Consider the following 54,829-nt stretch of genomic DNA (forward strand, 5'->3'; position numbering starts at 1 on the left):
CGGTTCCGGCAGGTCGACCAGCCGCATCGTCTCCGGCTCGGTCAGCACAACCGCCCTCATCAGACCACCTCCACTCGCATCGTAAGGCTAATTAACCAAAAGGTCCATTAGCGGGTGCTGAGACAATCACCGGCATGGACTTCGTCTACGCCATCCCGATGCGCAACCGGTTCCGAGGCATCACCCTCCGCGAGGGGGTCCTGCTCCGCGGCGCGGCCGGCTGGGGCGAGTTCTGCCCGTTCGCCGACTACTCCGACGCCGAGAGCGCTCCGTGGCTCGCCGCCGCCGTCGAGGCGAGCGAGGTGGGCTGGCCCGCCCCGGTCCGCGACCGCGTGGAGGTGAACACCACGGTGCCGGTGGTCGCGCCGGAGCGGGCACGCGAACTCGTCGCGGCGTCCGGCTGCCGGACGGCGAAGGTGAAGGTCGCCGACCCCCGTTCGTCCATTGTGGACGACTGTGACCGGGTCGCGGCGGTGCGCGACGCGCTCGGCCCGGCGGGCGCGATCCGGGTGGACGCGAACACGGCGTGGGACGTCGACACGGCGGTCAAGGCGATCCGTGAGCTGGAGCGCGCCGCGGGCGGACTGGAGTACGTCGAGCAGCCGTGCCCATCGGTCGAGGAGCTGGCAGCCGTGCGGCGTCAGGTGGATGTGCGCATCGCGGCCGACGAATCGATCCGGCGGGCGGAGGACCCGTTGAAGGTGGCCGTCGCCGGTGCCGCGGACGTCGCGGTGATCAAGGTTTCCCCGCTCGGCGGCGTCCGGCGCGCGCTCGAGGTGGCCGAGGCGTGCGGGCTGCCGTGCGTGGTTTCCTCCGCGGTGGAGACCAGCGTCGGCTTGGCGGCGGGGCTGGCGCTGGCGGGCGCGCTGCCGACGCTCGACTTCGCCTGCGGGCTCGGCACCCGCTCCCTGCTGACCGGCGACGTCACGAGCGCCTCACTGTCCCCTGTGGACGGTTACCTGCCAGTCCTCCGCACGGCACCGGAACCCGATGTGGCACAAGGCTTCGCCGCCGACGACGCCACCCACGCGGCCTGGCTCGACAGGCTGGCGCGGGTGCGCGCGCTTTAGGCAACGGCCTCGTCGGCATCCGCCGAGGCGGATTCCGAACGGACCGGCAGGGTGTCGAAGGCGGCGGGCGGTTCGCGCCACGGTGAGATCGGCGAGCCGCCGCGCGCGGCCTGGATCGCCTTCCACACCCGCTGCGGCGTGGCCGGGATGTCGATGTGCCGCACGCCGAGGTGCCGCAGCGCGTCCACCACGGCGTTCTGCACCGCCGGGGTGGACCCGACCGTCGCGGACTCACCGATTCCCTTGGCGCCCAACGGATTCCGCGGCGACGGCGTCTCCGTGTTGGACGCTTCGAGGTTCGGCACGTCCGCTGCTGACGGCACGTGGTAGTCGGCGAACGTCGCGGTGATCGGGTTTCCGTCCTCGTCGTAGGAGACCTGCTCCCACAACGCCTGCGAAATCCCTTGCACCGCACCGCCGTGCTGCTGTCCGCGCACGATCAACGGGTTCAGCACGCGACCGCAGTCGTCCACCGCGATGTGCCGCAGCGGCCGCACGTAGCCGGTCTCGGTGTCCACCTCGACCACGGAAACGTGCGCCCCGAACGGGAAAGTCGCCCCGCCCGGCTTGAAGTCCGTCTCCACGGCGAGGGGTTCGCCGTCGTCCTCGGCGGCCTTCGCCAGCTCGGCCCAGCTCATCGTCGCCGTCGGCACGCCCGCGACGCCGATGCGGCCGTCCTCGGTCAGCTCGATGTCCTCGACCGAAGCCTCCAACCGCGACGCCGCCAGCTCCTTTGCCCGCTGCAGCACCAGATCCGCGGCCTGCCGGATGGCGCTGCCGCCGACCTGCAGCGAGCGCGAACCACCCGTCCCGCCACCGCGCGGCACGGCGGCGGTGTCCGACTGCAGGAACGTCACCGACTCCATCGGGATGCCCAGCAGGTCCGACACGATCATCGAGAACGACGTCGGATGCCCCTGCCCGTGCCCGGAGGTGCCGACCTTGATCGACGCGCCACCGTCCCGCCGCACCTCGACGGACGCCCATTCGCCCGCGCCGCCGCCGGTGATCTCGACGTACGCGCTCATCCCGATGCCCAGCAACACCGGCTCGCCGGCTTCGATTCGCCGCGCCTGTTCCTCGCGCAGGTCCTCGTACCCGGCCAGCCGCAACGCTTCGCGCAACGGCAGGTCGTAGTCGCCGGTGTCGTAGCCCGCGCCGGTCACCGTCGTGTAGGGGAATTCCTCCGGCCGCAGGAAGTTACGGCGGCGGATCTCGGCCGGATCCAGGTCCAGCTCGGCCGCGGCCAGGTCCATCAACCGCTCCAGCATCGCGGCCGCTTCGGGACGCCCGGCGCCACGGAAAGCACCGACCGGCGCGGTGTTCGTCAACGCCGCTATCCCGGCGTAGGCGATCTTCGGGATCCGGTACACACCCTGCGACATCGTCCTCGTCGGGCCCAGCGCCAGCGCGCCACCGAAGCCCGCGTACGCGCCCGCGTCGCCGATCACCCGGCACCGCAGGCCGACGATCGTGCCGTCCGAACGCAACCCCAGCTCGCCGAACTGCACCTGGGCCCGCCCCTGCGGCATGGCTTGCAGGTTCTCCGACCGTGTTTCGGTCCACCGCACCGGTTTGCCGAGGCGGCGCGCGGCCTCGATCACGACCGCGTGCTCGGGGACCACGCCGACCTTGCCACCGAAACCGCCGCCGACGTGCGGGGTCACCACGCGGATCCGGTCGGCGTCCCAGCCGAACACCTTCTGCACCGCGGATTTGAACCCGTGCGGCATCTGGGTGGAGACGTGCACGGTCGCGTCGAACTCGTCGTCGGCTGGCACGACCGCGACGATCGCGTTGCCCTCCATCGGGGCGACCGCGAGCCGCTGGTTCTCCATCCTGGCCCGCACGACGACGTCGGCGCCGTCGAGCACGGCGGCCTCGTCCTCGTCGCGCTCACCGGCGGCGATGTTCGAGCCGAGCTCGGGAAACTGTTGTGGCGCATCGGGTTCCAGCGCGCTCTCGGGGTCGACCGCGACGGGCAGCGGCTCGTAGTCGACGTCCACGAGCTCCAGCGCGTCGGCCGCGGCCACCGGCGTCTCGGCGACGACGGCCGCCACCGGCTCGCCGACGAAACGCACCCGCTCCGTGGCCAGCGGGCGGCGCGCGCACTGCGCGTTGACCTCGATGAACACCGGCAACTCCGGCATCCCGAGGTCTTCGGCCGTGTAGACGGCGACCACCCCGGGCGCCTTCGCCGCTTCGGTCACGTCGATCGAGTTGATCAGCGCGTGCGCGAACGGCGAACGCACGAACGCCACGTGCAACGCGCCCTCGATCTGCAGATTGCCGACGTAGGTGCCGTGGCCGCGCAGCAGCTCCGGATCCTCGACCCTGCGTACCTCGGTGCCCAGCAAAGATCCCGCCATGATCCCGACTCTAACGCCGGGACGAGCTCATGAACATGTGGAGCAGCTCCAGCTCAGGGTCGCGGATCCGGGTCCGCTCAGGGCCGATCCCCGATGTGCCAAGGGGTTTCGCGGCCGAACATGGAGTCATGACAAACACCGCGAACACCGTCAAGAAGCTCCACCGCAGCACGAGCGACCGGATGGTCGCCGGGGTGTGCGGTGGCTGGGCCGACTACCTCGGCGTCGACCCGTCCCTGCTGCGGATCGGCCTGGTCGCCGCCACCGTGCTCGGCGCGGGCGCCCCGATCCTGATCTATGCCGCCGCCTGGGTGCTGACCCCGGAGGCCGGCGGCGACGATTGACCCGTGGACAGCGAAAGGCCCGGGCGGGAAACCCCGCCCGGGCCTTCGTGCTCAGTCGGCTAGGACTTAGAAGTCCATGCCGCCCATGCCACCGGTCGGGTCACCGGCCGGAGCGGCGGCAGCCTTCTCCGGCTTGTCGGCGACGACGGCCTCGGTGGTCAGGAAGAGCGCCGCGATGGAGGCGGCGTTCTGCAGCGCGGACCGGGTGACCTTCGTCGGGTCCGGCACGCCGGCGGCGAGCAGGTCCTCGTAGGCACCGGTGGCGGCGTTCAGGCCGTGGCCCTGGGGCAGGCCCTTGACCTTCTCCACCACGACGCCGCCTTCGAGGCCGGCGTTCACCGCGATCTGCTTCAGCGGAGCCTCGACCGCCACCTTGACGATGTTGGCACCGGTCGCCTCGTCACCCGAGAGCTTCAGGCCCGCGAACGCGATCTCGGCAGCCTGCAGCAGAGCCACGCCACCACCGGCGACGATGCCCTCCTCGACGGCGGCCTTGGCGTTGCGCACCGCGTCCTCGATGCGGTGCTTGCGCTCCTTCAGCTCGACCTCGGTGGCCGCGCCGGCCTTGATGACGGCAACGCCGCCGGCCAGCTTGGCGAGCCGCTCCTGCAGCTTCTCGCGGTCGTAGTCGGAGTCCGAGTTCTCGATCTCCGCACGGATCTGGTTGACCCGGCCCTGGATCTGGTCCGCGTCGCCGGCACCTTCGACGATGGTCGTCTCGTCCTTGGTGATGACGGCCTTGCGGGCGCGGCCCAGCAGGGTGATGTCGGCGTTCTCCAGCTTGAGGCCCACGTCCTCGCTGATCACCTGGCCACCGGTCAGGATCGCGATGTCCTGCAGGATGGCCTTGCGGCGGTCACCGAAGCCGGGCGCCTTGACGGCGACGGACTTGAAGGTGCCGCGGATCTTGTTGACGACCAGCGTGGCGAGCGCCTCGCCCTCGACGTCCTCGGCGATGATCAGCAGCGGCTTGCCCGACTGCATGACCTTCTCCAGGACGGGGAGCATGTCCTTGACGTTCGAGATCTTCGAGCCGAACAGGAGGACGTACGGGTCCTCCAGGACGGCTTCCTGACGCTCGGCGTCGGTGACGAAGTAGCCCGAGATGTAGCCCTTGTCGAAGCGCATACCCTCGGTGAGCTCGAGCTCGAGGCCGAAGGTGTTCGACTCCTCGACGGTGACGACGCCTTCCTTGCCGACCTTGTCGAGCGCCTCGGCGATCAGCTCGCCGATGGTGCGGTCAGCGGCCGAGATCGAGGCCGTGGCAGCGATCTGCTCCTTGGTCTCGACCTCCTTGGCGGCCTTGTGCAGCTGCTCGACGACGGCTTCGACAGCCGTCTCGATGCCGCGCTTGAGGCTGATGGGGTCGGCGCCGGCGGCGACGTTGCGGAGACCCTCGCGCACGAGCGCCTGGGCCAGCACGGTGGCGGTGGTGGTGCCGTCACCCGCGACGTCGTCGGTCTTCTTGGCGACCTCCTTGACGAGCTCCGCCCCGATCTTCTCCCACGGGTCCTCGAGCTCGATCTCCTTGGCGATCGAGACACCATCGTTGGTGATGGTCGGCGCGCCCCACTTCTTTTCGAGCACGACGTTGCGGCCACGAGGGCCAAGCGTCACCTTGACGGCTTCGGCGAGGGTGTTGAGGCCACGCTCGAGACCGCGGCGGGCGTCCTCGTCGAACGCGATCAGTTTGGCCATTGCGGTGTTGTCCTCCGGTATTGGGCGCTGCGTAGCCATTACTTGCCTGCAGCAGGACACGTCCTCGGCCAGGCTCGGTGCCCGCGACGGACGACCTCGCTCGGTATCCCGAGTCCGGCCTCACCGTCCCGACCTTCAGGCAGACGATCGGCGACCGCCTGCCTGGCACTCGACGGTGCCGAGTGCCAATCCCGTGTTTAGCACTCTCCGGGGGAGAGTGCAAGAACCACAGGTCAGGAGGAGGGCTTGATCGAGATGGTGGGCGGCGGCGGGTTGTTCGAAGACGGGCCGGCGGTCTGGCTGCCGGAAGGGCCGACCGGGATCACGGGCGCGGTGGTGGTGGGTTCGGTGCCGCCGCCCTTGCCGATCAGGAAGATGGCCGCGACGATCCCGCCCGCCACGACGATGGCCGCGACGACGATCCACAGCCAGAGGAGGCTGCTCTTCTTTTGCGGCTGCTGCTGTTGATGTTGCTGATGCGGCGGATACCCCGGCGGCCCGTACCCGGGCGCCCCGTAACCAGGGGCGCCGTACTGCTGCGGCGCGCCGTAACCCTGCGGCGGCCCGTACGGCTGGGCCTGCTGGTACGGCTGGCCGTAAGGCTGCTGCGGCTGGCCGTACTGGGGCGGCTGCTGTCCCCAGCCTTGCGGTTGCTGCTGCGGCGGCGCCTGCTGATGGGGCTGCCCCTGTAGCGGCTGACCAGGTTGGCCGGGTTGGCCTTGCTGCGGCGGCTGACCAGGCTGGCCACCCGGCTGCTGTCCGAACGGCTGCATCTGGGCTGCCTCCCGTGTTCCGGCCTGCGGTGTTCCCTGCGGCGTGTCGGGCGTCGCCGTCTGGCCCAGCGCCTTGCGCGCGGCGGAGATCAGCTCCACACAGTTGTCGTAGCGGTCGGCCGGGTTCTTGGCCATCCCCTTGCGGATCACTTCGTCGATCGACGGCGGCAGCCCACCCTGCCGCGAGACCGGCGCCGGTTCGCCCGCGAGGTGTCCTTTGATCACCGTCGGCACGTCGCCCTGGTACGGCGGCCCGCCGGTGAGGCAGGCATAGAGGACGCAAGCCAGCGCGTACTGGTCCGTGCGGCCGTCGAGCGGTTCGCCGCGCAGATGCTCCGGCGCGGCGTACGTCGGCGAGCCGAGGAAGTCCCCGCCCCTGGTGCGGTGCCCGGTGGCGCCACGGCGGGTCAGCCCGAAGTCGGCGACGTAGACGTGCTCGCGCGCCGACTCCCGGCTGGTGACCAGCACGTTGGCCGGTTTGACGTCCAGGTGCACCAGGCCGCGGTTGTGCAGGCTGTCCAGCGCGTCCGCGACCTGGTCGAGCAGGCGGAGTGTGCGGTCCGGGGAAATCGGACCGGCGGAGATCAGGCTGGCCAGGTCCGCGCCGTCGACCAAGCGCATGGCGATGTAGTGCATGCCGTCGATCTCGCCGAAGTCGTACAGGGGCACGACATTGGCGTGGTCGATGGCCGAGGTGTTGCGTGCCTCGTCGACGAAGCGTTCGCGGAACTCGGCATCGGCACCGAGGTGCTCACCGATGACCTTCAAGGCCACCTTGCGCCCGAGCCGGACGTCGGTGGCCTTGTACATGACACTCATGCCGCCTTTGCCGAGCACCCCGTCGATGCGGTAGTTGCCCAGCCGGCGACCGGTGAGGTCCCCCGACACATCGCCTGTCACACAGCGCAGCCTAGCCGCAGCTCTCAGGCGAGCTTTCGGACGTCCGCCGCCTGGCTTCGCCCGTCGCGGCCGGCCTGTATCTCGAACTCCACCTTGTCACCTTCGTCCAAGGTGCGGAATCCATCAGACTGAATGGCCGAATAATGCACGAATACATCCGGGCCGTCGGGTGACGCGATGAACCCATAGCCCTTTTCGGAATTGAACCACTTGACCGTGCCGACTGCCACGGCGTCCTCCTTGCGGCGAAAGAACACTGGGAGACCGGGGGAACCGGGATCCCGAGATGCGATCACGCTACCGGAATAACAGCCCTGGGCAATGGTCAATCAGCGAGATTTACGCGCTTGCACCAAAACGGTCCCCGGGCCGGCGAAGTCGAGCGCCAGTCCCTCGCCCGTCCGGATCGATTGCGGGCCCGAGGGATCGACCGCGCGGAGCCGGGTCTGCACGGTGTCCGGGTACGCCAGCAGGAAGCCGGGCCGGATCGTGATGAGCTCCCCCGATTCGATCTTGAACGCGTCCACCGGGCCGGCGCAGGCGAGCACGAGCGGGCCGGTTCCGCTGTAGTGCTCGAGGAAACCGTTGTCCCCGCCGAACAACGCCTGCAGCGGCTGCCACGCGTGGTCGACGCGGACCGTGGACGGCCGGGCGAGGAAGGCCTGTTTCGCCACGTTCCAACCGGTACGGCCGTCGAGTTCGAGCGGGTACACGTCGCCCGCCCCCTCCGGCGCCAGGTCCACCCAGCCGCCCTCGGCGGGCGCGGTGAACACCGAGGGCGCGCCCTTGCCGTGCCCGCGCATCCCGCCCTTGGACTGCGTCACCTCGGTGACGCCGAAGCTGCTGGCGATCATCGTGTCGCCCACGGCCTGAACCGCCTCGCCTGCCGCGAGACTGACCCGCGCGACGCCGAACGCGGGCGTGTGCCGCGTGTGGACCTGCACTCCGCCTCCCCCTGAACCGATCAAACGGGGAGAGTGTTGCACGAGCATCCGGGCGGGGGAGGATGGTGCACGTGATTTCCGTCGACGACTACCGCGCCACCGTGATCGAGCTGCTCGGCAGGCGGGACCCGGTGCGCAGGCCGCTGAGCGCGTGTGCGGGCCTGGTGCTGGCCGAGGACGTACTGGCCGGTGTCGCACTGCCGCCCTTCGACAACTCCGCGATGGACGGCTACGCCGTGCGCGCGGCCGATGTCGCGGGCGCGAGCGCGGACGCTCCGGTCGAACTCCCCGTCACCGCGGACATTCCGGCAGGCCGCACCGAAGTGCCCGAGCTGACGCCGGGCACCGCGCACCGGATCATGACCGGCGCCCCGATGCCGCCCGGCGCCGACGCCATCGTGATGGTCGAGCACACCGACGGCGGCACGGAAAAGGTGCGGATCAGCCAGGAGTCCGCGGCGGGCACGCATGTCCGGCACGCCGGCGAAGACGTCGGCAAGGGCACTGTCGCGTTGAAGGCGGGCACGGTGCTCGGCCCGGCGCAGCTCGGGCTCGCGTCGGCTGTCGGGCTGGCCGAGCTGACGGTGTGGGCGCCGTTGCGGGTGCTGGTCGTGTCGACCGGTTCGGAACTCGTGGTGCCGCCCGAGGAACTGCGGTTCGGGCAGATCTACGAGTCGAACAGCATCATGCTCGAAGCCGGGATCACGGCGCTGGGCTGCGAGGTCGAGATCGTGCGCAGCGTGGTCGACGACGTCGACGAGTTCCGCCTTGCCATTGAGCCGAAACTAGCCGCGGCCGACCTCGTGGTCACCTCCGGCGGAGTCAGTGCCGGCGCGTACGAAGTGGTCAAGGACGCGCTCACCGGCGCTGGCGTCACGTTCACGAAGGTCGCGATGCAGCCGGGCGGCCCGCAGGGCAACGGCCGCTGGCACGACGTGCCGGTGGTGACGCTGCCGGGCAACCCGGTGAGCGTGCTCGTCTCGTTCGAGGTGTTCTTGCGCCCGGCGATCCTGTCCGCGCTCGGGCACACGGCGGTGGACAGGCACCGCGTGCGGGCCCGGCTGACCGAGAGCCTGAAGTCGCCCTCCGGGCGGCGCCAGTTCCGGCGCGGGTACTACTGGCACAAGGAAGGCGAGGTGACCGGCATGGTCGGCCCGCGCGGCGGCCCCGGCTCGCACCTGCTCGCGGCCTTCACGCAGGCGAACTGCCTGATCGTGTTGCCGGAAGACGTGGCGGAGGCGCCCGAAGGCAGCGAGGTCGACGTACTCCTCTTCTGATTCTTCGCGCGCCATTAGGCTGTGCCGATGGGTTTCTTCTCGTGGATCGTCTTCGGCGCGCTGGCGGGCTGGGCGGCGAACCTGGTCATCGGGGGCCGCGACCGGCGTCGCCAGGGCTGCCTGGTCAGCGTGCTCGTCGGGGTGGTCGGCGCCGCGCTCGGCGGGCTGATCTACCGGCTGGCCACCGGCCACGAGAAGGACTTCGGCTTCGACTTCCCGAGCTTCGGCGTCGCCGTGCTGGGCGCGGTGGTGCTGCTCGGCATTCTCCGGCTCGCGCTGGGGCTCGTCCGGCGCGAGTGACGGTTTGTAACAACTTGCGTACGAGAGGTCACAGGAAGCTGCACCTTGGTTAAACTCTCCCGACCGGGTGCTCAGTCACCCAGCCGGATCGGCGCCTCGTCGGGGGAGGCGTTGCTCCGGTACTGTCCGGCGCGGACGATCGCGACCGCGGTGGCGAGATCCACCACTTCGGGGAACGGCACGCTGCCGATGTCCCTCCGCCAGGCTTCGAGCATCCGGCCAAGACGCTCGTCGAGCGCGAAGTCCGGGGTGGCCATGACGGTTCCTCTCTGCTGTTACTACTTTCTGCATCGCCGTCGGCAACCGTGCGTTAGCACTACCTCCCCACCCGGGTTCACCCGAACGGGGGTATCTCTGCCGGTCGAACGCGAGGTGGGAAAGCCGCCTGCGGGGACGCAGCACCGGGCCGCTGGAGACCTGGCGGTAGCGTGGATACCCGGATCGGTGGAATGCCAAGCTCGTCCCCGCTTGGTCGATACCAACCGGTTACCTTTGAGCCAACCCATGGGAAGCAGATGAGCCCCAACCTGCCCGAGCAGGCGAGCAATCCGGTTGCCCACGCCTTGCAGCTGGCCCGCGAAACACTCCCCCCGATGCACCCGGCCGGCAGGCCGTTCGTGGTCGGCGGCCTGGCGGCGACGCTGCTGCTGAGGCGGCTGTCCAAGCCGCTGGGCACGGCCGCCGGACTGGCGACGCTGGCCACCGCTGCCTTCTTCCGCGAGCCGAAGCGCGTGCCGCCGGAGCGCTCCGGTCTCGCGCTCGCGGCCGCCGACGGGCTCGTCTCGCTGATCGAGGAGGCCACCCCGCCGCCGGAGCTGGGCCTGCCCGACGAGCCGCGGCTGCGGGTCAGCATCTTCCTGTCGATCTTCGACGTGCACGTCCAGCGCGCGCCGGCGAGCGGGCTGGTCGAGCGGATCGCCTACCGGCCAGGCAAGTTCCTGTCCGCGGACCTGGACAAGGCCAGCGCCGACAACGAGCGCAACTCGATGCTGCTGCGCACGGTCGAGGGCCACGAGCTGGTGGTGGTCCAGATCGCGGGACTCGTGGCGCGGCGCATCTTGTGCCAGGCGGCCGAGGGCGACAAGATCGCGGCCGGTCAGACCTACGGCCTGATCCGCTTCGGCTCCCGCGTGGACCTGTATCTCCCTCCGGGCAGCCGGGTACTGGTCAGCAAGGGCCAGCGCACGATCGGCGGCGAAACCCCGCTCGCCGAGCTCCCCCAGGGGAAGGTCTAGTCATGGTCCGCGTGGTGACCCCGGGCGTCCGGCTGCTGCCGAACGCGATCACGGTGCTGGCGCTGTGCGCCGGCCTCTCGTCGGTCCAGTTCACCTTGAGCCACAACTACGTGCTCGCCATCGGGGCGATCGGCGTGGCCGCCGTGCTGGACAGCCTGGATGGCCGGATCGCGCGGCTGCTCGATGCCACCTCGAAGATGGGCGCGGAACTGGACTCGCTGTCCGACGCGATCTCCTTCGGCGTCGCGCCCGCGCTGGTGCTCTACATCTGGCACACGGACACCCAGGGCATCGGCTGGATCTGCACGCTGGTGTTCGCGGTGTGCATGGTGCTGCGGCTGGCCCGGTTCAACACCCTCCTCGAGGTCGACAAACCGCCGTACGCCAACGAATTCTTCGTCGGCGTGCCCGCGCCCGCCGGCGGGCTGCTGGCGCTGCTGCCGCTGATCCTGACCCTCGAATGGGGCGATGGCTGGTGGTCGGCGAAACCGGTGGTGTGGGTGTGGACGATCGGCATCTCGATGCTGCTGATCAGCCGGATCCCGACGCTTTCGCTGAAGACGGTCAGGGCACCGGCGAAGGCGATCGCCCCGCTGCTGGTGGGCGTCGGCCTGCTCGCGGCGGCGATCATCCAGTACCCGCTGGTCGCGCTGGCCGCGGCGCTGCTGATCTACCTCGTGCACATCCCGTACGCCGTGCGCCGGTACCACTGGCTGGCCAACCACCCGGAGGCGTGGAACGTGCCGCTGCGGGAGCGCCGCGCCATCCGCCGTTCGCGGAGCACGCGCAGGCTGCGGCTGCGCCGCCCGAAGCTGCCGAAGGTCGCGGGCGCGAGCGGGCTCAACATGCGCCTGCCGCGTCCCGGCACGAACAGCCACGTGGTCCGCGGCGTGCGTACTTTCCCGCCGGACAGCCAGGATCGCAACCGCCGCCGGAGCTGGCGGCGGATCGGCCTTCGCCAGCGGGGCGACCGCTAGGAAGTGTTTTAGAAGCGGCGGAGCCGCTTGCCGTGGGCCGTCAGCTCGCACCCCTCAGGTTCCCCTACCTGCACCGCCACGCAAACCACTCGAAAACAGTCTCTAGGAGCAGCGTCCGCTGTTGGCGAGGCCGTTCAAGAACAGTTCCAGCTGGAACTCGAAATCCTGCACGCAGTCCACCTCGACGAGCGCGGGCAGCACTCGGTGCAGGTGCGGTACTTCCCGCTCGCTTGCGTTGCGGCGGAACCATTCCACGGGCGGCGCCGCGGTTTCGCCCGCCGACGCCGACGTGCCCACCAGCACCGCGCCGAACACCATGCCCAGCAGCGACCGGTAGCCGCGGGCGGCGTGCTGCTCGCTGAGCCCGGCGTCGAGCAACGCGCCCAGCATCGCGTCGATCAGCCGCAAACCGCCGCGTGACAACGGTTTCACCTCGTCCGCGGCGAGCGCCTGCGCCACCACGGGATGGGCGTTGAACGCATCGAACGTGGCGTGCGCCAGCTCCCGCAGACGCTCCTGCCACGGCCGCGCCTCGTCGGGCAGCTGGATGCTCTCGAACACCCGCGCCGCGACGCCGTCGAGCAGATCGCGCTTGTTCTTCACGTGGTTGTAGAGCGACATCGCCTCCACCCCGAGCTCGGTGGCGAGCTTGCGCATGGACAGCCCGGCCAGTCCGTTCCGGTCGGCGAGGCGCAGCGCGGCGTCGAGCACCTTTTCCCGGGATAGCGTTTCTCGAGGCATCGACTTACAGTGTAAGTACTTACAGCGTAAGCATGCGAGAGGAAGTCGCTCATGGACGTCGAAACCGCCCTCACGACCACGCGTTCCGTGCGCCGGAAACTGGACCTCGACCGCCCGGTGGAACGGGAGGTGATCCTCGACTGCCTGCGCGTCGCCATGCAGGCCCCCATGGCCGGCAGTCAGCTCGGCACCCTGCGCTGGGTGGTCGTCACCGATCCCGCGCTCAAGGCGAAGATCGCCGAGCCCACCCGGGAGGTCGGCCACGCCATGCACGCCAGGTACGGGCACCGGGCCGAGCCGCGAGCACTGGCGTCGTCCACCCACCTGCTGGACGTTTTCGACCGCGTGCCCGCCCTGGTTTTCCCCTGCCTGCAAGGGAAACCGGAGGGCAAGCACGTGATGCTGACCAGTTTCTACGGTTCGGCGTACCCCGCGATCTGGAGTTTCCAGCTGGCGCTGCGCAGCCGCGGCCTCGGCAGCACGATCTGCGGCTACCACCTCTACGGCCACGAGCGAGAGGTCGCCGGCCTGCTCGGGATCCCGGAGGACTACACGCAGATCGCCGTGCTGCCGGTGGCCTACACGACGCAGCGGGACTTCCGCCCCGCCGCGCGGCAACCGGTCGAGGAGGCGACCTACTTCGAGCGATGGGGGAAGGTCAGCTGACCTCCAGCACCGCCTTGCCGTGCAGTCGCCGGCCGAGCAGCGCCGAAGTCGCCTCCTCGTGCTTCGACCAGTCGCCCCGCCAGCTGATCTGCGGGTCGACCCTGCCCGCGGCAACCTCGCCCGCGAGCCACGACAGCTCGGCCGAGATGTCCTGAGCCGGATCCGCGAGCAGGTAGAAGGTCTCGATCGAACGCTGGTGACGGCCCGCGTCCGCACGGAAGGCACCGAGCTCGAACACCGCCTCCGAATGCGCGGCGTGCCCGATGCTGACGAGCTTGCCGCCCGGTGCCAGCGCGCGGAAACCGTCGACGAGCTGGGTGCCGCCGACGTTGTCCAAGATGCCGAACACGGGCTTCTCGAGTTCGGCCGGACTGCCGACGACCTCGTCGGCGCCCAGCTCACGCAGGCCCTCCTGCTGCCCGCTCGACGCCACCACCTCGGCACCGGCACGGGCGGCGAGCTGCACCGCGAACCGGCCGACCCCACCGGAGGCGCCGGTGATCAGCACCCGCCTGCCGAGCAGCAAACCCAAGCGGCGCAAGGCGAACAGCGCTGTCAGACCCGCGACCGGGATCGCGCTGATCGCACCGGCGTCCGCGTCCTCGGGCACCTCGCCGAGCAGATGCGTCGGCACCGCCCGGAGTTGCGCCCAGGCTCCGGCGCCGTTGAGCGTGACCACCGGCGTTCCGGCGGCGGGCCCGGAACCGTCCGCCGCCGCGCGTTCCACGACTCCGGCCGCGTCCCAGCCCAGCAGCGTCCCGTCGGGCACGGCCGGATCGGTGCTCGCGCGGGTTTCGCCCGCGTTGAGCGAAATCGCCCGCACCCGGACCAGTGCCTCGTTCGGCGCGGGCTCCGGTTCGGGCACCTCGGCGAAGGCCAGGTGCGATTCGGTGGTGTGGTCCACGACCAGCGCGCGCATGCTCTCCTCCATCAAATGCCGTCGATGACCGGTCGACCATGTGCCACTCAGTGGCGTTTGCCATCCTGACGCACAAGCTACACTCATCCGGATGACCGTGGCCGATCCACTTCCCCTGCGCGAGCGCAAGAAGCTGCGCACGCGCCAGGCGCTCGCGGAGACGGCCGTGGCGATGTTCACCGGGCGCGGCTTCGACGCGACCACGCTCGACGCGCTGGTCGAGGCCGTGGAGGTCTCCAAGCGCACGTTCTTCCGCAACTTCCGGTCCAAAGAGGACGTAGCGCTGACCGCGATCAAGCAGTTCTGGGGCACGGTCCTGGAAGTCCTCGAGGAACGGCAGGCCACCGGGCCGCTGCTGGAGTCGCTGCGGGACGTGCTCCTGGAAGCGCTGGGCCGGATGGACGACTACTGGTTCCGCCAATTCCGGCCGACGCTCTCGCTCGTCGAGTCCTCCCCGGCGCTGCAGGGCCACACGTTGCGCTACTGCTCGGAAATCCAGCGTGACGTGGTGCGCCGGCTCGGCCGCGGGGAAACGCTGGAGCTGCGGCTCCTCGTCGAACTGGTCGTCGCCGTCTGGCGGGCCGCGGTGGCCGAATGGCCGCCGACCGGAAGCCGTGCCGAGTTGGCCGAGCACATCGAGAGCGCGTTCGCCGCCATTCCGCGGAGTCTGTCTCTAAGGTGACAGGGTGAGCTCACCCCAGATCGCCCTCACCCTCCGGCACACCCCGTCGGCGTTGGACAGCAGGCGCGGAATCGTGCGGCTGCACCCCGAAGTGCTCGACGCGCTGGGCCTGCGCGCCTGGGACGCGGTGCACCTCACCGGCGCGAGGGTGAGCGCCGCCCTCGCCGCCCCGGCGGACGGCGCGAACGCCCCTGGCGTCGTACTCGCCGACGACGTGACGATGTCGAACCTCGGCGTCACCGAAGGCGCGGAGGTCGTGGTCGCGCCCGCTTCGGTCTCCGGGGCGCGCACGGTGACGGTCTCCGGTTCCCGCCTGGCGAGCAGCTCGGTGTCGCCCCACACGCTGCGGCTCGCCTTGGTGGGCAAGGTACTCACGGTCGGTGACGCGGTTTCCTTGCTGCCACAGGATCTCGCGCCGACACCGGGTTCGGACGCTGCCTCCGTGCGCGGCACGCTGTCCCGCGCGATCGGCTCCACCTGGACCACCGAGCTGCTGACGGTCACCTCCACCGAACCGGCAGGCGCGGTCGCCGTCGGTCAGTCCACTGTGGTCAGTTGGCGGGACGGCGCGGCACCCGCACCGCAGGAAACCCCGGCCGCGGCGCCTGCGCCGGTCATGGTGACTCCGGCCGAAGAAGAGGAGGACGAGCCGATTCCGGTGACCGACCTCGTCGGCGCGCAGACGCAGGCGAGGGCGCTGGCCGAATGGTTCGATCTCGCCTTCCAGCGGCCCGAATTGCTGGCCCGGCTGGGCACGACGGCCCGGCTCGGGGTGCTGTTGTCCGGCCCCGAAGGCGTCGGCAAGTCCACGCTCGTGCGTTCGGTCGCGGCGGCCGAGGACATCCGTGTGCTCACGCTCGCCGCGCCGAACATCGCCGTGCTGGAACCGAACGCGGCCGCGAACGCCCTGCGCGAGCGGCTGGCCAAAGCGGCCGAGGGCACGCCGACGGTGCTGGTGATCACCGACATCGACGCGCTGCTCCCGGCCACGCAGCCGCCGCCGGTCGCCACGATCGTGCTCGAAGAACTGCGCGCCGCGCTCGGGCAACCGGGGTTCGCGGTGGTCGCCACCACCGCGCATCCGGAGGCTTGCGACCCGCGCCTGCGCGGGGTGGAGCTGCTCGACCGCGAGCTGTCGATCCCGTTGCCGGACGACAAGATCCGCACGGAACTGCTGCGGATGCTGTTGCGCGACGTGCCCGTCGAGTCCGGTGTGGACTGTGGCGCGCTGGCCGCCCGCACGCCCGGTTTCGTCGCCGCCGACCTGATCGCGCTCCGCCGGGACGCCGCCCTGCGCGCCGCGTTGCGCCAGCGCGAGTCCGAGGAACCGCGCATCTCACAGCAGGATCTGGTGGACGCGCTGGAAACCGTGCGCCCGATTTCGATGTCCACTTCGGACACCCTGGCCACCGGCGGGCTGGGGCTCGACGACGTCGGCGATATGACCGAGGTGAAGCAGGCGCTCACCGAGGCGGTGCTGTGGCCGCTGCGCTACCCGGATTCGTTCGCCCGCCTCGGGGTCGCGCCGCCGCGCGGGGTGTTGCTCTACGGCCCGCCGGGCGGCGGGAAGACGTTCCTGGTGCGGGCGTTGGCGGGCACCGGCGCGCTGAACGTGTTCGCGGTCAAGGGCGCCGAGCTGCTGGACAAATGGGTCGGCGAATCCGAACGCGCGGTGCGTGAACTGTTCCGCCGCGCGGCCGAAGCCGCGCCCTCACTGGTGTTCCTGGACGAGATCGACGCGCTCGCGCCGCGCCGTGGCCAGTCCTCGGACTCGGGCGTCGCCGATCGCGTGGTGGCCGCGCTGCTGACCGAACTGGACGGTGTGGAGCCGATGCGCGACGTCGTCGTGCTCGGTTCCACCAACCGGCCGGAGCTGGTCGACCCCGCGTTGCTGCGCCCGGGCAGGCTCGAGCGCCTCGTCTACGTGCCGCCGCCGGACGCCGAAGCGCGAGCGGACATCCTGCGTGCCACAGCGAAAAACACTCCACTCGCGTCCGATGTGGACCTGGACGAGTACGCCTCCACTTTGGACGGATACTCGGCGGCGGACTGCGCCGCGCTGATCCGAGAGGCCGCACTGACGGCGATGCGCGAGTCATTGGACGCCACCGAAGTCACCGCCGCGCACCTGGCGAAAGCGCGCGAAACCGTGCGCCCTTCACTCGACCCGGCGCAGCTCGCGGCGCTGGAGGCCTACGCCAAGGGGCGCTGATCCCACCAGCCGAGCACCCGGAGCCCGGACAGCGTCAGCCACTTCGACGGCTCTCCCTCCGGGACGTCGACGTCGAACCACACCCGGCCCGGCAGCGGGCGGCCCTGGAGCCAGGTGCCGTCCGGCTGCCTGGCTGCGCGGATGAGCTCGATGGCCTCGGCCAGCCGCGGATCCGGCGGCACGCCGTCGAACTTCGCGGCCTCGCGGAAGTACTCGGCCGCGTTGAGCACGCTGTAGAACCAGCGGCACGGGTAGACGAAGCGGGTTACCCACGGCCCCACCGGTTCCCCGGTCGAAAGGCGGCGGATGAGCCCGCGTCGCAACAGGTACTCCTCGCCCGACCGACGGGCGGCTCGGGTCTCGTCCGTGCCGCCGGTGGCGATGTCGTAGGCCAGGAGGCCCTTCAGGGTGTTGAGCGTCGAGTGGAACGACGAGCGCGTCGAACCCTCGACCCATTCGCAGTTCCAGCCGCCGTCCGGCTGCCGGTGCCCGACGAGCCAGTCCACGATCCCGCTGACATCCGCACCGAGCCACAGTCCATTCGCGACAGTCCAGGCGTTGATGCAGCAGTCGACCTCGCCGTCCCAGTACGGCAGGTTTTCGTACTCCCAGCGGCAGTTCGCCGCGAGCAGTTCCGCCGTGCCGCGCAGCACCGCCGGGTCGAGGCCCCACTCGCGCAAGGAGTTCAGCGTCCAGGTTGTCGCCGTCCACGGCTGCCCGGACTCCTCCATCTCGGCGAACTCGAAGTCCGCGGGGAAGAAGGCGCCGCCTGCCCACTGGCCGTCCGGCTCCTGGAGCGCGAGCAGCCGCGCGCCGAACCCCTCCGTCGCGACCCTGGCGCGGGTGGCCTCCCAGACCTCCGGCGGCTCGCCTGCCAGGTCCCGCTCCACCTGCCAGCGGAGCGCGGGATCGGAGTCACGCAGCCAGGCGAGCACCTAGGAACCCTTGGACTGCAGGCCCCGGTAGTCGTTGGTGACGATCACGATGACGCCGGCGCTCGAGTTCTGGATGCCCTCGAACCGTGGCTCGACCTTCATGCCGAAGTCCGCGGCCAGTGCCCTCGCCGCCGTCTCCTCGTCGGTGCCCGGCGTGTAGTAGGCCGTGGTGGTCGGGATGACGCCGTACGGGTAGTTGGCCGTCTCGGCGACGTTCCAGCCGTCGGCGCGGAAGTCGTCCGACGCGCGCGCGGCGAGGCCCTTGACGGTGCTGTTGTTGTAGACCCGCACCGGCACCCACTTGGCCGCGGCCTGGTCGGCCGGGACGCCGCCGTCCGGGCCCGTCGTCGGCGCGCCGCCCTGCTGCGGGCCGGGCGAGGCGGGCGGGGGCGCGCCCGTTGTGGACGGTGCGCCGCTGGCGGGCGTTGTCGTGGTGGGGCTCGGCGCGGACGGGCTCTCCGTCGGGCTGCCGCCGCCGGGCGTGCCCGAGGACGCCGAGGAGGACGGCGAAGGCGCCGCCGTCTGCTCGGACCCGCCACCACTGACCGCCGTCACCACGCCGATGACACCGGCGATCACAGCAATCCCGATCAATGCGACCCCGGCCAGCCGCATCGGCCGGGACAGACTCTGCAGGAAGTTCATCGCGCCTCGATCCCCAGCCGCCGGGCGACCCGCTTGCGTTGCCGCGCGGTGCGGAGCTTGCGCAGGCGCTTGACGAGCATCGGGTCGGCCGCCAGCGCCTCCGGCTTCTCCAGCAGCTGGTTCAGCAACTGGTAGTACCGCGTCGGGGAGAGTTCGAACTGCTCGCGGATCGCCTGTTCCTTCGCGCCGGCGTAGCGCCACCACTGGCGCTCGAACGCCAGGATGGCGAGCTCGCGTTCGGACAGGCCGGAGGCCTCTGGCGGGGATGGCTGCCCGTCAGCCATCGACTCCGCGGCGTCCATGTGACTCCTCAACTTCGGCGAAACACACGGTTGTCATTCCGCGGCGCCATTGAACCACGATGGCCACGGGTGGGGGTGGGATCACGGCCCGGCGCGTCACGGTGCACCAATGGGTACGATCGCTGGTTGTGACGATCCACCCGATTCGTATCGCCGGCGACCCGGTGCTGCACAACCCGACCCGCGAAGTCGACCGCTTCGACGAGGAACTGCGCACCCTGACCGACGACATGTTCGAGACCATGTACGCGGCCGAGGGCGTCGGGCTGGCGGCCAACCAGATCGGCGTGGACCTCCGCGTGTTCGTCTACGACTGTCACGACGACAAGGGCGAGCAGCACAAGGGAATCGTGGTCAACCCGAAGCTCGAGACGTCGGTGATCCCGGAGACCATGCCCGACCCGGACGACGACTGGGAGGGCTGCCTCTCCGCGCCCGGCGAGTCGTTCCCGACGGGCCGCGCGAGCTGGGCCAAGGTCACGGGCTACGACATCGAGGGCAACCCGATCGAGGTCGAGGGCACCGGCTACTTCGCCCGCTGCCTCCAGCACGAGACCGACCACCTCGACGGCTACATCTACCTGGACCGCCTGGTCGGGCGCCACGCGCGCGAGGCGAAGCGGATGCTCAAGCGCAACAAGTGGGGCGTGCCGGGGCTGTCCTGGCTGCCGCCCAAGGAAGGCTGAGTTCGCCCAGGGTGAAAGGGGCGGCAGTCCCGGACGAAACGGGCGCACACTGATACCTGTAATGGTGTAATCAGGGTGGTGGTCGTGATGCCGGACTCCGACGCCCTCGACGCCTACTCCCGCGCGGTCAGCTCGGTCGCCGCGGAAGTGACGCCGCACGTGGCGAGCATCGGGCTGAGCCGGGGCGGTGGCTCCGGGGTCGTCTTCTCCGACGACGGGTACCTGATCACCAACGCGCACGTCGTCGGCCGCGAACGCGAGGGCACGGCCACGTTTTCCGACGGCACCGAGACCCCGTTCCGGGTCATCGGCGCGGACCCGCTTTCGGACCTCGCGGTCGTGCGCGTGCGCGGCAACGCGCCCGCGGCGGCGCGCCTCGGGGACGCGGACAAGCTGGTGGTCGGGCAGCTCGTGGTGGCGGTCGGCAGCCCGCTGGGCCTCGCCGGTTCCGTCACGGCCGGGGTGGTCAGCGCGCTCGGCCGGTCCCTGCCCGTCCGCACGCGCAGCGCGGGGCGCGTGATCGAGAACGTCATCCAGACCGACGCGGCGCTCAACCCAGGCAACTCCGGCGGCGCGCTCGCCGACTCCAGCGGCCGGGTGGTCGGGGTCAACACCGCGGTGGCGGGCATCGGGCTCGGCATGGCCGTCCCGATCAACTCGACCACCCGCCGGATCATCGACACCCTGCTCGTCGAGGGCAAGGTGCGGCGCGCGTACCTCGGCGTGGTCGGCACCCCGGCGCCGCTGCCCGACGAGGTGGCCGAGCACACCGGGCAACAGGCGGGGCTGCGGGTGGTCGAGGTGGTGCCCGGCGGTCCGGCGGCGAGCGCCGGGTTGCACGCGGGCGACCTCGTGCTGACGGTCGGGCGCGCCAGGGTTTCGGACGCGCAGGACATCCAGCGGCAGTTGTTCGGCGAAGTGATCGGCACCCGGCTGCCGGTGACAGTGCTGCGCAACGGCGCGATGGTCGACGTGATCGCCAGGCCGACGGAGCTGCCAGGCTAGAAAAGTCAAGCCCGGCAAGGGAAACCCGTGATGACCACGAACCGGCACCAGTGTTCGTGAGCAGCCGCACTTGTTCTGCGCGGCCGGGCATGGCATGGTCGTGGGAGCAATTCCAACGCGGGAGCTCGCGCTATGGCGGGCTGAGAGGGTGACTGGTGTCCGTCCCGGACCCGGCGTCACCGACCGCCGAACCTGACCGGGTAATGCCGGCGTAGGGAGTGATCTTCTTTGACGACGCTGGAGAACAACGCCGAGGTCCAGGTGACCACCGGGCCGATCACGGGATCACGCAAGGTACACCACACCACCGAGACCGGGCTCCGCGTCCCCGCCCGGCGGATCGAGCTGTCCAACGGGGAGCATTTCGACGTCTACGACACCTCCGGCCCCTACACCGACGAGGACGTCGTGATCGACGTCCACAGTGGACTCCAGCCGCTGCGGGCGGGCTGGGCGCAGGAGCACAACACCCAGCTCGGCTGGGCGAAAGCGGGCGTGATCACCCGCGAAATGGAGTACGTCGCGGCGCGCGAGCGGGTCAGCCCCGAGTTCGTGCGCGACGAGGTCGCCGCTGGCCGCGCGGTGATCCCGGTCAACCGCAGGCATCCCGAGAGCGAACCGATGATCATCGGGAAGAACTTCCTGGTGAAGGTCAACGCGAACATGGGAAACTCGGCCGTGTGGTCCTCGGTCGAGGAAGAGGTCGACAAGATGGTGTGGGCCACCCGCTGGGGCGCCGACACGATCATGGACCTCTCCACCGGCAAGCGGATCCACGAGACGCGCGAATGGATCGTGCGCAACTCGCCGGTCCCGGTCGGCACCGTGCCGATCTACCAGGCGCTGGAAAAGGTCGACGGTGAACCGGAAAAGCTCACCTGGGAGATCTACCGTGACACCGTGATCGAGCAGTGCGAGCAGGGCGTCGACTACATGACGGTGCACGCCGGCGTGCTGCTGCGGTACGTGCCGCTGACGGCGAAGAGGGTCACCGGAATCGTTTCGCGCGGTGGCTCGATCATGGCCGCGTGGTGCCTGGCACACCACCAGGAATCCTTCCTGTACACGCATTTCTCCGAGCTGTGCGAGATCCTGCGCGAGTACGACGTCACGTTCTCCCTCGGTGACGGGCTTCGTCCCGGCTCGATCGCCGACGCCAACGACCGCGCGCAGTTCGCGGAGCTGGAGACGCTCGGCGAGCTGACGCACATCGCCCGCGAGCACGACGTGCAGGTGATGATCGAGGGGCCGGGCCACGTCCCGATGCACAAGATCAAGGAGAACGTGGAGCTGGAGGAACGGCTCTGCGGCGAGGCACCGTTCTACACGCTCGGTCCACTTGCGACGGACATCGCCCCGGCGTACGACCACATCACCTCGGCCATCGGCGCGGCGCAGATCGGCTGGTACGGCACGGCGATGCTGTGCTACGTCACGCCGAAGGAGCATCTCGGCCTGCCCAACCGGGACGACGTGAAGACCGGGGTGATCACGTACAAGATCGCCGCGCACAGCGCCGATCTGGCCAAGGGCCACCAGTACGCCCAGGACTGGGACGACGAACTGTCCAAGGCGCGCTTCGAATTCCGGTGGGAGGACCAGTTCAACCTCTCGCTGGACCCGGACACGGCACGCGCGTTCCACGACGAGACGCTGCCGGCCGAACCGGCCAAAACAGCGCATTTCTGCTCCATGTGCGGGCCGAAGTTCTGCTCCATGCGGATCACCCAGGACGTGCGCAAGTACGCCGAGGAGCACGGCCTGTCCACTGTGGACGCAATCGAAGCGGGCATGCGGGAGAAGTCGGCGGAGTTCGGCGAGCAGGGGAACCAGGTCTACCTGCCGGTAGTGGAGCGATGACCGGAACACCGAGGACGGCACTCACCATCGCCGGGAGCGATTCCGGCGGTGGTGCGGGCATTCAGGCCGACCTGCGCACGTTCTTCGCCTGCGGGGTGCACGGGATGACCGCGATCACCGCGGTCACCGTGCAGAACTCCCTTGGCGTGCAAGGGTTCACCGAGATCCCGCCGGACGTGGTGACGGCGCAGATCAAGGCCGTCGCGCGGGACATGGGCGTGGACGCGGCGAAAACCGGGATGCTGGCCACCGCGGAGATCATCGAAGCGGTGGCCGCCACGCTCGACGAGGTGCGCATCGGCCGCGCGGCGGAAACGCAGCTGGTGGTGGACCCCGTCGCGGCGTCGATGACGGGCCACGCGCTGCTGCGCGAGGAGGCGCTGGAGGCCATCCGGAGCCTGCTGTTCCCGCGCGCCACCCTGGTCACCCCGAACCTGGACGAGGTGCGCCTGCTCACCGGCGTCGACGTGACGGACAGGGAGAGCCAGCGGCACGCGGCGGACGAACTGCTGGAGCTGGGCCCGCAGTGGGTGCTGGTCAAGGGCGGGCACCTGTACAGCGATCCGGAGTGCGTGGACCTGCTTTCCGATGGCGTGCAGTACATCGAGCTGCCCGGTCACCGGTACGAGACCAAGCACACGCACGGCGGCGGGGACACGATGGCCTCGGCGATCACCGCTTCGCTGGCGATGGATCTTGGCGTGCCCGACGCCGTGGCCGCGGGCAAACGCTTCATCGAGCGGTCGGTCGCGGAGGCCTACCCGCTCGGTGCCGGTGTCGGCCCGGTGTCGCCGTTCTGGCGGCTGCGACACTAGAGGGGAAGGTGCGGCCCAACGATCTCGGACCAGGCGCCCCCGTTCTGGCGACTGCGACACTGAGACACTAGAAGGCATGGTTGCAAGCGCACTGACCATCGCCGGCTCCGATTCGGGTGGGGCGGCCGGGCTGCAGGCCGATCTGCGGACGTTCCTGACCTGCGGGGTGCACGGGCTCGTGGCGGTCACCGCGGTGACGGTGCAGAACACGCTCGGCGTGCACGACCGGTCCGACATCCCGCCGCACGTGGTCGCGGGTCAGATCGAGGCCGTCGCCGCGGACATGGGCGTCAACGCGGCGAAAACCGGGATGCTCGCGTCCGGGGAGATCATCAAGGCCGTCGCGGAGGCGTGCGACCGCGCGGACATCGGCCGGGATCGCGCGGTGCCGTTCGTGGTCGACCCGGTCGCCGCGTCCATGCACGGGCACCCGCTGTTCGACGACGCCGGGCTGGCCGCGCTGCGCGAGGAACTGCTGCCGCGCGCGACGGTGCTCACCCCGAACCTCGACGAAGTGCGCCTGCTGACCGGTCTGACCGTGACGGGCCGCGCCGAAATGCATGAGGCCGCCGTCGCGCTGCACGCGCTCGGGCCGCGGTACGTGCTGGTGAAGAGCGGGCACCTGACCGAAGACCCGGAATGCGTGGACGTGCTCTACGACGGCACGGATTTCGTGGACCTGCACGGCCCACGCTTCGCGACGCCGCACACGCACGGCGCGGGCGACTCGATGGCCTCCGCGCTGACGGCCGGACTCGCGCGCGGTATGTCGGTCCCCGAAGCGGCGCGGTTCGGGAAGTGGTTCGTCAGCAACGCCGTCGCCAATTCCTACCCGATGGGCGCGAAAGTCGGCCCGGTGAGCGCCTTCTGGCGACTGGCGCCGGAGGAGTTCACGCCCGGCGGCTGAAGGTGGCGCGTGCTGGGATCGCTTGCGCGCCTGGGGAATGCGGCAGGAATTCACCGCAAGGGCTCACTCCTCGTCCGCGAGTAGCGCCTCCAGCGCGACGAGCCCGGCGGCCAGGTCCTTCTGCAGTTCGATCGGCAGCCGGTCGATGCGTTTGTTCAGCTCGTGCACTCTCGTCGAGCGGACTCCGGACAGCATCCGCTCGCCGTCCTCCGTCGCCGTGGCCAGCCAGGCCCGGCGGTCGATCGGATCCGGCTCGCGGCGCGCGTGGCCCGCTTCGACCAGCGACGCCACTATGCGCGACATGGTCGCGGCCGCCACGCCCTCCTTCACCGCCAGGTCGCCCAGCCGCATCGGCCCCTGCGCGACGAGCGTCGCGAGCGCCGAAATCGACCCGTGGCCGGGCCCCGGAGTGCCGGCCTGCCGCAGGGATCTGGACAGCCTTCCCACCGCGAGGAACAGCCGCCCCGCGACATCCTCGGTTTCCGACGCGTCCACCTCGAGCTCCTTCTGCTCGCCGATCCCCCGAATTCAAGGTGCGGACAACCATACGTGCTCTCGAAGTGGCCGTGCGGTGAACACCGATAGCCGGGCGTTTCCCGCGGTTTACCCTCACAGAATCGTTATCTGCCGATCGGTGGCAGCCCCGAATCCGCCGACTTGTTACCTGGGCGGGCTCGACGCCTGCGCCCAGAAACGCCGCGGCACCCTCCCGGCACCGTGCGCGAGCCGTCCGGCCAACACCGCGGAACGCATCGCGTGCGCCATCCGTTCCGGGTCCTGCGCGCGCGTGACGGCCGTGGACAGCAACACCGCGTCGCAGCCCAGTTCCATCGCCAGCGCGGCGTCGGAAGCCGTGCCGATCCCGGCATCGAGGATGATCGGCACCCCGGCGCGGGAGACGATCAGCTCGATGTTGTGCGGGTTCCGGATACCCAGCGCGGTGCCGATCGGCGCGCCCAGCGGCATCACCGCGGCACAACCGGCCTCCTCCAGCCTCAGGGCCAGCACCGGGTCGTCGTTGGTGTAGGCGAGCACGGTGAACCCGTCGCCTGCCAATTGTTCCGCCGCGTCAAGGGTTTCCACCGGATCCGGCAGCAGGGTGCGCTCGTCGGCGTGCACCTCCAGCTTGATCAGATCGGTCTCCAGCGCCTCACGCGCGAGCTGCGCCGTCAGCACCGCTTCGGCCGCGCTGCGGCAGCCCGCCGTGTTGGGCAGCAGCCGAATTCCCAAGCGCCGCAGCAGTTCCAGCACACCGGAGCCGCCCTCGGCGTCCGCACGGCGCATCGCGACCGTGGTCAGCTCCGTGCCGGACGCGACGAGTGCACGCTCCAGCACGGAAAGGTTCGCCGCGCCGCCGGTGCCGATGATCAGCCGGGAGCTGAGCTTGTGCGCACCGATCGTGAGCTGGTCCTCGGAACCGTCGAACATTTCGTCACCCACCTTGCACTGCCGTCAGGATTTCGAGCTTCGCGCCCGCGGGCACGACCACCCCGTCCCAGTCGCCGCGCCGCACGACCTCGCCTTCGAGCGCGACCGCGATGCCCTTCCGCGCGGCGCCGAGCGAATCGAGCAGGCCGGCGATCGTGCTCCCGTCGGGGAACGTCTTCCACTCCCCGTTGACCTGTACTTCCACTAGTGCTCCAGCCTTTCCGGATGTGCGGCCGCCACGCCTGGCGGTGGTTCCTCCCCGGCCAGCAGCGCGACGATCGCGTCGGCGGTCACCGGGGCCATCAGCAGGCCGTTGCGATGATGCCCGGTCGCCGCGAAGATCCCGGGCTCGAGTTCGCCGATGAACGGCACCGTGTCCACGCTCGCCGCGCGCAACCCCGCCGCCGTCTCGGCCAGTTCGTACTCGCCGACGCTCGGGAAGACGCGCTCCGCCCCTTCGAGCAGCTCGCGCACACCGCGCGCGCCCACTGTCTCGTCGAACCCCGCTTCGTACTGCGTGGCCCCGAGGACCAGCTCCCCGTCCACACGCGGGACAAGGTAGATCGGCCTGCCCTCGACGACCGCGCGCACAGTCCGCCGCGGCGGCGGGAGGCTGCTTCGCCGCGCACGCAGGCGCAGGATTTCGCCCTTCAACGGCCGCACCGCACCGGCGAGTTTCGGGTGCAGGCCACCGCTTCGCGCGCCTGCGGCGAGAACCACGACATCACAGTCGAGTTCCCCGGAAGCCGTCCGTACACGCCCCGGCTCGACCGCCGTCACGTTGTCTTCGATGAACTCGACGCCGCGCCGGGACGCCGCGAGCCGCAGCGCGCGCAGCAGTTTCCTGTTGTCCACGCCCAGATCTCCCGGCACCAGCAGCCCGCCGCGTACGGCGCCGAGGCCCGACTCCGCGGCACGCACCTGCCTGCTGGTGAGCCGTTCGGCCTCGCGACCGACCTTGGCCAGGTACTCCGCGACCACGTCCACCTGGTCGGCGTCACCGCGGTCGAAGGCGACCAGCAGGGTGCCCGCCGTGGACAGGTCCGGGCTGCCGCCCTCGGCCGTGAGTGCCTCGGCGAACGCGGGCCAGCGGCGCAGGGACTCCTCGCCGAGGTGCAGCGCCGTCTCCTCGCCAGGCCACGCTTCGCTGACCGGGGCGAGCATTCCGCCCGCCACCCAGGAGGCGCCGCGGCCGGGCGTGGGGTCGACCAGCTTCACGGCGTGACCGGCCGCGGCGAGCCGCCAGGCCGCGGACAGCCCGATGACCCCGCCACCGACGATCACGAGGTGCTTGCCAGACATGAAGATCACGCTCCCTGCGCCGGCATGATCCGGATCAGGTTCCACGGTCGGAGCGGTACCGGCTCCCTCTCAGCCCGTCCTCGGGCTCCCGTGCGGACCCCTCCACGGTACCTCGTGGCCGCCGGGGCGGTGCTCAGGGTGGGTTACCGTTGCGGCCATGCCAGGGCTCAGTGGTGACCAGATCCGGAAACGACTCGACGCGTCGCGGTTGTACCTGTGCACCGACGCGCGCGCCGAGCGTGGTGACCTCGCGGAGTTCGCCGACGCCGCGCTCGCCGGCGGGGTGGACATCATCCAGCTGCGGGACAAGACGAACGGGGCGCCCATTGAGGCCAAGCAGGAGCTGGCCGCGCTGGAGGTGCTCGCCGAGGCCTGCGCGCGGCACGGCGCGCTGCTCGCCGTGAACGACCGGGCCGACGTGGCGCTGGCCGTGGACGCGGACGTGCTGCACCTCGGCCAGGACGACCTGCCGGTGCCGCTGGCGCGGCGGATCATCGGGGACGAGCCGGTGATCGGCCGCTCGACGCATTCGATCGAGCAGGCCCGCGCGGCGGCCGACGAGCCGGGCGTCGACTACTTCTGCACCGGCCCGTGCTGGCCGACGCCGACGAAGCCGGGCCGCTCCGCGCCGGGGCTCGACCTGGTGCGCGACACGGCGGCGTCGGGCACCACCCGGCCGTGGTTCGCGATCGGCGGGATCGACACCGAACGCCTGCCCGAGGTGCTCGCGGCCGGCGCCTCCCGCGTGGTGGTGGTCCGCGCGATCACCGAAGCCGACGACCCGGCCGCCGCGGCGCGGCGGATCGTCTCGGGGCTCGGCGCTTAGGGATCGCTCCGAGGCTTGGGTTCGCCCCGCGCTTGGGGACCGCTCCGAGGACAACCTTCCTAGGGGCCGCTGGAGGGGGCGGCGCTCTCGGTCTGGGTGGGGGTCGCCGATTCCTGCGCGCTGCTGGACTGCGTCGGCTGGACCGTTTCCGACTGCGGCGCCGGGGCCTGCGACTGCGTCTGGCTGGTGGGCGTCTGCGAACCCGTGGTTTTCGTGGACGTCTCGCTCTGCTGCGTCTCGGTCGGGGTCACGGTGGTCGTGGTGCTGGACGAACCGCCCGAGCCGCCGACGACCCGGCTGAACGTGGTGCCCGAACCGCCGGAGATCGCCTGGCCCGTGATGCCCTCGAAGCCGGTGATGACGAGCATCCCGACCAGGAACGCGACCACGCTGGTGCCGATCAGCAGCGTCCAGCGGTTCTTCCACCATGGCTTCTTCGGCGCCGCGTCGTCCTCGGGGCCCGTCAGGACCTGGGTCTGGCCGTTCAGCGGCGGCTGCCCGTTGACCTGCGTGGCACCGTTCACCGCGCCGTTGACCTGCGTGGCACCGTTCAGCTGCGTCGCGCCGTTGACCTGCGTCGCGCCGTTGACCGGCTGGCCGAACACCTGCGTGCGGCCGTTGAGCGGCGGCTGCGCGCCCTGCCGCGCGATGAACACGGTGCGCTGACCGGACTCCGACTGTCCGTCACCGGCCTTGGGAATCCACTTCGTCGGCTGGACCGCGTTCGTCTGCGCCGGGGGCAGCTGACCGTGCCGCGCGAGCGGCATGGCGTCCTGCCGCGTCTGCCGCGGGACGCCTCGCTGCGCGGACGGCTGCATCAGCGGGTTCACCGAGCGCCGTGGCGGTTCGACCAGTTGCGTCTCCTGGCGCAGCCTGGTGTCGGTCAGCGCGAGGACCTCCTTGGTCTTGCGGACCGCCTGCCGCGTCTTCCGCAGGGACCGTAGATACACCTCGCCGCCCACCGTCGTCACCACGCTGGCGATGCCCGCACCGACCACGGTGCCCGCGACGCCCAGCGTGGACCCCAGGAACGCCGCTGTGACAGCCGCGAGCGCCGACGCGGCTATCTGTGCCGGCTTGAGGCCGGCCTTCTCCGTGCTTTCCTTCTCCTCGGTCATGATCCCGATCTGCTCGACGATTGCCCGTGATCTCCGGTTGCTCAACGTGTTAGTCGATTGAGATGCTCCCGGTGTTAGCAGTTTCGTGAGCAGAAACACGCGGACTGTCCATAGTGGACGACATGAACCAACCGCGTGTGCTCCCGGTGAGCCGGCCCCTCATTCGGAGGAGGGAACTTCTCCTTATGCCGCAACGTGTTTTCGGATCAGCACAGTGTCACCGGCACCAAGGAGACCAGTGTGCCACGAGGACCGGTTCCGCCGAAACGCGTAAGGAAACCGGCCAACCAGGGGACCGGAAAAACGACGGGGACATACTCCGGAGTAGCCCGGGCGAAAACGCGCGTCAGTTCCGTGTGTGGGTCGGCGGGGCGTCCACCGCGCAGTGCAGGCACCGCGACAGGTCCGGACCTGCCATGGGCGCAGGTTCCTCCTGCAGCACGGAGTTCCGCACGCCGAACGCCAGCAGCCCGCCGACGACGGCGAGCCCGGCGCACACCACCAGCGCCATCCGCCAGCCCGCGGTCAGCTCGGCCGGGTCGGAGTAGGACTCCCCGGTCAGCCCCGCAACCGCGGGCAGCACGGCGATCGCCAGCAACCCGCCGGCCCGCGCGATGGCGTTGTTCACGCCGGACGCGACCCCGGCGTGCTCGTCCGGCGCCGCGGCCAGCACGGTCGCCGTCACCGGCGCCACGACCGCCGCCAGCCCGAGCCCGAACACCAGGACAGCCGGGAACACCGTGCCGAGGTACGAAACGCCCGGCCCGATCCGCGTCATCAGCAACATCCCGGCCGCGAGCAGGAACGGCCCGGCGATCAGCTGCGCGCGTGGCCCGATCTTCTGCGCCAGCGCGCCGGAACGCCCGGACAGCAACAACATCACGAAGGTGATCGGCAGCCCGGCGAGCCCCGCGGCCGTCGGCGTGTAGCCGAGCGAAACCTGCAGCTGCAACACGAGCAGCATCATCACGCCGCCCAGCGCCGCGTACACGACGAAGGTCAGCCCGTTGGCGAGCGTGAACGTCCGGTCGGTGAACAGCCGCGGCGGCACGAGCGGGTCGGCCGAGCGCAGCTGCATGCGGACGAACGTGGCCAGCCCGGCCACGCCGAGCAGCGCGCAGATCCACACCAGCGGGCTGCCCACCCCGCGGGTCGGCGCTTCGACCAGCGCGGCGGTGATCCCGGCCAGCCCCAGCGCGCCCAGCACGGAAGCGAGGATCCCGGGCCGCCCATGAACCGTCTCGTCGCGTGACTCCGGCACGCACCGGTGCGCCAGCAGCACGCACACCACGGCCAGCGGCGGGTTGATCAGGAAACCCAGCCGCCACGACCAAGCCTGCACGAGCAGCCCGCCGACCAGCGGCCCGATCGCCGCCGCGATCCCGCCCAGCCCGGACCACGTGCCGATCGCCCGCGCGCGGTCGTCGTGCGCGAACGTCGCCTGCAGGATCGCCAGCGATCCCGGGGTGAGCAGCGCCCCGCCGATCCCCTGCAGGATCCGGGTGACCACGAGCATTTCCGTGGACATCGCCAGCCCGCACAGCGCCGAAGCCACGCCGAACCACACGACGCCGATCACGAACACACGCCGCCTGCCGTAGCGGTCACCGAGGGAGCCCGCGACGAGGATCAGCGACGCGAGCGCGAGCAGATACCCGTCGAGGATCCACTGCAGCCCCGAAACCGAGGCCCCGAACTCCGCACCGATCCGGGGCAGCGCGACGTTGACGATGGAGCTGTCCAGCATGGCCATCCCGGAACCCAGGATGGTGGTGGCCAGGACTCCCCGCGCCTGCGCGCTGCCCCAGCGGACGGTCACGGCCGGGTGAGCGTGGTGATGAACTTGTAGCGGTCACCGCGGTAGATCGAGCGCACCCATTCGACCGGCTTGCCGTCGGAGCCGAAGGAGTGTCGCGAAAGCAGCAGCACCGGCATGCCGACGTCGGCGCCGAGCAGCTCGGCCTCCTGCGGACCGGCGAGCGAGGTCTCGATCGTCTCCTCGGCGCGGTCCATCTGCACGCCGAACTGCTCGCGCAGCACCGAGTACAGCGAGCCGCCCGCCGAGACGTGCTTACGCAGCCCGCGGAACCGGCTCAGCGGCAGGTGCGTGGTCTCCAGCGCCATCGGCTCGTTGTCGGCCAGCCGCAGGCGCCGCAGCCGCAGCACCTTGGCGCCGCCGCGGGTGCCGAGCAGCTTCGCCAGCTCGGGGTCCGCCGACATCTCCTCGATCTCCAGCAGCTTCGACGAAGGCTCGCGCCCCTGCGCGCGCATGTCCTCGGTGTACGACGACAGCTGCAGGCGCTGCGCGAGCTTCGGCTCGGCGGCGAACGTGCCCTTGCCTTGTACGCGGTGCAAGCGCCCTTCGGCGGTGAGGTCCGCCAGCGCCTGCCGCACCGTCGTGCGGGACACCGCGAACTCCGTGGCCAGCGAACGCTCGGTGGGGATGGGCGAGCCGGGTGGCAATGTGTCGAGGAGGTCGAGCAGGTGCTGCTTCAACGCCCAGTACTTCGGCTCGCGCTGACCGCGCGTGGGTGACTCCAACATGACCGACTCTCCTTCGAACCGCGCATCCGGCGCAGGAAGAAACTACCCTTTCCCGATATCGACGCGCCCGGGCTAGCATTGGTCTAGACCTTCAGCCCTAGGAGACGTGATGACCAGCCCCGGACAGCACATGGCAGCCGAGATCGCGGAGCAACCAGCCGTGCTGGCCGGCCAGGTGGCCCGCCGTGCGGAGTTCGCCGAGGTGGCGAGGGTGATCGCACAACGGCCGCCGCGCTTCGCGTTGCTGGCCGCGCGCGGATCGAGCGATCACGCGGCGCTGTACGCGAAATACCTGATCGAAGTATTGCTCGGCCTGCCCGCGGGCCTGGTGTCCCCGTCGACCGTGACACTCTACGGTGCCCGCCCCGATCTGCGCGACGTCCTGCTGATCTCGGTCAGCCAGAGCGGCGGCTCGCCCGACCTGCTGGAATTCACCGAGACGGCCAGGGAGCGCGGCGCGCTGACCGTCGCGGTCACCAACACCCCCGACTCGGCGCTCAACAAGGCGGCGGAGCTGGCGGTCGACATCGGCGCGGGCGCGGAGGTCGCGGTGGCCGCGACGAAGACGTACTCGGCCACGCTGCTCGCGTTGTACCTGCTGATCGACGCCGTGCGCGGAGGCGACGCGTCGGCGGCGGCGAACCTGGGCGAGCTGGCGGCGCAGGCGCTGGAAGCGCCCGTGCAGCGCGCGATCGACCGGTACCGGTTCGTCGACCGGATCATCACCACAGGCCGCGGCTACTCCTACGCCACAGCGCTGGAGACGGCGCTGAAGCTCGCCGAAACGAGCTACCTCGCCGCCCGCGCGTACAGCGGGGCGGACCTGCTGCACGGCCCGGTGGCGGCGATCGACGAGGAAACCGCCGTGCTCGCGGTGACCGGCGCGGGCCGCGGCGGCGCGGCGATGCACGACGTGCTCAAGGCCGTCACCGAGCGGGGCGCCGACGTGCTCGCGCTCGGGTCGTCCACGGAAGACGTGCCCGCGGCGGTGCGGATCCCGATCCCCGAGGTGGCCGAGGAACTCGCGCCGGTACTGGAAGTCCTTCCAGCACAACGACTCGCGCTCGGGCTCGCGCTCGCCCGCGGCGGGAACCCGGACAACCCGCGCGGGTTGCTCAAGGTCACGAAGACGCGATGAGGTTCGTCGTCGGGGTGGACGCGGGTGGCACGTCCACCCGCGCGCTCGCGGTCTCCGCGGACGGGACGGTGCTCGGCAGCGGCAGGTCCGGCGGCGCGAACCCGAACTCGCAGCCGCCCGCCGAAGCCGTCGCGCATGTGGCCGAAGCGATCGGCAGCGCGCTGACCGGGCTCGATCCGTACGAAGCAAACGCTTGCGTCGTCGGCATGGCGGGTACGGCCAAGCTGACCGACCGTACGGTCGCGGCACTGTACGAAGCCACCTGGGAACGACTCGGCCTGTCCGGGGTCGTGGTGCTGACCGACGCCGAAGTGGCGTTCGCGTCCGGGACCACGGCTCGGGACGGCACGGTGCTCGTCGCGGGTACGGGCTCGATCGCGGGCCGGATTCGCGGGCGGCGCATGGTTTCCACGGCCGGCGGCTACGGCTGGTTGCTCGGTGACGAAGGCTCGGCGTACTGGCTCGGCAGGGAAGCCGTCCGCACCACGCTTCGCGCGTTGGAGACCGACGCCGAACTCGACGAGCTCGCTGCGGCCGTACTGCGCGAGACCGGCATCGACCCGGCCGACCGGAAGACGGCGTGGCGGCGCCTGATCACGGTGGCCAACGGCGAAGCCCCGATCCGGCTGGCCCGCTTCGCCCCGCTCGTCGGGCCCGGCCCGATCACCGAGCGCGCCGCGGACCTGCTCGTCGAGATCGCGCTGGCCGTCAGGGAACCCGGCGAGACCACGCCGGTCGTGCTCGTCGGCAGCGTCCTCGGCGGCCCTGTCGGCGACGGCGTGCGCAAGCGGCTCGCCGGGCTGGAAGTGCAGGCCAGCAACGACGGCGTGTTCGGCGCGGCCTGGCTCGCCGCCGTCGAGGCATACGGTGAGGCCGCTAGGTTTCCACGTCCTCGGGCGTCCTGATCCGCCGCAGCCCAGGGTGATCATCCGGCAACGATCGGTACAACACCCAGCCCGCGGCGGCCACCGTGAGCGCCTGCAGCGGCCACGTCAGCACGGTCCGTGCCACTCCCAGCGCGACGAGTTGTCCCGCCCACCACAGCGGCAGGTACACCACGACCCGCAACAGGTACTGGCACGACCACAGCAGACTCGCCCGTGAATAGGCGCGAAGCAGCTCAGGATCCTTGCGCCAGCGGGTTTTCTGGCCGAGCACCAGCCCGACCACGACGCCGAGCAGCGGCCAGCGCACCACCACGCTCGCCGCCCACAGCAACGCGCTGGCCACATTGGACAGCAGCTGGATCAGGAAGAAGTCCTGTGCCCGCCCGGTGTGCAGGGCGACCAGCGCGGCGACGATCACCGCGGCGAGGCTCACCACGACCGCGCGCGCCTTGCCGCCGCGGGCGAGCCGCACCGCCCCGACGACGACGGCGACGGCGATCGCCGCGATCGAGCCCCAGGCGATCGAACTGCCGGCGGCCAGCCACCCGATGACGAACGCGACCGGCGGCAGACTCGCGTCGATCGCACCCCCGCGACCGCCGAGAACGCTCGCCAGCGACTCCCGCTCCGTGGTTTGTGAGGTCACCCTTACACCCTGCCCGATTCGTGCCCCGAACGGCAGGGGGCACCGAGATCTTCGCCACACGATGGGGGTCACCGGCAGTAATGAAGAGGCGCTCGGAGCCGACAAGAGAAGAGACTGTTACCCCGGGCTGAACCGACGGTGGCGTAGGTCGGGATTACAGGTGCATCCTCGCGATGTTGTTCTTGGGGCGAGAACTACATCAGCGTGCTGGGCGAAAGGGGAACCGCATGTACGGCTACGAAAGCTATGTCGCCGTTGGTGACAGCTTCACCGAGGGCCTGAATGACGCGCTCCCCGACGGCACGTTCCGAGGCTGGGCGGACCGGCTGGCCGAGATACTCGCGGGCGACATGCTCGGCTTCCAGTACGCGAATCTCGCGCTGCGCGGCAAGATGCTCGGCGAGATCGTCGACGAGCAGATCCCGATGGCGCTGGAGCTCAAGCCCGATCTGGTCACCTTCTGCGGCGGCGGCAACGACGTGATCGTGCCCGGCAGCGACGTGGACGAGATCTGCGCGCAGATCGACGCGGTGGTCGGCGCCCTGCGGGCGGCGGGCATCGACGTACTGCTGTTCAACGGCCCCGACACCAAATCGTTGTCCGTGATGAGCGTGCTGCGCGGCAAGATCGGCATCTACAACACGAACCTGTGGGCCATCGCGGCGCGGCACGGCGCGAAGGTGGTCGACCTGTGGGCGATGCGGGTGCTCGCGGATCATCGCGCCTGGAGCGACGACAGACTGCACTTCACCGCCGAGGGCCACCGGCGGATCGCCTTGCGCACGGCCGAGTTGCTGGGTGTCCCGGTGGCCGAGGACTGGCGCGAGCCGTGGCCGGCGCTGGATCACCAGCCCGACTGGCTGACCAACCGCCGCTCCGATCTCGCGTGGACGAAGACGCACCTGCTGCCGTGGATCCGCCGCCAGCTGCGCGGCGAATCCATGGGCGACGGCCTTTCCCCGAAGCGGCCGCAGCTCGCGCCGTTCGTCCCGATGCAGACCCCGCAGACCGCGGATGATCTTCCGTCGCTCCCACCTGACCGGCGGTACCCGTCCGAGCGCGGCACGTACTCGAGCAGTTGATAGTTTTTCAGGCATGTCGCCGCTCCCACACTGGACTCCGGAGGGGGCACTTCCGCCTGGACGGCTCCCGGCCGATGTCGCCGACATCTACGAGCGGCTGGTGTTCGACGCTCCACACCAGAACGAGCGCGAAATCCTGTTCAGCGCCCTGAACTCCTACCTCGGCGCGGTCGCGCGGATCATCCCGTCCGGCCGCGCGTGGATCGGCGGCGCGTTCATCACGCGCACCGAAGGCGTGCCGTCGGGGCTGGATGTGGTGCTGCTGCCCGAAGACTGGGGCAGCCTCAAGCGCATGACCGGTCCGGCGCGCGACGCGTTGTACGGGCTGTTGACGCTGCGCGGGGTGATCGTCGGCCAGCCGGCGATGTATCTGGACAAGGTGCAGCCGGTCGGCGGCCTGCTCGACGGGTTCCTCTGCTTTCCCGGTGACGAGGAGACCTGGGAGTACACGTGGTCCGCGCACGGCACCCGCGGTTTCCCCGAGGTGGTGTGGTGAGTACGGAGTACCGGCGCCTCGCCGACGAAATTCCCGGCGGCACCTGGCTTGCCGACCTCTCGCGCGCGTCGGCGATGGCCGCGCACGCCAAGTTCGAGCGCACCGCGCGCTCGCCGTTGCTGCGCGTTTCCATGCTGGGCTCGACGAACCTGGACGCGTACACGTTCTCCGACATCAGCCGCGCGCTGCAGGACGCCACCGCCAAGGTCGGCCACATCATCCGCAACCCGCAGGCTGAGGTCACCTACGTCCAGCCGACCGATCGTGACAAGGCCCCGCTGCTCCAGCGTGGCCAGGCCGGGAACACGATCTTCTTCGGGTTCCCCGAGCCGGCGCTGGACGACGCGCTGATCCACGACGGGATCGAGACCCTGTCCGAGCGCGCGGTCAAGGAGCTCTGCGATTTCCTGCCGGCCAACGGTTCCGACGACGGCGCGCTGGACGCCGTGCTGCTGCAGCGGGACACGGTGCGCAACGCGGTCAGCGACATCGTCAACGCGGTGGTCAAGAACACCGGCATCGGGCTGCAGCTGACCCCGACCTCGGGCGAGGACCTCGCCCGCAGCGTGACCATGGACCAGGCGAAGGTGCTGCAGAGCAGCCTGCGCGAATCCCGGGAAGCCGTCGGGTACGAGACCGTCTCCGGGCGGCTCGACGGTGTGCGCACCCGGCGGCGGATCTTCTACCTCGAGCGCGAATCCGGCGGCACGATCCAGGGCGCCGTCGCGCCGGACCTGCTGGACCAGATCAAGGAGAACCTGGACCGCCCGGTGACGGCGCGGCTCCGGGTGGTCCGGACCACCACGATCGACGGCCGCCGCGGCCGCCCGGTGCACGAACTGCTGGAGATCACCCCGGAAGTGCACCTCTTCGACCATTGAGCCCTGCCCGACGCGGCCCTCCCGTGTACGAGTTGGCCCCTCCCGCACACGAGTTGGCCCCTCCCGTCGACATGTTGGCCCTTCCGGTGCACGAGTTTGCCGTTCCCGTGCACGAGTTTGCCGTTCCGGATGCGCGGGTCGGCCCGGCGGGGCGCGTCGATCCATGGCAACCATCCGGCCACCCCCGCCGCGTGATCGCGAGCAGCCAACACACCCACGCGGGCGGCCAACGCGCACACCGGAGCAGCCAACACATCAACGCGCGCGGCCAACACACACCGGGGCGACCTCCGGCCACACGCGCGAACGGCCACCACGCGGGCAAGAGAGAACCAAAGTACGCGGCCGTCTGACGCTCCCCCATTGCGTCAGACGGCCTATGGGGGACCTTACGCCAGTCAAGCTGCCTGACGCTAAGAATTCGCTAACTGCGTTCAAGGCCGCAGAGCTGCGAGTTCGTCCTCGATGGCGGGCGAACGCAAGGGACTTACACGTTTGCGCAGCTCAAGCGACAGCCGCAGCTGCACACGCGCGCCCTCGAAGTCGCCGCGCTCGCGCGAAATCCGGCTCAGAGTCGTGCGGGCGACCGCCTCCTGGAGCAGGAAACCCCGGTTCTCCGCCAGCTCGATCGCGGCGCGCGAGTAGCTCGCGGCCGTGTTCAGGTCGCCGAGGAACAGGTACAGCTCGGCCAGGTTGTTCAGCGACACCACGGCATAGCTGTCGTCCCCGAGCCGCTGGTCGATCTCCAGCGACGCCAGCTGGTGCTCGACCGCCTCGACGTACTTGCCCGCCTGCTTCTCCGCCTCGGCGCAGTTGTTCAGTGCCTGGCCGAGCAGTTCCTCCTCGCCGCTCCGCTCGGTCTCCGCGATCACCGCCTGCAGGCATTCGATGGCCTCGTCGAACCTGCCGGACAGCGTGAGCGCGCAGCCGCGGTGGATCTGCGCGGACAGGGTCAGCCGCGGATCTCCCAGCCGCCGCGCGAATTCCAGTGCCTGCTCCGCGTCCGCCAGCCCACCGTCCCCGACCTCGAACGTCAGCGCGAACGCGCACCGGGAGATCAACATCCAGTACCGCGCCTGATCGTCCCCGCACGCCAGCGCCGACTCCATGCCGATCCGGATCAACCGCGCCCATTCACCCCACAACGGCCGCACCACGCGGTACGTGTGCGCGACCCGCACCAGCCGCCACACGTCCTCGTGCCTGCCGGCCTCCTGCGCCGCCGCGCAGACCGCCACGATGTTCGGCCACTCCGCGGCGAACCACGCGAGCGCGTCGTCGTAACAGCCCAGCGCGGGCGCTTCGACCGGCACGTCCAGGAAATCCACCGGGTCGACGATCCGCAGCAGCTTCCGGCGCGCCCTGTCGGCGGCGGCCTGGTAGTACCGCACCGCCCGCGCCACCACTTCCTCTGCCGGGCCCGCGACCTCCCGCTGGTACAGCCGGATCAGGTCGTGCTGGGTGAACACGTCCTGCCCCTGCTCGAACAGAAGGTGGTGCGCGGTCAGCACGCGCAACCGCCGACGTGACTCCGCCAGCGTGACGTTTTCCAGCGCTGCCACCAGATGCGGCCCCGACGTCTCCAGCGAAACCACACCGAGCGCCCGGAACGTGCCGGCGACTTCGTCCGGCAGCCCGCGATAAGACACGTCCAACGCGGCGCGCACCCCGGCGTCGTCCACGTCCAGCGCCGCCAGCCGGGTGCGTTCGCTCTCCAACCGCGCCACGAACTCCTCGATCGTCCATTGTGGACCAGCAGCGAGCCGGGCGCCGACGATCCGCAGCGCCAGCGGGAGATCCCCGCACAACCGCGCCAGCCGTTCGTGGTGCTCCGCGGCCTCCCCGCCGGCCAGCTCGGCGATCAGCCGCACCGAGTCCTCGCGCGCCAGCGGATCCAGCCTGCGCACCCGCGCCGCGTTGGAGACCACGAGCCCGTCCAGCCGGGCCCGGCTGGTCACCAGCGCGAGCGAAGCGCCGCCCGGCGGCAGCAGATCACGGACCTGCTCGGCGGAACCCGCGTCGTCCAGCAGCACCAGCACGCGCCGCCCGGCGATCAGCGACCGATACAACGCGACCCGCTCGGACGCTTGCTCGGGCAGATCCGCGGCCGGTACCCCGAGCCCGAGCAGGAACTGCGTGAGCACTTCGGCCGAGCCGCTGAGCGACGCGAACAGCACCCCGTCCGGGAACCGCGTCGCGACCCGGTGCGCCCACGACACCACCAGCGCCGTCTTGCCGACGCCCGCCGCGCCGGTCACGACGGCGACCGCCCCGTCCGGCAAACCGTTCAGCCAGGCCAATTCGGCGTCACGCCCCGCGAGCGGCCCGGCCGGCGGCAGCTGCCGCGGCACCACGCGCGTGACGTCGACCTCCGTGCCCGGTTCGGCGCCCGACATCGGCGGCAGGTTGTCGTTGAGGATGCGCTCGTGCAGCTCACGCACTTCCGCGCCGGGGTCGATGCCGAAGGTGTCGGACACGCGCCGGGCCATCGTCCGGTACACCTCGAGCGCCTCGGCCCGACGGCCGGAGTAGTACAGCGCCCGCATCAGCTGCCCGACGGTCCGCTCCGCGCGCGGGTTCTCCCGGACCATTGTGGACAGTTCGACGATCAGCTCCGCGTGCCTGCCGAGCGCCAGCTCGGCGTCCACCCGCGCGCCGTGCACCGCCAGCCGCAACTCGGCCAACTCGGGCGCACGCAGCGAAGCGGGCACATCGGACAACTCCGGACCACGCCACAGGCGATAGGCCTCGGCCAGCAGCTCCGTCCGCTCCCGCAACGGCGCCTCGTCCGCCTCCGCCAGCAGCTTGCGCGCGCGGAAGAGGTCGATCCGGTCCGGGTCGATGATCAGCCGGTAGCCGGGCGCGACGGTTTCGATCAACGCCTGGTTGGGCGGGTCGAACGAGCGCATCACCCGGCGCAGCAAGGAAACGTTGCCGTGCACGATGGTGCGCGCGGTGGCGGGCGGGTCGTGCCCCCACAGCGCGTCGATCAGGTCGTCGAGCGCGACTATGCGGTCGGCGTCGAGCGCGAGCAACGCCAGCAGCCCGCGCACGGCCGGCCCGCCGATCGGCACCGGGGTTTCCCCGGCCAGCAGCCGGACCGGGCCGAGCAGCTGAATCCGCAAAGCCTCCCGCACGCTGATCTCCCCAGACGCCTCCGGCGACCATGAAAACGAGTGCGGCCCCGCACCATCAGTCCCGATCTGATGGTGCGGGGCCGCACTCGGTGAAACGTGCGGCGGGGTCGGGTGCTCCCCCGCCGGACACTGCTGTCAGCGGTCACACAGGACTCACCCCGAGCAAGGAGGAACCCACGCCACCGACGACAACCTCGGCCGCCTCGACTGTCGCCGACGCGGTTGCGACACCGTAACAGGGGGCGATGGGTCCGCTACACCCGACCCACGAAATCCGCACTGTGATCTTTTACTCTTCGCCCCGCTCAGCGCGAGACCGGCGTGAAGTCCCTGCTGCCGATGAACTCCGGCCGCGGCTTGCTCGCCGCGTAGGGCTCCACGAGCGCGTTCTCCACGCTGTTGAACACCAGGAAGATGTTCGAGCGCGGATACGGCGTGATGTTGTTACCCGAGCCGTGCATGATGTTGGAGTCGAACCAGAGCGCCGAGCCCGCCGACCCGGTGAACTGGTCGATCCCGCACTCCGCCGCGAGCTTGGTGACGTCGTGCTCGCTCGGCACGCCGATCTCCTGCTCCTTCAGCGAGCTCTTGTAGTTGTCGTCCGGGGTCGCCCCGACGCACTGCACGAACGTGCGCTGGGAACCCGGCATGACCATGAGCCCGCCGTTGAACGGGTAGTTGTCGGTCAGCGCGATCGAGCAGCTCACGGCCCTCGGCCTCGGCATGCCGTCCTCGGCGTGCCAGGTCTCGAAGTCGGAGTGCCAGTAGAACCCGCTGCCGCGGAAGCCGGGCATGTAGTTCACCCGGCTCTGGTGGACGTAGACCTCCGAGCCGAGAATCTGGCGGGCGCGGTCGAGGATGCGCGGATCACGGACGAGCTCACCGATCAGCGCGCTGAGCTTGTGCACCTCGAAGATGGAGCGAACCTCACCGCTCTTCTTCTCGGTGATCACGCGTTCATCGGCCTTCAGCTGCTCGTCTCCCGACAGCCGGACCAGTTCCTGCCAGTAGGCCTGCACCTCGGCCGGGGACAAGAGTCCCTCGACGACGTGGTAGCCCTTCGCGTCGTGCGACGCGAGCGTCGCCGCGTCCACCGGACCATCGCCATCGGCACCCCAAACGGTCGGGTCCACCCGGTCGAACGGCTCCGCCGCACCGGTGACCCGCGTCGGGTAAACGTCCTCGACGCCGGTGTCCATGATCGTCAAATCGGTTCGCCTCCTCTTCGACTGCCCCTCTTTAATTTGATGTGGTGGGAGTTCGCTCCGCGTCAGCCCGGAGCCATCATTCCTCGACGATGAGCGGGTAAACCCCGTTCTCGTCGTGCACCTCGCGCCCGGTGACCGGGGGGTTGAAGACGCAGACGGTCTTCATCTCGGTCTTCGGCCGCACCTGGTGCTTGTCGTGGTCGTTCAGCACGTAGATGGAGCCCGGCTTGAGCTGGTGCACCTCGCCGGTGGCCTTGTTTTCGACCTCGCCCTCGCCTTCGGTCACGAAGACGGCCTCGATGTGGTTCGCGTACCAGAAGTCGTTCACGGTGCCCGCGTACAACGTGGTTTCGTGAACCGAGAACCCGAGCTTTTCCTTCGCCAGGATAATGCGCTTGCTCCGCCAGTTCGGCGTCTTGATGTCAGCGTCGGTGTCGGTGATCTCGTCGAGGGTACGGACGATCAAAACTCTCTCCTTCTCCTTGCTTGGTACTACTTGCCAAGAACGGACTTGACCGAGGCGTCGATGATGCCGAGGCCTTCGTCCACTTCGGCGTCGGACAGGGTCAGCGGCGGCAACAGCTTGGCCACCTCGCTGTCCGGACCGGAGGTCTCCATCAGCAGACCACGCTCGAACGCGGCCGCGCACACCTTGCCCGCGATCTCGCCGCTCTCGAACTCGAGCCCGCGCGCGAACCCGCGCCCCTTGGCGAGCACGTTCGACTCGGGGTAGCTCTCGGCGATGCCCTGCAGTGTGTTGCCGATCCGCTCACCCTTGGCGCGCGTGGACTTCTCCAGCTCGTCGTCGCTCCAGTAGGCGCGCAGCGCCTCGGCGGCGGTGACGAACGCCGGGTTGATCCCGCGGAAGGTGCCGTTGTGCTCGCCCGGCTCCCAGACGTCCAGCTCCGGCTTGATCAGCGTGAGCGCGAGCGGCAGGCCGTAGCCGCCGATCGACTTGGACAGGCAGACCATGTCCGGGTAGATGCCGGCGTCCTCGAAGCTGAAGAACGGGCCGGTGCGGCCGCAGCCCATCTGCACGTCGTCGACGATCAGCAGGATGTTGTGCCGCTGGCACAGATCCGAAAGCCCGCGCAGCCATTCGATCCCGGCCGCGTTGATCCCGCCTTCGCCCTGCACGGTCTCCACGATCACGGCGGCCGGCGCGTTCAGGCCACTGCCCGAGTCGTCGAGCAGCCGTTCGAAGTACAGGAAGTCCGGGTACGCGCCGTCGAAGTACTGGTCGTACGGCATCGGCGTGGCGTGCACGAGCGGGATGCCCGCGCCGCTGCGCTTCATCGAGTTACCCGTGACCGAAAGCGCGCCCAGCGTCATGCCGTGGAACGCGTTGGTGAAGTTGATGACCGACTCCTTGCCGGTCACCTTGCGGGCGAGCTTCAGCGCGGCCTCGACGGCGTTCGCGCCACCGGGGCCGGGGAAGACGACCTTGTACTCGAGCTCGCGCGGCCCGAGGATCTTGTCCTCGAGCGTCTGCAGCAGGTCGCGCTTGGCGACGGTGTACATGTCCAGCGCGTGCGTCACGCCGTCGCGCGAGATGTAGTCGAGCAGAGCCTGCTTGAGGATCGGGTTGTTGTGCCCGTAGTTGAGCGCACCCGCGCCGGCGAAGAAGTCGAGGTACGGCGTGCCGTCCTCGGCGTACAGGTGGCTGCCGACGGCGCGGTCGAACACGACCGGCCAGCCACGGCTGTAGCTGCGAACTTCGGATTCCAGCTTTTCGAAGATGCTCACTGGTTTTTTCAACTCCCGATTTTCCTTATCGACCGCTATTCCGGCTTTTGCCGGAGAGTAAGCGGGCCGATACGGTAGAGGTCCTCTTGCTCATGCTGCTCGCCGGTGTCCGGGAAATCGGCGCGAGCGAACAGCGTCGTTTGTTCGACGGTCGCGCCCCAGCGCTCGCCGAACGACGCGAACAATCTGATCGAGGCTTTGTTGTCCGGTGTGATCGTGGTCTCCAGGTAGCGGACGCCCTGGCTCACCAGACGGGTGTACAACTCGTCCAGCAGTGCCCCAGCCAGGCCCTGACCGCGCTGCGACGCGTCGACGGCAACCTGCCACACCAGCGCCACCTCGGGTGCCTGCGGTCTACGGTACGCCATCACGAAACCGACCGCTTCACCGTCCACTTTGGCCACAACTGATGTTTCGGCGAAATCCCGGCACCACAACAAATACGCGTACGGCGTGTTGAGATCCAGCTTCTGTGAATCCCGTGCTATTCGCCACAGCGACTTGCCGTCGGCCTTGGTCGGAGATTCGATCAAGTGCTTTCCGGACATGTCAAAACAAGCTAACAGAGTCAGTTAGCCCGTTCAGCGCAAGCCGGGCGCCGCAGGCTAACTACCTGCAACGACGAAGAAACACATGTGACAATAGCAACAGAAATGTACCATTTCCGGCTGAAATGTGGTATAACCCCAGCGCATACCGGCCGCGGCACCCGTGGACGCCTCCCTGTCCAGCGCCGAGGCTTGCGATTTCGTTACACGGTAGTGGCCCGGCTCACTCGACGCGAGTCCGGACCGCAGGATCGCACGCCGCCCAGAACCGCGAGCCGAACCGGGACAGCCGGACGGTGTGCCGGATCAGCTTCGTCCGCTTCGCGCTCGCCTGCGCCGCGCGGACCAGCTCGTCGGTGGCGAGGATCTCGTGCTGAGCGGACAGCACCGGGTCGTCGTCGGTGATGTCCACCAGGCCGAGCCCGGCCAGCCTGGTCAGGTAGCTCGGCACCTCGTCGGGCAGGGTCACGCCGGCCGAGATCCCCACGGTCGAGGCGTTGCGCAGCAGAATCCGGCTCCCCTTGGCCACGACGTCCACGGCGGGGAACGGGTCGCCGTCCGCGAGCACGGCGATGATGCGCGCCTCGTCCGGGGTGAGCCGGCGCAGCACGGTGGCGTAGAGGTACTCGCGCGCCCGCTCCCGGTCGAACCCGATCGACCGGTCGAGCAGCTCCTTCATCGCGGTGCGCAACGGCTCCCCGGCGAGCACGAGCTGCGCCGGGGAGCCGTTGTTCCCGTTGTGTTCGTTGCCGGCCGAGGCGGCACTGAGCGCGACCACGTACGGGTCGTCCACCTCGTCCAGGCGCCTGCGCAGGCCGGACAGCACCTGCCGCTCGACCTGCCGCAACCCCTCACCGGCGAGATCCACGCCGGGCAGCCGTCTGGTCAGCCCGGCGCCGGTGCGCGCCGCCCAGCCGGCGACGCGCCCAGCCCTGCGCAGCAGGTTCTGGTCTTCGGTCTGCGGGATCGCGGGAAGGTCTTCGCTGGTCACGCCGAGATGCTAACCGAGCTGCGCGCCGATCCGGTCGGCGACGATGCCGGCACTGGCCACGGTTGCCGTCCTACGTCGTGACCTCACCGGGGTGATCGGCCGAGGCGTTTTGTCGCTTTGCGTAACTGCATGATCCGGGCCGCCCCGACCAGCGCGACCAGCGCCGCGCCGGCGATCGCGGAGAACAGCATCGCGAGCGCGAGCGGGATGCTGCCGCTGCCCCAGAGGAACGTGACCGTGGCGTCCTCGAGGTTCTGCAGAATGAAGATCAGCAGAAAGACCAGCAGGACGAGGGCGACGATGACGGCGATCCAAGTGCCGCTGACCCTGGTGTGCTTGATCCGCGCGGGCCGGGCCGCGGCGTGCGGCGGAGCCTTCTGCGGTTCGCCTTCCTGCGCGTGTGTCATTGCGCCATTGTCGTCCCCCACCACGGGGTTCGCCCGTCAGAGCGTCCGTTCGGGTGACCAGGTCACCGTCGTCATACGCCGGATTCCCGGGTCCGTCCCGCGCAGCGCGTCGGCGACCTCGTCGGCCCTGTCCACGCCGAGGCAGAGCCGTTTGCGCGTGGTCTCGACGAGTTCGGGGAACGGGATGGGGGCCGCTTTCTCTTGCCAGCGCCGGATTTCCGGCCGCACGCCCAGCTCGCGCAGTGCCGCGACAGCGTCGTCCGACGTCGGCCTTCCGGGGCGGTGGATGCCGTGGAACCGTTCCCACAGCGGGCTCATCCGCGTCATCGGATGGTGCTCGTTGAGCTCGACCACGACCGCGCGGCGCGTGTGCTCGTTCAGCGCACGGACGAACGGCTCCAGGTCGGGCACGTTGTAGAGCACGTTGGCGCACACGGTGACGTCCACGGTCCCGGCTTGAGCGGCGGCGTTGGGCCAGCGCCCTTCGACGGTACGGTGCGGCAGCCCGAGCATTTCCGCCCGTTCCGCGAATTCCTCGAGCAGATTCGTGTCCACGGCCGTGACGTGGGTGATCGCCTCCGCGCAGGGCAGGCTCGCGGCACCCGCGCCCGCGCCGACGTCGAGCAGCGTCCCGCCGCCGTCGAGCGCGGCGAGCACCGACCGGTGCGTCGGGGTGCGGGGCCCGCCGATCTGCCGGTCGGCCCGGCGCACGAAAACCTTGCCCGGCAACGTGAACGGCGACTCCGGTGCGGCCGCGAGGATGTGCCCGGGGATCGCCCAGCCCGCCAGGTGCTCCGCCCACTGCTCCACCGCGCTCATGCGGTCAATTGTCGGCCAGCCAGGCTTTCGCCGCCGCCACCGCCTCCGGCGTGACGAGGTGGCCTCCGGGGTGGCGGTGCAGCGTCACTTGCGCCGAGCGCTCGCGCAGCAGTTCGATGAAGCGTTCCGTGGACGGCAGGGGCGCCATCGGGTCCCGCTCCCCGTTCGACAGGAACACACGGCTGCCGCTCAGGTCGTGCGGCGGCGGATCCGGCACCGGGAGCATCGAGGCGAACAGCGCCGCCTCGGTGAGCGCGTCCGGCCGGAGCAGCGTGACCGCGCCGGCGACGTTGGCGCCATTGGAAAATCCGACGGCGACCAGCCGTCCGGCCAGGTTGTACTGCTCGCGCGTGGCCAGCACGAAATCCGCGAGCTCGTTCGCCCGGCGGACGACGTCTTCGTAGTCGAACACGCCCTCCGCGCGGCGCCGGAACCAACGCGCCGCACCGTTCTCGGAGACCGGGCCCGCCGGCGCGAGCAGCGCCGAACGCGGGCTCAGCTCGCGGGCCAGGCCGAGCAGATCCTCCGGGCCGCCGCCGGTGCCGTGCAACAACAACAGCGCGGGCGCGTCCGGAGCGCCCTCGACGAACTTGTGCTCCAGACCGCTCACACCAGCTCCGGGTTGTTCTCGCTGGGCAGGTTCAGCTTCGGCAGCATGTGCGCGATCTGCTCGCGGTCCGGCTCCAGCCACGGCGGCAGCTTCAGCGCGCGGCCCAGTTCGAGCAGCGGCTCGTCGATCGCGAAGCCCGGCTGGTCGGTCGCCACCTCCAGCAGCGTGCCACCAGGCTCGCGGAAGTAGATCGAGCGGAAGTACTGACGGTCCAAAATGGACGTTACCTTGAGCCCGGCGTCCAGCAGCTCCGAACGCCAGCCCGCCTGGGTCTCCTCGTCCGGCGCGCGCCACGCGACGTGGTGCACGGTGCCCGTGGAGACGAGTCCTCGTGGGACATCCGGGGTGACGAGCACGTCCACGATCGCGCCGGGGCCGCCTTCGCCCGCGCTGAACCGGAGCCGGTTGGACTCCTGGCCGGTGAACGTGAGCCCGAGATCGCGGAACATCTCGGCGGTCGCGTCCTCCTCGGCGACCGACAGCGTGACCGAGTGCAGGCCGCGGATCGCGTGTTCGGCAGGCACGTGCCCGTTGTCCCACGGGTCGCGCGGGTCGCCCTGCGGATGCGCGACGAGCGCGAGCTGCAGGCCGTCCGGGTCGTCGAAGAGCAACACGTCCTCGCCGTCACGGTTCGCGATACGGCCCGTGGTCACGCCGGCCTCGGCCAGCTGGTCCTTCCACCAGCCGATGGAGTGCGCCGGTACCGAGAACGAAGTGGTGGTCACCTGCCCCGTGCCGCGCCGGCCGGGTTTGGCGTCGCGCCACGGGAAGAAGGTCATCAACGTGCCCGGCTTGCCGGACTCGTCGCCGTAGTAGAGGTGATAAGTGCCAGGATCGTCGAAGTTGACTGTCGTCTTCACCAGGCGCAACCCGAGCGTGCGCAGGTAGAAGTCGGCATTGCGCTGCGGATCGCCGCCGATCGCCGTCACATGGTGCAGGCCGGTCGTCTTGATGGACATCGGGTCCTCCTCTGCGGGGCTGCCGCCCAAGCTAGCCGGATAACCTCTCGCCAGCAAGATATATTCCGGCAAGATAACTGTGCCTATACTGGGGGTGTGGCGGATGACGACGAAATCGTGACGTGGTGGGGTCTGGTGATCGAGGGTTACCTGGCCACACAGGACAAGCTGCTGGGCGAGATCGCGGAGCGCTTCGGCCTGGCCCCGGCGTCGTTCGACATCCTGTTGCGACTCGTGCGCACCCCCGGCCACCAGATGCCGATGACGAAACTGGCCAACGAGGCCGCGTTGTCGAGCGGCGGGTTCACCAAGGTCGCCGACCGGATGGTGACCGCGGACCTGATCTGCCGGCTGCCCAGCCCGCACGACCGCCGCGTGACGTACGCCTGCCTCACCGAGCACGGGCGTGAGATCGCGGAGAAGGCGCGCCAGGCGTGTGCCGAAATCCTGCGGCGCCGGGTGCTCGAACCGCTCGGACCCGAGGCCTCCGAAGCACTCGCCGCTGCCATGCGGACACTGCGGGAAGTCAACGGCCAGAACTGATTGCCTCCGCGGCGGTCGCGAGCGCACGATGAGTTCAGTCGCGCCGCACGAGGCAGCGGCGCCCGGCCCGCGAGGAGGCCGCCATGCTCAGCAAGTCCACTGTGGTCACCATGCTCCCGGTGCACGACGGCGACCGCGCCCGGCGGTTCTACACCGACGCGCTCGGCCTGCACGAGGTCGCCAGCAGTCCCGACGGGACGCACTACTTCGAGGTCGGTGGCGGCGGCGCCATCGGGCTGCGGGTGCTGCCGAACACCGAGCCCAGCCCGAACACCGCGCTGAGCTTCGAGGTCGGCGACATCGCCGCGGAGGTCGGCGAGCTGGAAGAACGCGGGGTCCGGTTCCAGGACTTCGACGCTGGCGAACTGCACACCGTCGGGCACATCGCGACCATGGAAGGTGAAAAGGCCGCGTGGTTCACCGACAGCGAGGGAAACACCCTCTGCCTGCACCAGCCCGTGGGCTAGATTCCCAGCCCTGGAAAGAGTTTCCCGGCATTACCGGACAGCACGTCGGTGAGCACGTCGTCCGGCAGGCCGAGTGCGGCAAGGGCACGTACGTTCCGGCTCGCGCCGGGGACGCCGGGCCAGTCCGTGCCGAAGACGAACTTCCCGGCGAGCCTTTCCAGGTCGAACCGCGCGTAGTAGTCGGGCAGTTTCTTCGGCGGCAGGCCAGCCAGGTCCAGCCACACGTTTTCCTTCGCCAGCGCCAGGAACGCCGCCACGTCGTACCACCAGCCACGGCCGCCGTGCGCGAAGACGAAGTTCACCCGCGGGAAGTCCTCGACCACGTCGGAGAGCAGCTCCGGGTTGCCGAAACTCGCCCGCGCGCCGGGGAAACTGCTCGTGCCGGAATGCAGGATCACCGGCACCCCGCGCTCGGCGCACACCTGGTACGCGGCGTACAACTCCTTGTCCGCCGGGGAAAACGCGCCGTGCACCGGGTGGATCTTCAGCGCCACCGCGCCGAGATCGAGCTGCCGCTCCACCTCGGCCGCGACCGGATGGTGCAGGTGCGGGTTCACGTTGGCCACCAGGCGGAAGCGCTCGGGGTTGTGGCGAACCAACGGCAGGTTGTCCTCGATCGGCTGGATGCCCGTGGCGCGCGGGCTGTACTCGCAGAACAACAACGCGCGGTCGACGCCCTCCGAGGCCAGCAGACTGTCCAAACGCGACGGTACCGGGTCACCGTTCTCGTCGTAGGCGGAACGCCAGTCGTGCGGGCCGGAGAACTGTTCGGCCCAGTCGAGCCAGGCGGGTTTCAGCGTGCTCAGCCGGGGAACGTGGACGTGCGCGTCCACCACTGTCCTGCCATCGATCACGCGAGCGCCCCCGGGCGCAGCGCGTCACGGACCTGCTCGCGGATCACGTTGCGGCGGATCTTGCCGGTGGCCGTCTTCGGCAGCTCGGCGACCCCGACCACGGCACGCGGGCGCTTGAACGCCGCGAGGCCCTCCCGGCAGAACTCGATCAGCGCCTGCTGGTCCAGCTCACGCCCGGCGACCGGCACCACGCACGCCACCGGTTTGTCGATGCCGTCCTCGTCCGGCGCCGCGACCACGGCCACCTCCGCCACATCGGGATGCTGCAACAGTCTTTGCTCCACTTCGGACGGTGACACCCAGATGCCACCGGCTTTCAGCATGTCGTTGAACCTGCCGAGACAAGTGTAAGTGCCGTCGTCGTTGCGCACATAGCTGTCACCCGTGCGCAGCCAGTCGCCTTGGAACACCCGCTTCGACGTCTCGTACCGGCTCCAGTACCCGAACGCGGTGGACGGCCCGCGCACGAACAGCTCGCCCGGCTCGCCGGTGCCCTCGATGCGCACGCCTGACGCGTCGCGGATTTCGACGTCGTAACCGGGAACGGCGGTGCCGGTGGTGCCGGGAACCACGGCACCGGGGCGGTTCGACAGGAAGATGTGCAACGCCTCTGTCGAGCCGATGCCGTCGAGGATCTCCACCCCGAACCTCGACCGGAAGCGCTCGAACAACACGGCGGGCAACGGCTCTCCGGCCGAAACCGCTTGGCGCACCGAGGAAAACGTGTCGTCGGGGATATCGCTGGACAGCAACGCCGAGTAGAACGTGGGTACCGCGAAGAACAACGAGGGCTGTTCCTCGCGCACGCGCTCGGCGATCAGCTTCGGGCTCGGCTTCGACGGCTCGAGCACCGTCGTCGCGCCGACGGAGAACGGGAAGAACAGCGAATTCCCTATGCCATAAGCAAAGAAGAGTTTCGCCACGGACAGGCAGCTGTCGTCGCCCCTGATTCCGAGCACCTGGCTGCCGTAGGTTTCGCACACCGCGCGGATGCTCGCGTGCCGGTGCATCGCGCCCTTCGGTTCACCCGTGGTGCCCGACGTGTACAACCACAACGCGGGCGAGTCCTCCCACGTCTCGTACGGCCGCACCGCGTCCGAAGTGGACAGTTGTGACCAGTCATGCGTTGTCACCGAAGGGAAAGCGGCCGGATCGGCCCGGTCGAGGACCACGTCGGTGACCTCCGGGGCGAGCGCGATCGCTTCCTTCGCCGCCGCGGCGAACTCCGCCGAAACGCACAGCACGCGGGCGCGGGAGTCGGCGAGCACCTTGCCCAGCTCCGGCCCGGTCACCATCGTGGACACGGGTACCGGCACCGCGCCGCTCGCCATCGCCCCGAGCACGGCGCTGAGCATCTCGACGCCGTCCACCATGCACAGCATCACCCGTTCCTCCGGGCGCACACCGATACTCCGGAACCCGCCGGCGACGCGACGTACCTCGTCCGCCAGCTCGGCGTAGGTCAACGTGCGACCAGGCGCGCGTACCGCCGTCCGGGCGCCGCGACCCTCCCTGACGTGCCGGTCGAGCAAGTAGTCCACAGCATTGAACCCGACCATCGCACACTCCTCAGAGGTACACGTATTCGTAGTCGAACGGCTTGCCGTTGATGCCCTGCCGTGGCGGCGCGACCCAGCTCGCGATCTTGCCGCGTTCGTACACCGGGTGCATCAGCGAGCGGACGAAGGCGAGGTCCTCGCTCGTCGGCAGCCACCTGTGCTGCCCTGCCTGCCAGGTCTGCTCGTCCACGATGGTTCCGTCCGGCGTGATGTGGTGGCCGGAGTTTATGCCGACCTGCCGGTTGAAACCAGGGTGTGGCAGCGCGAAGGTGTAGGAGATGTCGTTGTCGGCGAGGATCTTGTTCCACCGTTTCACGCCCGACTGGCAGTCCGAGATGTATTCACCGCGCAGATCCAGGTTCAGCAGCAGGATCTTCTGCATCTCCTCGGTCTCCCACGTGCCGTCGTCGCGCGGCCGCATCAGCTCGGCGGCGTCGTCGGTGAGCTGGTGGTCGTCCTTGCGACGCGGCTCCATCCACCGGCCCTTGAGCCCGGCCGTGTAGTAGTTGGCGGCGTTGGTGGAGGTCTCGCTGCCGAACAGGTCCAGCGAGACGGTGTAGTGGAAGTTGATGTAGCGCTGGATGATGTCCAGCGGGATCCCACCGTGCGCCGCGATATCCATCGTGTCGTGCTCGCGGATCAGCTCGGCGGAACGCTGCACCACGCGGTCGACGCCGGTGGTGCCGACGAACATGTGGTGCGCTTCCTCCTTGAGCATGAACTCACACGTGCGGGAGAGCGGGTCGAACGCCGACTCCTTCAGCGTGCCCAGCTGGTACTTCCCGTCGCGGTCGGTGAAGTAGGTGAACATGTAGAAGGCCAGCCAGTCCGCGGTCTCCTCGTTGAACGCGCCGAGGATGCGGGGCGAGTCGGGACTGCCGGAGTTCCGGTGCAGCAGCCCCTCCGCCTCTTCACGCCCTTCGCGGCCGAAGTAGGCGTGCAGCAGGTACACCATCGCCCACAGGTGGCGGCCCTCTTCGACATTGACCTGGAACAGGTTCCGGAGATCGTAGAGCGAAGGAGCGGTCAGCCCCAGCAGTTTCTGCTGTTCCACCGAAGCCGGTTCGGTGTCGCCCTGGATCACGATCAGCCGCTGCAGATCGGCGCGGTACTCGCCGGGAACCTGCTGCCACGCCGGTTCGCCCTTGTGCTCGCCGAACGCGATCTTGCGGTCCGGGTCGCGTTCGGCGAGGAAGATGCCCCAGCGGTAGTCGGGCACGTTGACGTGGTCGAAATGCGCCCAGCCGTCGCGGCCGACGCTGACCGCCGTCCGCAGGTACACGCCCTGGGTTTCCAGTGTGGGGCCCATTTCGCCCCACCAGTTCATGAACTTCGGCTGCCAGCCCTCCAGCGCCCGCTGCAGCCTGCGGTCCGAGGCGAGGCTGACGTTGTTCGGGATCTTGGCGTCGTAGTCGATCTGCTCCGGCACTGGTCACACCCGCTTGCGGTCGAAGGTGGGCTTCTGGCCGGTCCCGTAGCGGCGCAGCGCGCCCTCGGGGCCGGCGGCGTTCGGTCTCGTGAAGATCCAGTTCTGCCAGGCCGTGAGCCGTCCGAAGATCTTGGTCTCGATGGTCTCCGGCCCGACGAACCGGTGGTTGGCCTCCATCGCGGTGAGCGCGTCGGGCGACAGCGCGGCGCGGCCCTCGACGACGATCCGGATCTCGTCCTCCCAGTCGAGGTCGTCCGGGGCGTCGGTCACCAGCCCGAGCTCCACCGCCTCCGGCGCGCCGATCGGATGATCACGTTCGCGCTTGAGCCAGTCCAGGTGATCGGATTCGCCGTAGAACCGGGATTCCAGGCGGGACAGGCCATTGCCCATCGGGAACACCCCGAAGTTGGCCTCCGACACCGTGATCGACGCGCGTTCGGGGCTGTCCTCGTCGTCGATCGGAGGACCGTCCAGCATGTACTGCCTGTCGCACGCCAGCGCCAGCTCGAGCAAGAGCCCGGCGAAGCAGCTGCCCGGTTCGATCAGCGCGATGAGGCTGCGGCTGGTCACGTCCAGGCGTTTCAGCGTCCGCTTGTAGAAGTGCAGGATTTCGTTGGACAGCCAGTCGGACGCGGCGAGCAGGCGCCGTTCGTGCGCGAGCACCACGTCGGGGTCGCCCTCGGTGCGCAGCAGCCAGGTGCCCAGCGTCGGTTCGTTCGTGCGCAGGCGCAGGATCAGGTCGTCCAGCTCGCGCGTCATCGCGAGCAGCCAGCCTTCGTTCTCCGCGGCCCGCACGGTGATCGTGACGACGCCGCCTGCCCGGTCGAGCTTCGCGGTGACGTTCGGGTAGCGGATCTCGTCCTCGGTCTCGGTGCGTTCGAGCGGCGTCAGCTCGATGCCCTCGGCGTCGGCGGGACGGTGCGTGCGCGCGGCGAGTTCGCGGGCGCGTTTGGTGACGACGTCGCGGAATTCCTGGCGCGGCACCAGTTCGTCCACCAGCCGCCAGTCGACGGCGGTGCGGCCCTTGACCCCGTCCGGGCGGGTGGCGAACACGTCGGCGCGGTCTTTGCGCACGCGGCGTTTGTCGGTGACCCTGGTCAGCCCGCCGGTGCCCGGCAGCACGCCGAGCAGCGGGACTTCGGGCAGGGCGACGGTGGAGGAGTTGTCGTCGACAAGCAGGATCTTCTCGCAGGCCAGCGCGATTTCGTAGCCGCCGCCGGCACAGCTGCCGTTCACCGCGGCGAGATAGACCTGACCGGAGTTCTCCGTGGCATCCTCGATGCCGTTGCGGGTCTCGTTGGTGAACTTGCAGAAGTTCACCTTCCACTCGTGCGGGGAGCCCGCGAGCATCCGGATGTTCGCGCCCGCGCAGAACACCTTGTCCTTGGCGCTGGTGATGACGACGGCGCCGATCTCGGGATGCTCGAAGCGCAGGCGCTGCACGGCGTCGTACAGCTCGATGTCCACGCCGAGGTCGTAGGAGTTGAGCTTGAGCTCGTAACCCTCGACGAGCCCGCCGTTCTCGTCGACGTCCAGCTCCAGCCAGGCCACCGGCGGCTCGAGCCGGAGGCGCCAGTGCCGGTAGGTGGTCGGATCCCGGTCGAATGACACCATCGTCATGCCCTCAATTGTCTACAAGGTTATCTCGGTCGTCAACGTTTTGTAGATATTTTTCGGCTGTGCGAGGCGCCGAAGCCAGGCATATCGTGCTTAGCATGGCCGACCTCAAGCCGCGATCCCGTGACGTGACCGATGGCCTCGAACGGGCCGCAGCCCGTGGGATGCTGCGCGCGCTCGGAATGGGCGACGAAGATTTCGCGAAGCCGCAGATCGGCATCGCCTCGTCCTGGAACGAGATCACCCCGTGCAACCTTTCGCTGCAGCGGCTCGCGCAGGCCGGAAAGCAGGGGGTGCACGCCGGCGGCGGTTACCCGCTGGAGTTCGGCACGATCTCGGTCAGCGACGGCATCAGCATGGGCCACGAGGGGATGCACTACTCGCTGGTCTCCCGCGAGGTGATCGCCGACTCCGTGGAAACCGTGATGCAGGCCGAACGCCTCGACGGCGCGCTGCTGCTCGCGGGCTGCGACAAGAGCCTGCCGGGCATGCTGATGGCCGCGGCACGACTCGACCTCGCGGCGGTGTTCCTCTACGCGGGTTCGATCCTGCCCGGCAAGGTGGACGGTCAGGAAGTGACGATCATCGACGCCTTCGAGGCGGTCGGGGCCTGTGCTCGCGGGCTGATCTCGCGGGAGCAGGTCGACAAGATCGAGCGGGCGATCTGCCCCGGCGAAGGCGCCTGCGGCGGGATGTACACGGCGAACACGATGGCCTCCGCGGCCGAAGCGCTCGGCATGTCGCTGCCGGGGTCGGCCAGCCCGCCCTCGGTGGACCGGCGGCGCGACAGGTTCGCGCGCGAAAGCGGCGAGGCGATCGTCGGGATGCTCGAAAAGGGGATCACCGCGCGCGACGTGCTGACCCGCGAGGCGTTCGAGAACGCGATCGCCGTGGTGATGGCGCTCGGCGGTTCGACCAACGCCGTGTTGCACCTGCTGGCGATCGCGCACGAGGCCGAGGTCGAGCTGACGCTGGACGATTTCACGCGCATCGGCGACCGCGTGCCGCACCTGGCCGACGTCAAACCGTTCGGGCGCTACGTGATGACGGCGGTGGACCGGATCGGCGGGGTGCCGGTGGTGATGAAAGCGTTGCTGGACGCGGGTTTGCTCAACGGCGACTGCCTGACGGTCACCGGCAGGACGATGGCGGAGAACCTGGACCGGTTGTCGCCGCCCGAGCTCGACGGTGACGTCATCCGCAAACTTTCGGACCCGATCCACCCGACCGGCGGCCTCACGATCCTGCACGGTTCGCTCGCGCCGGAGGGCGCGGTGGTCAAGAGCGCGGGCTTCGACTCCTCGCGTTTCGAAGGCAGGGCAAGG

The 54,829-nt window shown here is 69.8% G+C and carries 57 protein-coding genes and 1 riboswitch (2 of these 58 only partly in view); of the genes, 23 read left to right on the forward strand and 34 right to left on the reverse strand.

Annotated features, from left to right (window positions below):
- On the reverse strand, nt 1-60 hold the start of the coding sequence (locus FPZ12_RS13240; RefSeq protein WP_144746927.1) for a zinc-dependent alcohol dehydrogenase. The gene continues 912 nt to the left of window position 1, outside the view; only the first 60 of its 972 coding nucleotides appear in the window; the start codon lies at nt 58-60; its stop codon lies beyond the left edge, outside the window.
- 74 nt (nt 61-134) lie between these two features.
- Between FPZ12_RS13240 and FPZ12_RS13245 the strand changes: the two genes are divergently transcribed.
- The gene (locus tag FPZ12_RS13245) at nt 135-1,070 is read left to right on the forward strand and encodes an o-succinylbenzoate synthase (RefSeq protein WP_144746925.1); all 936 of its coding nucleotides are present in this window, start codon (nt 135-137) and stop codon (nt 1,068-1,070) included.
- On the opposite strand, the gene FPZ12_RS13250 is transcribed toward FPZ12_RS13245, so the two are convergent.
- The gene (locus FPZ12_RS13250) at nt 1,067-3,439 is read right to left on the reverse strand and encodes a xanthine dehydrogenase family protein molybdopterin-binding subunit (protein WP_144746923.1); all 2,373 of its coding nucleotides are present in this window, start codon (nt 3,437-3,439) and stop codon (nt 1,067-1,069) included. The two genes, FPZ12_RS13245 and FPZ12_RS13250, sit on opposite strands and share 4 nt — an antisense overlap.
- 128 nt (nt 3,440-3,567) lie before the next feature.
- Here FPZ12_RS13250 and FPZ12_RS13255 point away from each other — a divergent pair, with 128 nt between their 5' ends.
- Nucleotides 3,568-3,783 carry a PspC domain-containing protein gene (locus FPZ12_RS13255; protein WP_144746921.1) on the forward strand — a complete coding sequence of 72 codons (216 nt, stop codon included), beginning with the start codon at nt 3,568-3,570 and terminating at the stop codon, nt 3,781-3,783.
- Nucleotides 3,784-3,849: 66 nt separating this feature from the next.
- On the opposite strand, the gene groL is transcribed toward FPZ12_RS13255, so the two are convergent.
- The 4 genes from groL to FPZ12_RS13275 all read right to left on the reverse strand — a co-directional run bounded on the left by groL (nt 3,850) and on the right by FPZ12_RS13275 (nt 8,098).
- Nucleotides 3,850-5,481, reverse strand: coding sequence for a chaperonin GroEL (groL, locus tag FPZ12_RS13260; RefSeq protein WP_144746919.1), 1,632 nt, complete (start codon nt 5,479-5,481; stop codon nt 3,850-3,852).
- Nucleotides 5,482-5,714: 233 nt separating this feature from the next.
- Nucleotides 5,715-7,154, reverse strand: a complete 1,440-nt coding sequence (locus tag FPZ12_RS13265) for a serine/threonine-protein kinase (protein WP_243769823.1) — start codon at nt 7,152-7,154, stop codon at nt 5,715-5,717.
- Between the two features lie 23 nt (nt 7,155-7,177).
- Nucleotides 7,178-7,384, reverse strand: coding sequence for a cold-shock protein (locus FPZ12_RS13270; RefSeq protein WP_144746917.1), 207 nt, complete (start codon nt 7,382-7,384; stop codon nt 7,178-7,180).
- Between the two features lie 99 nt (nt 7,385-7,483).
- Complete coding sequence (locus FPZ12_RS13275) at nt 7,484-8,098, reverse strand: AIM24 family protein (RefSeq protein ID WP_144746915.1); 615 nt, start codon at nt 8,096-8,098, stop codon at nt 7,484-7,486.
- Between the two features lie 71 nt (nt 8,099-8,169).
- Here FPZ12_RS13275 and moeA point away from each other — a divergent pair, with 71 nt between their 5' ends.
- Nucleotides 8,170-9,375, forward strand: a complete 1,206-nt coding sequence (gene moeA / locus FPZ12_RS13280) for a molybdopterin molybdotransferase MoeA (RefSeq protein WP_144746913.1) — start codon at nt 8,170-8,172, stop codon at nt 9,373-9,375.
- Nucleotides 9,376-9,402: 27 nt separating this feature from the next.
- On the forward strand, nt 9,403-9,675 hold the full coding sequence (locus tag FPZ12_RS13285; RefSeq protein WP_144746912.1) for a GlsB/YeaQ/YmgE family stress response membrane protein: 273 nt from the start codon (nt 9,403-9,405) through the stop codon (nt 9,673-9,675).
- Between the two features lie 71 nt (nt 9,676-9,746).
- Here FPZ12_RS13285 and FPZ12_RS13290 read toward each other — a convergent pair whose 3' ends face one another.
- The gene (locus tag FPZ12_RS13290) at nt 9,747-9,932 is read right to left on the reverse strand and encodes a hypothetical protein (protein WP_144746911.1); all 186 of its coding nucleotides are present in this window, start codon (nt 9,930-9,932) and stop codon (nt 9,747-9,749) included.
- A gap of 258 nt (nt 9,933-10,190) precedes the next feature.
- On the opposite strand from FPZ12_RS13290, the gene FPZ12_RS13295 reads away from it, so the two are divergent.
- On the forward strand, nt 10,191-10,910 hold the full coding sequence (locus tag FPZ12_RS13295) for a phosphatidylserine decarboxylase (RefSeq protein ID WP_144746910.1): 720 nt from the start codon (nt 10,191-10,193) through the stop codon (nt 10,908-10,910).
- Nucleotides 10,911-10,912: 2 nt separating this feature from the next.
- Nucleotides 10,913-11,887, forward strand: coding sequence for a CDP-diacylglycerol--serine O-phosphatidyltransferase (gene pssA, locus FPZ12_RS13300; protein WP_144746909.1), 975 nt, complete (start codon nt 10,913-10,915; stop codon nt 11,885-11,887).
- 102 nt (nt 11,888-11,989) lie between these two features.
- Here the strand turns inward: pssA and FPZ12_RS13305 are convergent, their stop codons facing one another.
- On the reverse strand, nt 11,990-12,628 hold the full coding sequence (locus tag FPZ12_RS13305) for a TetR/AcrR family transcriptional regulator C-terminal domain-containing protein (RefSeq protein ID WP_144746908.1): 639 nt from the start codon (nt 12,626-12,628) through the stop codon (nt 11,990-11,992).
- Between the two features lie 51 nt (nt 12,629-12,679).
- Here FPZ12_RS13305 and FPZ12_RS13310 point away from each other — a divergent pair, with 51 nt between their 5' ends.
- Nucleotides 12,680-13,294 carry a nitroreductase family protein gene (locus FPZ12_RS13310; protein WP_144746907.1) on the forward strand — a complete coding sequence of 205 codons (615 nt, stop codon included), beginning with the start codon at nt 12,680-12,682 and terminating at the stop codon, nt 13,292-13,294.
- On the opposite strand, the gene FPZ12_RS13315 is transcribed toward FPZ12_RS13310, so the two are convergent.
- Nucleotides 13,287-14,213, reverse strand: coding sequence for a zinc-binding dehydrogenase (locus tag FPZ12_RS13315; RefSeq protein WP_144746906.1), 927 nt, complete (start codon nt 14,211-14,213; stop codon nt 13,287-13,289). The genes FPZ12_RS13310 and FPZ12_RS13315 overlap by 8 nt on opposite strands.
- A gap of 91 nt (nt 14,214-14,304) precedes the next feature.
- On the opposite strand from FPZ12_RS13315, the gene FPZ12_RS13320 reads away from it, so the two are divergent.
- Both FPZ12_RS13320 and FPZ12_RS13325 read left to right on the forward strand, forming a co-directional pair.
- Nucleotides 14,305-14,895: a TetR/AcrR family transcriptional regulator gene (locus FPZ12_RS13320; protein ID WP_144746905.1), complete on the forward strand. Its 591-nt coding sequence runs from the start codon at nt 14,305-14,307 to the stop codon at nt 14,893-14,895.
- Nucleotides 14,896-14,899: 4 nt separating this feature from the next.
- Entirely contained in the window at nt 14,900-17,107 is a 2,208-nt protein-coding gene (locus tag FPZ12_RS13325; protein WP_144746904.1) for an AAA family ATPase, read from the forward strand.
- Here the strand turns inward: FPZ12_RS13325 and FPZ12_RS13330 are convergent.
- From FPZ12_RS13330 to FPZ12_RS13340, 3 genes are read right to left on the reverse strand one after another with little or no spacing between them, the layout of a single operon-like run.
- Complete coding sequence (locus FPZ12_RS13330) at nt 17,089-18,042, reverse strand: squalene cyclase (protein ID WP_144746903.1); 954 nt, start codon at nt 18,040-18,042, stop codon at nt 17,089-17,091. The two genes, FPZ12_RS13325 and FPZ12_RS13330, sit on opposite strands and share 19 nt — an antisense overlap.
- The gene (locus FPZ12_RS13335) at nt 18,043-18,687 is read right to left on the reverse strand and encodes a LytR C-terminal domain-containing protein (RefSeq protein ID WP_144746902.1); all 645 of its coding nucleotides are present in this window, start codon (nt 18,685-18,687) and stop codon (nt 18,043-18,045) included.
- Entirely contained in the window at nt 18,684-18,989 is a 306-nt protein-coding gene (locus tag FPZ12_RS13340) for a DUF3263 domain-containing protein (protein WP_144746901.1), read from the reverse strand. The genes FPZ12_RS13335 and FPZ12_RS13340 overlap by 4 nt, the downstream gene beginning before the upstream one ends.
- 128 nt (nt 18,990-19,117) lie before the next feature.
- On the opposite strand from FPZ12_RS13340, the gene FPZ12_RS13345 reads away from it, so the two are divergent.
- The 5 genes from FPZ12_RS13345 (at nt 19,118) to thiD (FPZ12_RS13365) (ending at nt 24,262) form a co-directional block, all read left to right on the forward strand.
- The gene (locus FPZ12_RS13345) at nt 19,118-19,675 is read left to right on the forward strand and encodes a peptide deformylase (protein WP_144746900.1); all 558 of its coding nucleotides are present in this window, start codon (nt 19,118-19,120) and stop codon (nt 19,673-19,675) included.
- An 87-nt stretch (nt 19,676-19,762) separates the two neighbouring features.
- The gene (locus FPZ12_RS13350) at nt 19,763-20,680 is read left to right on the forward strand and encodes a S1C family serine protease (RefSeq protein WP_144746899.1); all 918 of its coding nucleotides are present in this window, start codon (nt 19,763-19,765) and stop codon (nt 20,678-20,680) included.
- A 228-nt stretch (nt 20,681-20,908) separates the two neighbouring features.
- Complete coding sequence (gene thiC, locus FPZ12_RS13355; RefSeq protein ID WP_166462717.1) at nt 20,909-22,540, forward strand: phosphomethylpyrimidine synthase ThiC; 1,632 nt, start codon at nt 20,909-20,911, stop codon at nt 22,538-22,540.
- Nucleotides 22,537-23,355, forward strand: a complete 819-nt coding sequence (thiD, locus tag FPZ12_RS13360; protein ID WP_144746897.1) for a bifunctional hydroxymethylpyrimidine kinase/phosphomethylpyrimidine kinase — start codon at nt 22,537-22,539, stop codon at nt 23,353-23,355. Before thiC ends, thiD (FPZ12_RS13360) begins: the two co-directional genes overlap by 4 nt.
- 76 nt (nt 23,356-23,431) lie before the next feature.
- Complete coding sequence (gene thiD, locus FPZ12_RS13365; RefSeq protein ID WP_144746895.1) at nt 23,432-24,262, forward strand: bifunctional hydroxymethylpyrimidine kinase/phosphomethylpyrimidine kinase; 831 nt, start codon at nt 23,432-23,434, stop codon at nt 24,260-24,262.
- 63 nt (nt 24,263-24,325) lie between these two features.
- Here thiD (FPZ12_RS13365) and FPZ12_RS13370 read toward each other — a convergent pair whose 3' ends face one another.
- The 4 genes from FPZ12_RS13370 to thiO all read right to left on the reverse strand — a co-directional run bounded on the left by FPZ12_RS13370 (nt 24,326) and on the right by thiO (nt 26,992).
- Nucleotides 24,326-24,757, reverse strand: coding sequence for a MarR family winged helix-turn-helix transcriptional regulator (locus tag FPZ12_RS13370; RefSeq protein WP_144746893.1), 432 nt, complete (start codon nt 24,755-24,757; stop codon nt 24,326-24,328).
- Nucleotides 24,758-24,922: 165 nt separating this feature from the next.
- Nucleotides 24,923-25,690: a thiazole synthase gene (gene thiG / locus FPZ12_RS13375; RefSeq protein WP_144746891.1), complete on the reverse strand. Its 768-nt coding sequence runs from the start codon at nt 25,688-25,690 to the stop codon at nt 24,923-24,925.
- A gap of 4 nt (nt 25,691-25,694) precedes the next feature.
- Nucleotides 25,695-25,895: a sulfur carrier protein ThiS gene (thiS, locus tag FPZ12_RS13380; RefSeq protein ID WP_144746889.1), complete on the reverse strand. Its 201-nt coding sequence runs from the start codon at nt 25,893-25,895 to the stop codon at nt 25,695-25,697.
- Nucleotides 25,895-26,992 carry a glycine oxidase ThiO gene (thiO, locus tag FPZ12_RS13385; RefSeq protein WP_144746887.1) on the reverse strand — a complete coding sequence of 366 codons (1,098 nt, stop codon included), beginning with the start codon at nt 26,990-26,992 and terminating at the stop codon, nt 25,895-25,897. The genes thiS and thiO overlap by 1 nt, the downstream gene beginning before the upstream one ends.
- Nucleotides 26,987-27,094: riboswitch (TPP riboswitch) on the reverse strand. (Overlaps the previous gene by 6 nt.)
- 55 nt (nt 27,095-27,149) lie before the next feature.
- On the opposite strand from thiO, the gene thiE reads away from it, so the two are divergent.
- Nucleotides 27,150-27,818, forward strand: a complete 669-nt coding sequence (thiE, locus tag FPZ12_RS13390; protein WP_144746885.1) for a thiamine phosphate synthase — start codon at nt 27,150-27,152, stop codon at nt 27,816-27,818.
- A gap of 59 nt (nt 27,819-27,877) precedes the next feature.
- On the opposite strand, the gene FPZ12_RS46995 is transcribed toward thiE, so the two are convergent.
- The 3 genes from FPZ12_RS46995 to FPZ12_RS13405 all read right to left on the reverse strand — a co-directional run bounded on the left by FPZ12_RS46995 (nt 27,878) and on the right by FPZ12_RS13405 (nt 31,480).
- Complete coding sequence (locus FPZ12_RS46995) at nt 27,878-28,981, reverse strand: hypothetical protein (protein WP_341771218.1); 1,104 nt, start codon at nt 28,979-28,981, stop codon at nt 27,878-27,880.
- 301 nt (nt 28,982-29,282) lie between these two features.
- The gene (locus FPZ12_RS13400) at nt 29,283-30,755 is read right to left on the reverse strand and encodes an MFS transporter (RefSeq protein ID WP_279537798.1); all 1,473 of its coding nucleotides are present in this window, start codon (nt 30,753-30,755) and stop codon (nt 29,283-29,285) included.
- Nucleotides 30,752-31,480 (reverse strand): GntR family transcriptional regulator, encoded by a 729-nt coding sequence (locus FPZ12_RS13405; protein ID WP_144746883.1) that lies wholly within the window; start codon nt 31,478-31,480, stop codon nt 30,752-30,754. Before FPZ12_RS13405 ends, FPZ12_RS13400 begins: the two co-directional genes overlap by 4 nt.
- 130 nt (nt 31,481-31,610) lie before the next feature.
- Between FPZ12_RS13405 and FPZ12_RS13410 the strand changes: the two genes are divergently transcribed.
- Together FPZ12_RS13410 and FPZ12_RS13415 are read left to right on the forward strand one after the other, a co-directional pair.
- The gene (locus FPZ12_RS13410; RefSeq protein ID WP_424923601.1) at nt 31,611-32,618 is read left to right on the forward strand and encodes an SIS domain-containing protein; all 1,008 of its coding nucleotides are present in this window, start codon (nt 31,611-31,613) and stop codon (nt 32,616-32,618) included.
- On the forward strand, nt 32,615-33,523 hold the full coding sequence (locus FPZ12_RS13415) for an N-acetylglucosamine kinase (protein WP_150980309.1): 909 nt from the start codon (nt 32,615-32,617) through the stop codon (nt 33,521-33,523). The genes FPZ12_RS13410 and FPZ12_RS13415 overlap by 4 nt, the downstream gene beginning before the upstream one ends.
- Here the strand turns inward: FPZ12_RS13415 and FPZ12_RS13420 are convergent.
- Nucleotides 33,495-34,151 (reverse strand): DUF3159 domain-containing protein, encoded by a 657-nt coding sequence (locus FPZ12_RS13420; protein ID WP_144750241.1) that lies wholly within the window; start codon nt 34,149-34,151, stop codon nt 33,495-33,497. The two genes, FPZ12_RS13415 and FPZ12_RS13420, sit on opposite strands and share 29 nt — an antisense overlap.
- A gap of 227 nt (nt 34,152-34,378) precedes the next feature.
- On the opposite strand from FPZ12_RS13420, the gene FPZ12_RS13425 reads away from it, so the two are divergent.
- From FPZ12_RS13425 to FPZ12_RS13435, 3 genes are read left to right on the forward strand one after another with little or no spacing between them, the layout of a single operon-like run.
- On the forward strand, nt 34,379-35,233 hold the full coding sequence (locus FPZ12_RS13425) for an SGNH/GDSL hydrolase family protein (RefSeq protein ID WP_144750239.1): 855 nt from the start codon (nt 34,379-34,381) through the stop codon (nt 35,231-35,233).
- A 13-nt stretch (nt 35,234-35,246) separates the two neighbouring features.
- The gene (locus FPZ12_RS13430) at nt 35,247-35,729 is read left to right on the forward strand and encodes a DUF6932 family protein (protein WP_166462719.1); all 483 of its coding nucleotides are present in this window, start codon (nt 35,247-35,249) and stop codon (nt 35,727-35,729) included.
- Nucleotides 35,726-36,610, forward strand: coding sequence for a hypothetical protein (locus FPZ12_RS13435; protein ID WP_144750238.1), 885 nt, complete (start codon nt 35,726-35,728; stop codon nt 36,608-36,610). The genes FPZ12_RS13430 and FPZ12_RS13435 overlap by 4 nt, the downstream gene beginning before the upstream one ends.
- Before the next feature lie 434 nt (nt 36,611-37,044).
- Here the strand turns inward: FPZ12_RS13435 and FPZ12_RS13440 are convergent, their stop codons facing one another.
- The 10 genes from FPZ12_RS13440 to FPZ12_RS13485 form a co-directional block, all read right to left on the reverse strand.
- The gene (locus FPZ12_RS13440) at nt 37,045-39,747 is read right to left on the reverse strand and encodes an AfsR/SARP family transcriptional regulator (protein ID WP_144750236.1); all 2,703 of its coding nucleotides are present in this window, start codon (nt 39,745-39,747) and stop codon (nt 37,045-37,047) included.
- A gap of 305 nt (nt 39,748-40,052) precedes the next feature.
- Complete coding sequence (gene thpD, locus FPZ12_RS13445) at nt 40,053-40,946, reverse strand: ectoine hydroxylase (RefSeq protein WP_424923602.1); 894 nt, start codon at nt 40,944-40,946, stop codon at nt 40,053-40,055.
- Nucleotides 40,947-41,031: 85 nt separating this feature from the next.
- Nucleotides 41,032-41,421, reverse strand: coding sequence for an ectoine synthase (locus tag FPZ12_RS13450; protein WP_144750232.1), 390 nt, complete (start codon nt 41,419-41,421; stop codon nt 41,032-41,034).
- A gap of 26 nt (nt 41,422-41,447) precedes the next feature.
- A complete protein-coding gene (gene ectB, locus FPZ12_RS13455; protein WP_144750230.1) occupies nt 41,448-42,701 on the reverse strand; it encodes a diaminobutyrate--2-oxoglutarate transaminase in 1,254 nt (417 codons plus the stop codon).
- A gap of 35 nt (nt 42,702-42,736) precedes the next feature.
- Nucleotides 42,737-43,249, reverse strand: coding sequence for a diaminobutyrate acetyltransferase (gene ectA / locus FPZ12_RS13460; RefSeq protein WP_166462720.1), 513 nt, complete (start codon nt 43,247-43,249; stop codon nt 42,737-42,739).
- A 223-nt stretch (nt 43,250-43,472) separates the two neighbouring features.
- On the reverse strand, nt 43,473-44,240 hold the full coding sequence (locus FPZ12_RS13465) for an Abi-alpha family protein (protein ID WP_208025840.1): 768 nt from the start codon (nt 44,238-44,240) through the stop codon (nt 43,473-43,475).
- Nucleotides 44,241-44,323: 83 nt separating this feature from the next.
- The gene (locus FPZ12_RS13470) at nt 44,324-44,647 is read right to left on the reverse strand and encodes a lipopolysaccharide assembly protein LapA domain-containing protein (RefSeq protein WP_144750228.1); all 324 of its coding nucleotides are present in this window, start codon (nt 44,645-44,647) and stop codon (nt 44,324-44,326) included.
- 36 nt (nt 44,648-44,683) lie between these two features.
- On the reverse strand, nt 44,684-45,466 hold the full coding sequence (locus FPZ12_RS13475; protein WP_144750226.1) for a class I SAM-dependent methyltransferase: 783 nt from the start codon (nt 45,464-45,466) through the stop codon (nt 44,684-44,686).
- Between the two features lie 4 nt (nt 45,467-45,470).
- Nucleotides 45,471-46,076 carry an alpha/beta hydrolase gene (locus FPZ12_RS13480; protein ID WP_144750224.1) on the reverse strand — a complete coding sequence of 202 codons (606 nt, stop codon included), beginning with the start codon at nt 46,074-46,076 and terminating at the stop codon, nt 45,471-45,473.
- Nucleotides 46,073-47,035: a ring-cleaving dioxygenase gene (locus FPZ12_RS13485; protein ID WP_144750222.1), complete on the reverse strand. Its 963-nt coding sequence runs from the start codon at nt 47,033-47,035 to the stop codon at nt 46,073-46,075. Before FPZ12_RS13485 ends, FPZ12_RS13480 begins: the two co-directional genes overlap by 4 nt.
- Nucleotides 47,036-47,131: 96 nt before the next feature.
- Between FPZ12_RS13485 and FPZ12_RS13490 the strand changes: the two genes are divergently transcribed.
- Nucleotides 47,132-47,578 carry a MarR family winged helix-turn-helix transcriptional regulator gene (locus FPZ12_RS13490; RefSeq protein WP_243769824.1) on the forward strand — a complete coding sequence of 149 codons (447 nt, stop codon included), beginning with the start codon at nt 47,132-47,134 and terminating at the stop codon, nt 47,576-47,578.
- An 83-nt stretch (nt 47,579-47,661) separates the two neighbouring features.
- The gene (locus FPZ12_RS13495; RefSeq protein ID WP_144750218.1) at nt 47,662-48,045 is read left to right on the forward strand and encodes a VOC family protein; all 384 of its coding nucleotides are present in this window, start codon (nt 47,662-47,664) and stop codon (nt 48,043-48,045) included.
- On the opposite strand, the gene FPZ12_RS13500 is transcribed toward FPZ12_RS13495, so the two are convergent.
- From FPZ12_RS13500 to boxC, 4 genes are read right to left on the reverse strand one after another with little or no spacing between them, the layout of a single operon-like run.
- On the reverse strand, nt 48,042-48,899 hold the full coding sequence (locus FPZ12_RS13500) for an amidohydrolase family protein (RefSeq protein WP_144750216.1): 858 nt from the start codon (nt 48,897-48,899) through the stop codon (nt 48,042-48,044). The two genes, FPZ12_RS13495 and FPZ12_RS13500, sit on opposite strands and share 4 nt — an antisense overlap.
- Nucleotides 48,896-50,458, reverse strand: a complete 1,563-nt coding sequence (locus FPZ12_RS13505) for a benzoate-CoA ligase family protein (RefSeq protein WP_144750214.1) — start codon at nt 50,456-50,458, stop codon at nt 48,896-48,898. The genes FPZ12_RS13500 and FPZ12_RS13505 overlap by 4 nt, the downstream gene beginning before the upstream one ends.
- A 10-nt stretch (nt 50,459-50,468) precedes the next feature.
- Nucleotides 50,469-51,887, reverse strand: a complete 1,419-nt coding sequence (gene boxB / locus FPZ12_RS13510) for a benzoyl-CoA 2,3-epoxidase subunit BoxB (RefSeq protein ID WP_144750212.1) — start codon at nt 51,885-51,887, stop codon at nt 50,469-50,471.
- Nucleotides 51,888-51,890: 3 nt separating this feature from the next.
- Nucleotides 51,891-53,507: a 2,3-epoxybenzoyl-CoA dihydrolase gene (gene boxC / locus FPZ12_RS13515; RefSeq protein ID WP_424923599.1), complete on the reverse strand. Its 1,617-nt coding sequence runs from the start codon at nt 53,505-53,507 to the stop codon at nt 51,891-51,893.
- 95 nt (nt 53,508-53,602) lie between these two features.
- On the opposite strand from boxC, the gene ilvD reads away from it, so the two are divergent.
- Nucleotides 53,603-54,829, forward strand: the 5' portion of a protein-coding gene (ilvD, locus tag FPZ12_RS13520; protein ID WP_144750208.1) for a dihydroxy-acid dehydratase. 441 nt of this gene lie beyond the right edge of the window; the window shows 1,227 of its 1,668 coding nt (coding positions 1-1,227); the start codon lies at nt 53,603-53,605; the stop codon falls past the right edge of the window.

It is taken from the genome of Amycolatopsis acidicola (genome assembly GCF_007713735.2).
GTDB classification, from domain to species: Bacteria; Actinomycetota; Actinomycetes; order Mycobacteriales; family Pseudonocardiaceae; genus Amycolatopsis_E; species Amycolatopsis_E acidicola.

What these genes read in the sequence shown, in the direction of transcription:
- FPZ12_RS13245 (WP_144746925.1), top strand. Translation starts at nt 135, where the DNA reads ATGGACTTCGTCTACGCCATCCCGATGCGCAACCGGTTCCGAGGCATC.
- FPZ12_RS13250 (WP_144746923.1), bottom strand. Translation starts at nt 3,439, where the DNA reads ATGGCGGGATCTTTGCTGGGCACCGAGGTACGCAGGGTCGAGGATCCG.
- FPZ12_RS13255 (WP_144746921.1), top strand. Translation starts at nt 3,568, where the DNA reads ATGACAAACACCGCGAACACCGTCAAGAAGCTCCACCGCAGCACGAGC.
- groL (WP_144746919.1), bottom strand. Translation starts at nt 5,481, where the DNA reads ATGGCCAAACTGATCGCGTTCGACGAGGACGCCCGCCGCGGTCTCGAG.
- FPZ12_RS13285 (WP_144746912.1), top strand. Translation starts at nt 9,403, where the DNA reads ATGGGTTTCTTCTCGTGGATCGTCTTCGGCGCGCTGGCGGGCTGGGCG.
- FPZ12_RS13290 (WP_144746911.1), bottom strand. Translation starts at nt 9,932, where the DNA reads ATGGCCACCCCGGACTTCGCGCTCGACGAGCGTCTTGGCCGGATGCTC.
- FPZ12_RS13295 (WP_144746910.1), top strand. Translation starts at nt 10,191, where the DNA reads ATGAGCCCCAACCTGCCCGAGCAGGCGAGCAATCCGGTTGCCCACGCC.
- pssA (WP_144746909.1), top strand. Translation starts at nt 10,913, where the DNA reads ATGGTCCGCGTGGTGACCCCGGGCGTCCGGCTGCTGCCGAACGCGATC.
- FPZ12_RS13305 (WP_144746908.1), bottom strand. Translation starts at nt 12,628, where the DNA reads ATGCCTCGAGAAACGCTATCCCGGGAAAAGGTGCTCGACGCCGCGCTG.
- FPZ12_RS13310 (WP_144746907.1), top strand. Translation starts at nt 12,680, where the DNA reads ATGGACGTCGAAACCGCCCTCACGACCACGCGTTCCGTGCGCCGGAAA.
- FPZ12_RS13315 (WP_144746906.1), bottom strand. Translation starts at nt 14,213, where the DNA reads ATGCGCGCGCTGGTCGTGGACCACACCACCGAATCGCACCTGGCCTTC.
- FPZ12_RS13320 (WP_144746905.1), top strand. Translation starts at nt 14,305, where the DNA reads ATGACCGTGGCCGATCCACTTCCCCTGCGCGAGCGCAAGAAGCTGCGC.
- FPZ12_RS13335 (WP_144746902.1), bottom strand. Translation starts at nt 18,687, where the DNA reads ATGAACTTCCTGCAGAGTCTGTCCCGGCCGATGCGGCTGGCCGGGGTC.
- FPZ12_RS13340 (WP_144746901.1), bottom strand. Translation starts at nt 18,989, where the DNA reads ATGGACGCCGCGGAGTCGATGGCTGACGGGCAGCCATCCCCGCCAGAG.
- FPZ12_RS13350 (WP_144746899.1), top strand. Translation starts at nt 19,763, where the DNA reads ATGCCGGACTCCGACGCCCTCGACGCCTACTCCCGCGCGGTCAGCTCG.
- thiD (WP_144746897.1), top strand. Translation starts at nt 22,537, where the DNA reads ATGACCGGAACACCGAGGACGGCACTCACCATCGCCGGGAGCGATTCC.
- thiD (WP_144746895.1), top strand. Translation starts at nt 23,432, where the DNA reads ATGGTTGCAAGCGCACTGACCATCGCCGGCTCCGATTCGGGTGGGGCG.
- thiG (WP_144746891.1), bottom strand. Translation starts at nt 25,690, where the DNA reads ATGTTCGACGGTTCCGAGGACCAGCTCACGATCGGTGCGCACAAGCTC.
- thiO (WP_144746887.1), bottom strand. Translation starts at nt 26,992, where the DNA reads ATGTCTGGCAAGCACCTCGTGATCGTCGGTGGCGGGGTCATCGGGCTG.
- thiE (WP_144746885.1), top strand. Translation starts at nt 27,150, where the DNA reads ATGCCAGGGCTCAGTGGTGACCAGATCCGGAAACGACTCGACGCGTCG.
- FPZ12_RS13405 (WP_144746883.1), bottom strand. Translation starts at nt 31,480, where the DNA reads ATGTTGGAGTCACCCACGCGCGGTCAGCGCGAGCCGAAGTACTGGGCG.
- FPZ12_RS13410 (WP_424923601.1), top strand. Translation starts at nt 31,611, where the DNA reads ATGGCAGCCGAGATCGCGGAGCAACCAGCCGTGCTGGCCGGCCAGGTG.
- FPZ12_RS13415 (WP_150980309.1), top strand. Translation starts at nt 32,615, where the DNA reads ATGAGGTTCGTCGTCGGGGTGGACGCGGGTGGCACGTCCACCCGCGCG.
- FPZ12_RS13425 (WP_144750239.1), top strand. Translation starts at nt 34,379, where the DNA reads ATGTACGGCTACGAAAGCTATGTCGCCGTTGGTGACAGCTTCACCGAG.
- FPZ12_RS13430 (WP_166462719.1), top strand. Translation starts at nt 35,247, where the DNA reads ATGTCGCCGCTCCCACACTGGACTCCGGAGGGGGCACTTCCGCCTGGA.
- thpD (WP_424923602.1), bottom strand. Translation starts at nt 40,946, where the DNA reads ATGGACACCGGCGTCGAGGACGTTTACCCGACGCGGGTCACCGGTGCG.
- ectA (WP_166462720.1), bottom strand. Translation starts at nt 43,249, where the DNA reads ATGTCCGGAAAGCACTTGATCGAATCTCCGACCAAGGCCGACGGCAAG.
- FPZ12_RS13470 (WP_144750228.1), bottom strand. Translation starts at nt 44,647, where the DNA reads ATGACACACGCGCAGGAAGGCGAACCGCAGAAGGCTCCGCCGCACGCC.
- FPZ12_RS13475 (WP_144750226.1), bottom strand. Translation starts at nt 45,466, where the DNA reads ATGAGCGCGGTGGAGCAGTGGGCGGAGCACCTGGCGGGCTGGGCGATC.
- FPZ12_RS13485 (WP_144750222.1), bottom strand. Translation starts at nt 47,035, where the DNA reads ATGTCCATCAAGACGACCGGCCTGCACCATGTGACGGCGATCGGCGGC.
- FPZ12_RS13495 (WP_144750218.1), top strand. Translation starts at nt 47,662, where the DNA reads ATGCTCAGCAAGTCCACTGTGGTCACCATGCTCCCGGTGCACGACGGC.
- FPZ12_RS13505 (WP_144750214.1), bottom strand. Translation starts at nt 50,458, where the DNA reads ATGGTCGGGTTCAATGCTGTGGACTACTTGCTCGACCGGCACGTCAGG.
- boxC (WP_424923599.1), bottom strand. Translation starts at nt 53,507, where the DNA reads ATGACGATGGTGTCATTCGACCGGGATCCGACCACCTACCGGCACTGG.